49 protein-coding genes and 1 pseudogene (1 of these 50 only partly in view) are annotated in these 57671 nt (G+C 40.2%); 9 read left to right on the forward strand and 41 right to left on the reverse strand.

The window, feature by feature from the left end; translation table 11 throughout:
• A protein-coding gene (locus tag HCJ54_RS00260) for a SpaA isopeptide-forming pilin-related protein (protein ID WP_187136205.1) crosses the window boundary here: on the reverse strand, window positions 1–534 show its 5' end (the start). 1860 nt of this gene lie to the left of the window's left edge; the window shows 534 of its 2394 coding nt (coding positions 1–534); the start codon lies at window positions 532–534; its stop codon lies off the left edge, out of view.
• An 80-nt stretch (window positions 535–614) separates the two neighbouring features.
• Window positions 615–2762 carry an MSCRAMM family protein gene (locus HCJ54_RS00265; protein WP_187136206.1) on the reverse strand — a complete coding sequence of 716 codons (2148 nt, stop codon included), beginning with the start codon at window positions 2760–2762 and terminating at the stop codon, window positions 615–617.
• 723 nt (window positions 2763–3485) lie between these two features.
• Here HCJ54_RS00265 and HCJ54_RS00270 point away from each other — a divergent pair.
• On the forward strand, window positions 3486–3677 hold the full coding sequence (locus tag HCJ54_RS00270; RefSeq protein WP_187136207.1) for a DUF3173 family protein: 192 nt from the start codon (window positions 3486–3488) through the stop codon (window positions 3675–3677).
• Between the two features lie 43 nt (window positions 3678–3720).
• Window positions 3721–4899: a tyrosine-type recombinase/integrase gene (locus tag HCJ54_RS00275; protein ID WP_187136208.1), complete on the forward strand. Its 1179-nt coding sequence runs from the start codon at window positions 3721–3723 to the stop codon at window positions 4897–4899.
• 79 nt (window positions 4900–4978) lie between these two features.
• Here the strand turns inward: HCJ54_RS00275 and guaA are convergent, their stop codons facing one another.
• The 13 genes from guaA to HCJ54_RS00340 form a co-directional block, all read right to left on the reverse strand.
• Window positions 4979–6523, reverse strand: a complete 1545-nt coding sequence (guaA, locus tag HCJ54_RS00280; RefSeq protein ID WP_187136209.1) for a glutamine-hydrolyzing GMP synthase — start codon at window positions 6521–6523, stop codon at window positions 4979–4981.
• A 286-nt stretch (window positions 6524–6809) separates the two neighbouring features.
• Complete coding sequence (locus HCJ54_RS00285) at window positions 6810–7118, reverse strand: putative quinol monooxygenase (RefSeq protein ID WP_185409527.1); 309 nt, start codon at window positions 7116–7118, stop codon at window positions 6810–6812.
• An 18-nt stretch (window positions 7119–7136) separates the two neighbouring features.
• A complete protein-coding gene (gene nadE, locus HCJ54_RS00290; RefSeq protein ID WP_187136210.1) occupies window positions 7137–7964 on the reverse strand; it encodes an ammonia-dependent NAD(+) synthetase in 828 nt (275 codons plus the stop codon).
• Between the two features lie 21 nt (window positions 7965–7985).
• Window positions 7986–9473 carry a nicotinate phosphoribosyltransferase gene (locus HCJ54_RS00295; RefSeq protein WP_187136211.1) on the reverse strand — a complete coding sequence of 496 codons (1488 nt, stop codon included), beginning with the start codon at window positions 9471–9473 and terminating at the stop codon, window positions 7986–7988.
• A gap of 193 nt (window positions 9474–9666) precedes the next feature.
• A complete protein-coding gene (locus HCJ54_RS00300) occupies window positions 9667–10359 on the reverse strand; it encodes a response regulator transcription factor (RefSeq protein ID WP_036067208.1) in 693 nt (230 codons plus the stop codon).
• Window positions 10356–11807, reverse strand: a complete 1452-nt coding sequence (locus HCJ54_RS00305) for a sensor histidine kinase (protein WP_187136212.1) — start codon at window positions 11805–11807, stop codon at window positions 10356–10358. Before HCJ54_RS00305 ends, HCJ54_RS00300 begins: the two co-directional genes overlap by 4 nt.
• Window positions 11808–11971: 164 nt before the next feature.
• On the reverse strand, window positions 11972–12355 hold the full coding sequence (gene tagD, locus HCJ54_RS00310) for a glycerol-3-phosphate cytidylyltransferase (protein ID WP_036067206.1): 384 nt from the start codon (window positions 12353–12355) through the stop codon (window positions 11972–11974).
• Window positions 12356–12411: 56 nt separating this feature from the next.
• Window positions 12412–13566 (reverse strand): CDP-glycerol glycerophosphotransferase family protein, encoded by a 1155-nt coding sequence (locus HCJ54_RS00315; RefSeq protein WP_187136213.1) that lies wholly within the window; start codon window positions 13564–13566, stop codon window positions 12412–12414.
• Window positions 13567–13574: 8 nt separating this feature from the next.
• Entirely contained in the window at window positions 13575–14729 is a 1155-nt protein-coding gene (locus tag HCJ54_RS00320) for a CDP-glycerol glycerophosphotransferase family protein (protein WP_187136214.1), read from the reverse strand.
• 18 nt (window positions 14730–14747) lie between these two features.
• Window positions 14748–16127, reverse strand: a complete 1380-nt coding sequence (locus HCJ54_RS00325) for a glycosyltransferase family A protein (RefSeq protein WP_187136215.1) — start codon at window positions 16125–16127, stop codon at window positions 14748–14750.
• Window positions 16128–16477: 350 nt separating this feature from the next.
• Window positions 16478–17503, reverse strand: a complete 1026-nt coding sequence (locus HCJ54_RS00330) for a ribitol-5-phosphate dehydrogenase (RefSeq protein ID WP_185409535.1) — start codon at window positions 17501–17503, stop codon at window positions 16478–16480.
• Window positions 17496–18209 carry an IspD/TarI family cytidylyltransferase gene (locus HCJ54_RS00335; RefSeq protein ID WP_036067202.1) on the reverse strand — a complete coding sequence of 238 codons (714 nt, stop codon included), beginning with the start codon at window positions 18207–18209 and terminating at the stop codon, window positions 17496–17498. Before HCJ54_RS00335 ends, HCJ54_RS00330 begins: the two co-directional genes overlap by 8 nt.
• A gap of 126 nt (window positions 18210–18335) precedes the next feature.
• Entirely contained in the window at window positions 18336–20687 is a 2352-nt protein-coding gene (locus tag HCJ54_RS00340; RefSeq protein ID WP_187136216.1) for a bifunctional glycosyltransferase/CDP-glycerol:glycerophosphate glycerophosphotransferase, read from the reverse strand.
• A gap of 240 nt (window positions 20688–20927) precedes the next feature.
• Between HCJ54_RS00340 and galU the strand changes: the two genes are divergently transcribed.
• On the forward strand, window positions 20928–21827 hold the full coding sequence (gene galU / locus HCJ54_RS00345) for a UTP--glucose-1-phosphate uridylyltransferase GalU (protein ID WP_187136217.1): 900 nt from the start codon (window positions 20928–20930) through the stop codon (window positions 21825–21827).
• 187 nt (window positions 21828–22014) lie between these two features.
• Here the strand turns inward: galU and HCJ54_RS00350 are convergent, their stop codons facing one another.
• The 5 genes from HCJ54_RS00350 to HCJ54_RS00370 all read right to left on the reverse strand — a co-directional run bounded on the left by HCJ54_RS00350 (window position 22015) and on the right by HCJ54_RS00370 (window position 27969).
• Window positions 22015–22332 carry an EamA family transporter gene (locus HCJ54_RS00350; RefSeq protein WP_187136218.1) on the reverse strand — a complete coding sequence of 106 codons (318 nt, stop codon included), beginning with the start codon at window positions 22330–22332 and terminating at the stop codon, window positions 22015–22017.
• Window positions 22329–22688 carry an EamA family transporter gene (locus HCJ54_RS00355; protein ID WP_187136219.1) on the reverse strand — a complete coding sequence of 120 codons (360 nt, stop codon included), beginning with the start codon at window positions 22686–22688 and terminating at the stop codon, window positions 22329–22331. The genes HCJ54_RS00350 and HCJ54_RS00355 overlap by 4 nt, the downstream gene beginning before the upstream one ends.
• 14 nt (window positions 22689–22702) lie before the next feature.
• Window positions 22703–23650: a glycosyltransferase family 2 protein gene (locus HCJ54_RS00360; RefSeq protein ID WP_187136220.1), complete on the reverse strand. Its 948-nt coding sequence runs from the start codon at window positions 23648–23650 to the stop codon at window positions 22703–22705.
• Between the two features lie 12 nt (window positions 23651–23662).
• Window positions 23663–25510: a DUF6020 family protein gene (locus HCJ54_RS00365; protein WP_187136221.1), complete on the reverse strand. Its 1848-nt coding sequence runs from the start codon at window positions 25508–25510 to the stop codon at window positions 23663–23665.
• A 185-nt stretch (window positions 25511–25695) separates the two neighbouring features.
• Window positions 25696–27969 carry an SH3 domain-containing protein gene (locus HCJ54_RS00370; protein WP_187136222.1) on the reverse strand — a complete coding sequence of 758 codons (2274 nt, stop codon included), beginning with the start codon at window positions 27967–27969 and terminating at the stop codon, window positions 25696–25698.
• 361 nt (window positions 27970–28330) lie between these two features.
• Between HCJ54_RS00370 and HCJ54_RS00375 the strand changes: the two genes are divergently transcribed.
• Complete coding sequence (locus tag HCJ54_RS00375; protein ID WP_244966864.1) at window positions 28331–30145, forward strand: N-acetylmuramoyl-L-alanine amidase; 1815 nt, start codon at window positions 28331–28333, stop codon at window positions 30143–30145.
• Between the two features lie 878 nt (window positions 30146–31023).
• Here the strand turns inward: HCJ54_RS00375 and HCJ54_RS15405 are convergent.
• The 13 genes and pseudogenes from HCJ54_RS15405 to HCJ54_RS00435 form a co-directional block, all read right to left on the reverse strand.
• Window positions 31024–31356: pseudogene (locus tag HCJ54_RS15405) on the reverse strand (NlpC/P60 family protein); the annotation flags it as partial.
• A 414-nt stretch (window positions 31357–31770) separates the two neighbouring features.
• Window positions 31771–32613 (reverse strand): DUF6270 domain-containing protein, encoded by an 843-nt coding sequence (locus HCJ54_RS00385; protein WP_187136224.1) that lies wholly within the window; start codon window positions 32611–32613, stop codon window positions 31771–31773.
• A 161-nt stretch (window positions 32614–32774) separates the two neighbouring features.
• Window positions 32775–32897 carry a hypothetical protein gene (locus HCJ54_RS15535; RefSeq protein ID WP_280527047.1) on the reverse strand — a complete coding sequence of 41 codons (123 nt, stop codon included), beginning with the start codon at window positions 32895–32897 and terminating at the stop codon, window positions 32775–32777.
• 79 nt (window positions 32898–32976) lie between these two features.
• On the reverse strand, window positions 32977–33999 hold the full coding sequence (gene tagH, locus HCJ54_RS00390) for a teichoic acids export ABC transporter ATP-binding subunit TagH (RefSeq protein ID WP_187136225.1): 1023 nt from the start codon (window positions 33997–33999) through the stop codon (window positions 32977–32979).
• 13 nt (window positions 34000–34012) lie between these two features.
• Window positions 34013–34819, reverse strand: coding sequence for an ABC transporter permease (locus HCJ54_RS00395; protein ID WP_185409545.1), 807 nt, complete (start codon window positions 34817–34819; stop codon window positions 34013–34015).
• Window positions 34820–35113: 294 nt separating this feature from the next.
• Entirely contained in the window at window positions 35114–36004 is an 891-nt protein-coding gene (locus HCJ54_RS00400) for an ABC transporter substrate-binding protein (RefSeq protein WP_244966865.1), read from the reverse strand.
• A 71-nt stretch (window positions 36005–36075) separates the two neighbouring features.
• A complete protein-coding gene (pyc, locus tag HCJ54_RS00405; RefSeq protein ID WP_187136226.1) occupies window positions 36076–39519 on the reverse strand; it encodes a pyruvate carboxylase in 3444 nt (1147 codons plus the stop codon).
• Window positions 39520–39814: 295 nt separating this feature from the next.
• Window positions 39815–41020, reverse strand: coding sequence for an FtsW/RodA/SpoVE family cell cycle protein (locus tag HCJ54_RS00410; protein ID WP_187136227.1), 1206 nt, complete (start codon window positions 41018–41020; stop codon window positions 39815–39817).
• Between the two features lie 131 nt (window positions 41021–41151).
• A complete protein-coding gene (locus HCJ54_RS00415; protein WP_187136228.1) occupies window positions 41152–42885 on the reverse strand; it encodes a glycoside hydrolase family 2 protein in 1734 nt (577 codons plus the stop codon).
• The gene (locus tag HCJ54_RS00420) at window positions 42882–43310 is read right to left on the reverse strand and encodes a hypothetical protein (protein WP_036067190.1); all 429 of its coding nucleotides are present in this window, start codon (window positions 43308–43310) and stop codon (window positions 42882–42884) included. The genes HCJ54_RS00415 and HCJ54_RS00420 overlap by 4 nt, the downstream gene beginning before the upstream one ends.
• A 12-nt stretch (window positions 43311–43322) precedes the next feature.
• The gene (locus HCJ54_RS00425; protein WP_036067189.1) at window positions 43323–44165 is read right to left on the reverse strand and encodes a carbohydrate ABC transporter permease; all 843 of its coding nucleotides are present in this window, start codon (window positions 44163–44165) and stop codon (window positions 43323–43325) included.
• Between the two features lie 22 nt (window positions 44166–44187).
• On the reverse strand, window positions 44188–45090 hold the full coding sequence (locus tag HCJ54_RS00430; protein WP_187136533.1) for a carbohydrate ABC transporter permease: 903 nt from the start codon (window positions 45088–45090) through the stop codon (window positions 44188–44190).
• Window positions 45091–45158: 68 nt separating this feature from the next.
• Window positions 45159–46421, reverse strand: a complete 1263-nt coding sequence (locus HCJ54_RS00435) for an extracellular solute-binding protein (protein WP_187136229.1) — start codon at window positions 46419–46421, stop codon at window positions 45159–45161.
• 316 nt (window positions 46422–46737) lie between these two features.
• On the opposite strand from HCJ54_RS00435, the gene HCJ54_RS00440 reads away from it, so the two are divergent.
• Window positions 46738–47649, forward strand: coding sequence for an ArsR/SmtB family transcription factor (locus tag HCJ54_RS00440; protein ID WP_187136230.1), 912 nt, complete (start codon window positions 46738–46740; stop codon window positions 47647–47649).
• 192 nt (window positions 47650–47841) lie between these two features.
• On the opposite strand, the gene HCJ54_RS00445 is transcribed toward HCJ54_RS00440, so the two are convergent.
• Window positions 47842–48120, reverse strand: coding sequence for an Fpa/YlaN family protein (locus HCJ54_RS00445; RefSeq protein ID WP_036067182.1), 279 nt, complete (start codon window positions 48118–48120; stop codon window positions 47842–47844).
• A gap of 271 nt (window positions 48121–48391) precedes the next feature.
• Here HCJ54_RS00445 and HCJ54_RS00450 point away from each other — a divergent pair, with 271 nt between their 5' ends.
• Complete coding sequence (locus HCJ54_RS00450) at window positions 48392–48607, forward strand: YlaI family protein (protein ID WP_036067180.1); 216 nt, start codon at window positions 48392–48394, stop codon at window positions 48605–48607.
• A gap of 25 nt (window positions 48608–48632) precedes the next feature.
• Here the strand turns inward: HCJ54_RS00450 and HCJ54_RS00455 are convergent, their stop codons facing one another.
• The 3 genes from HCJ54_RS00455 to HCJ54_RS00465 all read right to left on the reverse strand — a co-directional run bounded on the left by HCJ54_RS00455 (window position 48633) and on the right by HCJ54_RS00465 (window position 52581).
• A complete protein-coding gene (locus HCJ54_RS00455; RefSeq protein WP_187136231.1) occupies window positions 48633–49529 on the reverse strand; it encodes a DUF5068 domain-containing protein in 897 nt (298 codons plus the stop codon).
• 150 nt (window positions 49530–49679) lie between these two features.
• Window positions 49680–51518 (reverse strand): translational GTPase TypA, encoded by a 1839-nt coding sequence (gene typA, locus HCJ54_RS00460; RefSeq protein WP_185409557.1) that lies wholly within the window; start codon window positions 51516–51518, stop codon window positions 49680–49682.
• A 286-nt stretch (window positions 51519–51804) separates the two neighbouring features.
• The gene (locus HCJ54_RS00465) at window positions 51805–52581 is read right to left on the reverse strand and encodes an inositol monophosphatase family protein (RefSeq protein WP_187136232.1); all 777 of its coding nucleotides are present in this window, start codon (window positions 52579–52581) and stop codon (window positions 51805–51807) included.
• Window positions 52582–52714: 133 nt separating this feature from the next.
• Between HCJ54_RS00465 and HCJ54_RS00470 the strand changes: the two genes are divergently transcribed.
• The 3 genes from HCJ54_RS00470 (at window position 52715) to HCJ54_RS00480 (ending at window position 55384) form a co-directional block, all read left to right on the forward strand.
• Window positions 52715–53332 carry a YktB family protein gene (locus tag HCJ54_RS00470; RefSeq protein ID WP_187136233.1) on the forward strand — a complete coding sequence of 206 codons (618 nt, stop codon included), beginning with the start codon at window positions 52715–52717 and terminating at the stop codon, window positions 53330–53332.
• A gap of 199 nt (window positions 53333–53531) precedes the next feature.
• Window positions 53532–54476, forward strand: a complete 945-nt coding sequence (locus HCJ54_RS00475; RefSeq protein ID WP_187136234.1) for a magnesium transporter CorA family protein — start codon at window positions 53532–53534, stop codon at window positions 54474–54476.
• A gap of 80 nt (window positions 54477–54556) precedes the next feature.
• Window positions 54557–55384 carry a hypothetical protein gene (locus HCJ54_RS00480; protein ID WP_187136235.1) on the forward strand — a complete coding sequence of 276 codons (828 nt, stop codon included), beginning with the start codon at window positions 54557–54559 and terminating at the stop codon, window positions 55382–55384.
• 46 nt (window positions 55385–55430) lie between these two features.
• On the opposite strand, the gene HCJ54_RS00485 is transcribed toward HCJ54_RS00480, so the two are convergent.
• The 4 genes from HCJ54_RS00485 to HCJ54_RS00500 all read right to left on the reverse strand — a co-directional run bounded on the left by HCJ54_RS00485 (window position 55431) and on the right by HCJ54_RS00500 (window position 57628).
• Window positions 55431–55964: a DsbA family protein gene (locus HCJ54_RS00485; protein ID WP_187136236.1), complete on the reverse strand. Its 534-nt coding sequence runs from the start codon at window positions 55962–55964 to the stop codon at window positions 55431–55433.
• A gap of 13 nt (window positions 55965–55977) precedes the next feature.
• On the reverse strand, window positions 55978–56250 hold the full coding sequence (locus HCJ54_RS00490) for a UPF0223 family protein (RefSeq protein ID WP_185409561.1): 273 nt from the start codon (window positions 56248–56250) through the stop codon (window positions 55978–55980).
• Window positions 56240–57184, reverse strand: coding sequence for a Rossmann-fold NAD(P)-binding domain-containing protein (locus HCJ54_RS00495; RefSeq protein WP_187136237.1), 945 nt, complete (start codon window positions 57182–57184; stop codon window positions 56240–56242). The genes HCJ54_RS00490 and HCJ54_RS00495 overlap by 11 nt, the downstream gene beginning before the upstream one ends.
• A gap of 132 nt (window positions 57185–57316) precedes the next feature.
• Window positions 57317–57628 carry a hypothetical protein gene (locus HCJ54_RS00500; RefSeq protein WP_187136238.1) on the reverse strand — a complete coding sequence of 104 codons (312 nt, stop codon included), beginning with the start codon at window positions 57626–57628 and terminating at the stop codon, window positions 57317–57319.
• Between the last annotated feature and the right edge of the window lie 43 nt (window positions 57629–57671).

The following is a 57671-nucleotide window of genomic DNA, read 5'->3' on the forward strand; positions in this document are numbered from 1 at the left end:
CATATCCGTTAAAACTGCGTTATTATCTTCCACAACAAGCGTTTCTCCCACATTAACGGTATAGGACTTATCCGCAAAAGAGGGATTGGTATTATAATGATTAATTAGATTCATAATCTCACCTTTTCTTTTCGCATAGTTTGGGATTGTGGATGATTGATAGGTATCACCAAGCGTTTCCCAAATCATCACTTGTGTCACCGCATAGTCATAGTTGCTTTGACTTGTGTTTGCAAAACCAAAATACGCGATTTTAGAGAGCAAATCTTTCTGGTTTCCATTATAAGTCGCAGAACTATAATTATCGCCCCCCGTTGCGTATTTCCCATGTTCGATACAAAACACATCGAATCCATCTAACTTCATACGTTCTAAATTCGTATCTGTAATAGTCTCCCCATTAGGATTTATTCCTGTATAATCGTACCCAGTTCGGGTATCAAGATTTAGCTCCTCAGCGAAAACTGTAACGCTTGGAAGAAGCAAGCTAATACAAAGTACTAGCAAACTTCCGATTACTTTCATTTTGTTCATAAATTCTTTCCTTTCAATCTTAAGCGAGTATTGCACTTCGCTTCTGAGCAACAAAAAAAGACTCTAAATTAGCTTTATAGTCATTTCTTTTGCTTCTTATGTGTGCTCCAGTACATGGACATGCTCGTTATGATAAGTCCTAGACCTACTAATAACAAAGCAATCCCACCATTGTCTCCGAGTAGTGGCAATGGTTTTGATTCTGTCACTTTTAATGCTTTTACAGGTTCCAGTTTATCAGGTGTTGATTTCTTCGGCAGTGGTTTAGTTATTTCATCATTCATGATTTTCACTTCCACGATGCCATCATGCGTTCCATCAATCGTTATGGACGTAGGCTTACTTATCAATTGATAGTTACTAGGGGCAATAATTTCTATCAACTCATAATCTCCGTATGGTAAATTGGCTGTAGTAAATTCTCCCGCCTTGTCTGTACTAAACTCCGATTTACCATTCTGTTCAATGAACTCACCTGTTTGCATATCTTTTATTTTAAAGGTTGCAAAATTATTCTTGATAGGCTCTTTCGTCACCCCGTCACATTTAATGACTCTAATCTTTTCTTTGATGACTTTTTCTTTGACTGTGACAGTAGCATTAGCTGATTCTGATTCCTTATTATAGGTCAAGTCAAAAGTATGCTTATTACTATCCAACAGGTAACCAGTTGGTGCTTTTTTTTCAAGCCAATAGTAGCTATCTAATACCAAATTATCCGATTGAGCTTGACCATTTTCGATAGTCACTGTATCCATTAGCTTATCGTCTGATGAACGATATAATTCATAAACCGCTCCGTCTAAAACTGCATTACCTTGTGCTTTATCACCAGTTTCAGCATCTTCTTTTATTAACTTGGCTGTCCCCTTTTGCTCAATATCCACAACTTGTACTTGCGTGCCAGTGATAGCAACATCTTGTCCAGCATATTCGATTTCAAATGATACCTTTTCTTCGCTTAAAAGATAGCCTAATGGGGCTCTCTCCTCTAACAAGTAGTACTTGCCTAATCTCAATGGAATTGACGTTGCTTTACCAAATTCATCCGTGTTTAGTTCACCAATACGTGTATCTGTACTATCATAGATTCCGTAAAGAGCGTCTGCCAAACTGTAATGCTCATTTGGCATAACATCCTCAAATAATTGACCAATTTTCGTCAATGAAACAATACCTACCTGCTCGCTGTTATTAAAAATTAGTTCTATCATTTCATCGGCTTTAACCACAACTGTCTTGCTCTCACCCAAATTGTGATAGTTCTTTGGTGCCAATAACTCTGAAACTTTCACTTCGGTGCCTTCTAGAATACCTTGTAATTCAGCAACTCCATCAACATTGGTAACGACTTCTTTGAAAGTATTATTGTATTCAAATTTAATCGTTGTATTTGGTAATACTTTATTCGTTTGTTCGTCTACTTTCTTGACTCTCACACCACCAAGTTTTTTCACGTTCACTTTCAAGGAAGCATTGCCTGCATCTTGCAAGTGAAATTGAACAAGGCTTTGACGATCTGCTTTGTTATAAATAATGGATGTCCCAATTGCCGTGTCAGGAACTTTAGTAAATCCAAACTCACCTGATTTAGCATTTTTATCAGCTTTCAATTTTAGTTTATTTCCATCTTTCGTAACGCTGATTCCCGTCGTGTTATTTGTTACACTCAGCCAGTCCGTAACTCTATTCGTGTCATCCAACACCAGCTCTTGCCCTTCAATTAACGTAATGCTTTGTTTATCCCATGAAGGCTGCGCATCGTGCTTCTTCACCTTCGCTAAAATAACATCTCTATCCGACCAATAATTAGGCAGTGATGTCCATTCCAATTGCTCCCCGAGGACTTCCCAAATCAATAATTGTGTTGTCGCAAATTCTTTATAACTTTGATCCGTTTGCGTGAATCCATAGTAAGCAATTTTGGATAGTAAATCCTTCTTATCACTCACATACATCTCAGGATTATATCCCGTTTCCGTATTGGCAGGTGCTCCAGAATCCACACAGAATACATCCGCCCCATCCATTTTCATGTTCCAAATAATCTTGTTTTCTAATTTCTTTCCATGAGTGAAACTAACACCCGTGTAGTTGTATCCTGTTTCATCTAGTTGTAGCGATGCTGCCATCGCATCCAAGGGTTGTAATAGATTAATCAAAATCATAGTAACCAGCATAATTGCGACTACTTTTACTTGTTGTACCCTACTTTTTATAATTTTCATTTGTCTGTTCCTCACTTTTAATTTCATTATTTTTTGAAGATGTATAACACAGATATTAATAGTATGATGAGTAGTAACCTAGTTTTTTTATTCATCCCTCCCTTATTACTGATGACGAAACTTCATTTTTTTCTACAAATATTTAAACTGCTGCTAGCTAACAGCACACAGGAATTTCACCTCCCCCCGATAATTCGGCAGGACACATAAAGTGTGAGTATCATTATTACAATCTCTAGGTCATCGCATTCTAATGCTCTATTTAGAATTAGTAAATTATGTTTATCGCTCATTCAAAAGAAATCGTCGCGCATAATTTACTCTGCTAACTAAAAACTGAACGTATTTAAATATGGATTATATTCAATTATCAAAGAACGATTACAAACCTTCTAAATATAAATTCAAAATAGCTTGCATAACTACTACATTAAAAACAACCATTTGGGTCACTAACAAAATAAAAAAGACTATGAAATATTTTAGCTTCATAGCCTTTTAAATAATTAATATTATTTATTTTTATACAATCTTGTCCCAACTATCTTTTAAAATTGTAATAGTATTGCAAGCGAATTTTAAAAATCTCTTGAAATTCAAACTTGCTATTAGTCATTCATGTTATGCAAGTTCTAGACGGATATTATTAAACGCTTTCATGAAAATATGGTATAATTATAGGTGAATATCAGAGCATATTGAGCCTATAGGAAAGGAGCATCTGTGATTACTGTAACAAAAAAAGATTTAATAAACCTAGGCTACGGACCTTCATTCTCAGCAGATATCATTAGACAAGCAAAGAATTTAATGATTAGCAGAGGGCACACGTACTATCAATCAAAGAAATTAGATAGAGTCCCACGAGAAGCAGTAGAAGAACTACTAGGTATTACTTTCAAAAGCGAAAAATAGAGCCTGATTAGAACTTCTTGCATATTATGTAAGGAGGATAAACATGGCAACTAGCCTAATTAAAAAAGCAAAAAATGGAACATATTACTTCAGAGCAAATCTAGGTTACGATTCCGATGGGAAGAAAATCCAAAAATATTCTAGTGGCTTCAAAACAATGAAAGAAGCCAAAGAAGAATATTCTCGATTATTACTAATGAAACCAGAAGAATTAGTAGAGAAAAAAGATGAAATGTCGTTCCAATATTTTACCGAAGAAATTTTTCTTCCATGGTACAAATCACAAGTAAAGTTACGAACCTATGAAAATAGAGTTTCTAGTATAAAAAAACATTTTAAGTATTTCTATAAGTTTCCTGTTAACGGAATTGATCCCCTTATTGTCCAAAGTTGGCAACTAAAACTATCAAAAAAATTAAGTTCACAGTATGTAAGAGCTGTCCAAGGATTATTTTCTATTGCAATGGATAGAGCAATCGTCCTAAATTTAGCCGAGGTTAATCCATCAAAAATAATCGGAAATGTAAAAAAAAGAAAAACAAAAGTAGATTTTTGGACAAAAGAAGAATTTGAGCAAGTAATATCGTGCATTTTCAAAGAAGACTACTACCAACACTTTTTATTTATTTCCATTTGGCTACTCTTTATGACTGGAATGCGAATTGGTGAAGCGACAGCATTACAGTGGGACGATATTGATTTTGAAACTGGCGTTCTTAGTATTACAAAAACACTCTATTATAAAAACTTAAATGAATACTATTTTGTAGAACCAAAAACGAAAGCAAGTACTCGCCAAATTGTTTTGGATACAGACACACTTCATCTTCTAAAAGAGTGGAAAAATCTTCAACAAAGCATACTAGATACTGGATTCATTCTGAGCTATAATAACAATCCCTCTCAGAAACATAATATATCTTATGCCATTGACCGCTTCGCTAAAAAAGCTGGAATTCATAGAATACGAATCCATGCATTACGACATTCACACGCATCCTTATTAATTAGCATGGGTGAAAATCCTCTAATCATCAAAGACCGCTTAGGTCATGAGGATATCGAAACAACGCTTGGAACCTATGGACACCTTTATCCAAATAGTAATTTCGAAGTAGCTACAAAATTAAAAGGAATTATTAACTACAAACCATCCCATGAAAACCTAGATACATCACCAAGAAATCAATTTACTAAGCAGTTTATACGCCAAGAATTATAAAAAGTGCAATGAAAGTGCAATACAAATAAAAAAAGAGTCGAAAACCCTTGGTACTAAAGGATTTCCGACTCGCCGCTCTTTATTCCCACTCCACCGTCGCTGGTGGCTTACTTGTAATATCATACACGACACGATTCACATGTGCCACCTCGTTCACGATCCGCGTCGAGATCAACTCCAACACTTCCCACGGAATCCGTGCCCAGTCGGCTGTCATGCCATCAATTGAAGTTACCGCGCGGATAACAACGGTGTGATCGTACGTACGACCATCGCCCATCACGCCTACGCTGCGGATGTTTGGTAAGGCTGTGAAGTACTGCCAAATTTCGCGGTCAAGACCTGCGTTTTTGATTTCTTCACGCAAAATATAATCGGAATCGCGGACGATTTCTAGTTTTTCTTCGGTAATCTCGCCTAATACCCGGATTCCTAGGCCTGGACCTGGGAACGGTTGGCGCCATACGATTGCTTCTGGCATGCCTAGTTCTAGTCCTAATGCGCGAACTTCGTCTTTAAATAGTGTATTTAATGGTTCTATTAGTTGGAACTGCATGTCTTCTGGCAAACCGCCAACGTTATGGTGGGACTTGATCGTTTGTGCTGTCGCTGTTCCGCTTTCGATTATGTCGGTATACAGTGTTCCTTGTGCTAGGAATTCCACGCCGTCAAGCTTCGTTGCTTCGTCATCGAACACGTAAATGAACTCGTTACCGATCGTTTTACGCTTTTGCTCGGGGTCGGAAACGCCAGCAAGCTTCGTCATGAAACGTTCTTTGGCATCGACTTTAATAATGTTCATATTGAAATCGCCGTATAGTGTTTCCATCACTTGCTCTGCTTCGCCTTTACGCAATAAACCGTGATCAACAAAGATACACGTTAATTGGTCGCCGATCGCTTTGTGAATCAGAACGCCAACAACAGAGGAGTCTACGCCACCGGAAAGGGCTAGCAATACTTTTTTGTCACCAACTTGTTCGCGGATTTTAGCTACTTCCACATCGATGAAATTCTCCATTGTCCAATCGCCTTTGCAACCACAGATGTTTAGCGCAAAGTTCTTCAGCAACTCGTTGCCGTGAACAGAATGCTGTACTTCTGGATGGAACTGCACACCGTACATTTTACGGTCTTCGTTTGTGATTGCTGCAATCGGACATGATGCGCTAGTAGCGGTGACTTCAAATCCTGCTGGCTCGGCAACAACGAGGTCTCCGTGACTCATCCAGACGATTTGATCGGTTGGTAGCGCTGCGAAAAGACGGGATGGCTTCTCAATGTTGATCGTCGCTTTGCCGTACTCACGGTCTTTGGCGGGCTCTACTTTTCCAGCGAAATGGTTCGTCATCAGTTGCATACCGTAGCAAATACCAAGAATTGGAACACCCATCTCAAATAGGTCTTCGTCGCAACGGAAAGCTCCTTCATCGTAGACACTATTCGGGCCACCAGAGAAAATAATTCCTGTTGGATTCAGTGCTTTCATCTCTTCCACTGTAATCGTGTGTGGGTGCAACTCGCTGTATACGCCGAATTCGCGAATACGACGCGTAATCAATTGGTTGTACTGGCTACCAAAATCAAGAACGATAATTTTCTCTTGCTCTGTAAAATCTTTCATATTCCTTCACAAAACCCCTTTAAAATTTATTTATGTATGTTGCGCGTGTTTCAAGTCCTTCTCTTTATTGTAACGTTTGCCCTGCATTCTTGCAACCGTAAAACGAGGGTTTCATCAATGTGAGCGCTTGCTTTAAGATAACGTCTCCTAGGAGATAACCTAAATAAATCGAGCGAATGCTTTCGCTCGATTTCTGTAAAGCCGGGATGTACGTCCTACCGAGTACAGATGATAGGGTAGTCTTCGGCAGTATTCAAGCTTTTGTAACAGACTCTTCGAAAAAAATTTATAATCCTTTTCCGCCGATGACATCCATGTTGATGCTTTTCTCAACGGAGGCGATAAGTGGTTTAGCACGCTCGATGATAGCTTTTACTTCTTCGTTATCAAGCGATGCTTTGTGATGCCCTGAATCAGTCCAAACTTCGGTCACAATCACGGTCTCTGGATCGTCCTCGTTCACGCTGACCACGTATTGGATGCAGGCGTTATATCGTTCAAGCCCCACCGCAGCCTCTAGCAAAATATTGACGAGCGCTTTGCGATTTCCTGGATGGGCTTTGAATTTTGTGATTAAACCAAATGCGATTTTCATTGTCCTCTCCTCCTCCAACTATTTCTTCCAAAAGTCATCAAAGATTGTAATTGCCATATGGCGCTTATGTTGTGTTTTTAAATACCAATTCTCGATTTGAATCGCGGTCTCTGTTGGGATTTTTTTGCCTTCTAGGTAGTCATCGATATCCTCGTATGTGACACCAAGCGCGACTTCATCGGGTAGTGCTGGTTTGTGTTCTTCCAGGTCTGCGGTTGGTTTTTTCAAGTAGAGATGTTCTGGGCAGCCAAGTGTTTTTAAAAGTGCCTTACCCTGGCGTTTGTTCAAGCGAAACAGCGGGTTGATATCCGTGCCGCCATCGCCATATTTGGTGTAAAAACCCGTGACGGCTTCGGCGGAATGATCGGTACCGACGACAGCGCCATGATTCATCGCGGCAATGCTATATTGCGCCTTCATCCGCTCACGTGCTTTTTCATTGCCTTTTGCAAAATCGGAAAGCTCGATATCTGCAGCGTGTAATGTGGCGACGCTAGCATCAACGGCTTCCTTAATATTAATCGTCACCACGCGGTCAGCCTCAATAAAATGAAGCGCATCTTGGCAATCGGCTTCATCGAATTGTGTCCCGTACGGTAAACGCACAGCAATAAACTGGTAAGACTCATCTCCCGTCGCCTCGCGTAACTCGCTAATCGCCATTTGTGATAATTTCCCGGCAAGCGTCGAATCTTGACCTCCAGAAATGCCCAACACCAATGTTTTAAGGAATGGATACTTCGTCAAGTATGCCTTTAAAAACTCGATACTTTGGCGAATCTCGGCGGTTTCATCGATTTTTGGTAACACGTGCATTTCCGCGATAATTTGCTTTTGTAAACTCATTTTTCTGCCCCCTTCACTTGCTTAAAATGGAATATCAAAATTGACAGGTGAATGTTTTTGCACTGTTTTACGAACATTTTCGATATTTTGCATTTTATTTTTCCAACATTTCACGCTTAAATCGACCGGGTATTGTTCTGGACGCACCGTTCGTTGATATTCATCCCAAAGCAAGGCTAAATTTTCTTCTTTGTATTTGCGAGTCTGTTCTAAAGATGGTCTTTGATATACTAGTTCCCCTTTTTCGTAAATTGGAACCAATAATTCTTTCGCGGTGAAATTTGCCACTTCTTTTGTAATATACGTGTGGATGGGATGGAACATGGTTAAGGTCTCCACGCCTTCTAATGACTCGTTTTCCAAGCAGATATAATCACCTTCTGCTTTTGGACCGTCTTCGTTTGTTATGATGCGGTACACGTTCTTTTTCGCAGGTGTCGTGACTTTTTCGGTATTGCTGGAGAGTTTGATGGAGTCTTGCAAAACATCCTTCTCATCGGCAATCGCAACGAGTTTGTAAACGGCACCTAGGGCTGGTTGGTCGTATGCTGTGATCAGTTTTGTACCAACGCCCCACGCGTCGATTTTTGCTTTTTGTGCTTTCAAATGTAGAATTGTTGTCTCATCCAAATCGCTCGACGCAAAAATTTTCGCATGGGGGAATCCTGCTTCATCCAACATTTGACGGGCTTTTTTCGATAGGAATGCCATGTCTCCACTATCCAAACGAACCCCGATAAAGTTGATTGCGTCGCCCATTTCTTGTGCCACTTTGATCGCATTTGGAATCCCGGATTTGAGTGTGTCATACGTATCCACTAGGAAAATAGAATCCTTGTGTGTTTTGGCGTAGCGTTTGAAAGCCTTGTATTCATCACGATATGCTTGCACCATCGAATGCGCCATCGTACCCGAAATTGGAATGCCGAAAATTTTGCCGGCACGAATATTACTCGTAGAATCGCAGCCGCCAATGTAAGCGGCACGTGTGCCCCAAAGCGCTGCATCCATTTCTTGCGCGCGCCTTGTGCCGAATTCAGCAAGCGGTTCACCTTCTACGACGTTTTTGATTCGTGCTGCTTTTGTCGCGATCAGCGTTTGGAAATTCACAATATTGAGGAGCGCTGTTTCGATTAGCTGAGCCTCTGCCAAATTCGCCTCCACTTGAATAATCGGCTCCGTCTTGAAAACAAACTCGCCTTCTACAACCGAGCGAATCGTTCCAGTGAACCGTAAATTTTTGAGATAGTCTAGGAATTCCTCTTCAAAAGCCGTTTCTTCACGCAAATACGCAATGTCTGTATCTGTGAAATGCAGGTTCTCCATGTAATCGATAATCCGCTCAAGTCCTGCAAAAACGCAGAAACCCGTGTCAAACGGCATATCGCGAAAAAATACTTCAAAAACAGCGCGGCGCTCATGGATATTATCATCCCAATAAGCCTTCATCATATTAATTTGGTATAAATCGGTGTGTAGCGTTTTACTATCATCTGGAAATAAAGTCATACTCCATACTCCTGTCTATGTTTTCTTATAAAACATCATAGCGTAAATCGAACAGAAAAGCTAACTTTATAAGCTGTATTTAATTTTCTAGTCTTTGTTTGGAGTATGCTTCACACCTTTAGCAAAAACACACAGCCAGCATTAAAAAGAACCGGTACGAAGCTTCCGTTCACACCGGCCAATCATTATTTATCTATAAATTAAACCGATATCCCGCGCCCCAAATCGTCTCGATGGATTCGGAAAAGTCGCCGTGGTTCTCTAATTTTTCACGAATTTTACGGATATGAACGACGACCGTTGACACATCGCCCGCCGCCTGCATGCCCCAGATCTGCTCGAAAAGTTGCTCCTTATTCCACACCCGGTTCGGCCGCTTCGCTAAAAATACAAGTAAGTCGAATTCCTTCGTTGTGAAAATAATCTCCTGATCTGCTACAAATGCTTTACGGCCATCTAAATCCAGCGTCAAATCATGCACCTGTAAAATCTCATTTTGCACCGCGATAGTACTTTTGGCGAGTCGTTCGTAACGTGCTAAATGAGCCTTAACACGCGCCACGAGCTCACTCGGACTAAATGGTTTCGTGATATAATCATCCGCTCCAAGGCCGAGTCCACGAATTTTATCAATATCTTCTTTTCGAGCAGAAACGAGCAAAATCGGCACTTCTTTCTTCGCTCGAATTTCGCGGCAAATATCAAAACCATTCATATCTGGCAACATAACATCAAGAATAATCAAGTCAAACGCATCATGTAACGCCCGCTCCAGCCCCTTCAAACCGTTGTGCTCCATCGTAACTTCCATTTCACTAATCTCCAAATAATCGCGCTCTAATTCCGCAATTTCAAGTTCATCTTCTATTAATAAAATCCGTTTCATTGCTCTTTGTCCCCCTTGAACTTTAGTGGTAGCCTAATCCAAATACTCGTGCCGATCTCAAGCTCACTCGTCGCTCCGATCTCACCTCGATGCTCTTCCACAATCTGTTTGGCAATCGAGAGCCCCAGTCCGCTACCACCTGTATTCGAATTTCGTGACACTTCTTCTCGATAAAACCGATCAAAAATAGAAAGCAGACCCGCTTCTGAAATACCTTTACCATTATCGCTAATCGTGATTATCGCATCATTCTGCTGTTTTTCGAGCTGAATCATGATTTTTGCTTGCTCTTTATCCATGTACTTCATACTATTTTGGATCAAATTCTCAAATACGCGCTTTAATTTTTCGCGGTCAGCTTCTGCTATCATTTTTTCATTAGGGATAACCAATTCAAATTCCGCCTTTTCAAAGCTTAACTCCGATTCTTCCGCAATTTGCGCTAGTAATGCATTCAGATCCACTCTTCTAAAACAGAACGGTTCTTTATGCAAATCAAGCTTGGAGAAAAGGAATAATTCATCAATCAGCGCATTCATGTCCTTCGCTTTTGTATGTGCAATCTCTAAATATTTCGCTTGCTTCTCTGGTGTATTGGCGACACCGTCTTGAATCCCCTCGATATAGCCGACAATCGAAGTAATCGGTGTTTTAAGATCATGCGAGATGTTTGATAATAGCTCTTTTCGGTTGGTTTCATATAGTGCTTGCATCTCTAACGATTTTTTAAGGCGAATTCTCATTTTTTCAAACGTGGAGATCAAAGTGGCAATTTCATTTTTACCCTTCGCTTCTTCCATCTCAAAATCTAGATTTCCAGCCTCAATTTTCTCCGCGCCTTCTTTTAGATGTACAATCGGTTGAACGACACTTTTAGCCACGAAATAACTCAACAATCCGATCACTAAAAAACCAAATAGCAGGACGGTACCTACAATATATATCCCCCATTTTTGGATGATTTCGGTATAGGAGTTCTCTGGCTGAAGCACCATCACACTCCCCATCGCCCCATCAGAATACGTGTAATCAAACTTGATATAACGGAACAAATCACCTTGGTTATCTAGCGTTCCACGCATATTAAGATTGTTCAATTCATAGTCAGGCATGTGTACCAATAGCGATTTCTTAGATAAATCCGCAGAAGAATATACAATCGCATCATTTTTTCGAACTACCACTTGAACATCACTCTTTTCGAGACCTTTAAAATTCTGATATTCCAATAGGTTATCTGGCATATTTTTAGCTAACATCTTTAGCTCTAAAAACGCATTTTCTTCATCTGTGGAAAGCGGGCGTTGCAATGTCGCTGATTTGTAAAGTTGTCCTGGTGAAGCCCCCGTCAGCGCGTAAAATCCCAGCAATAAGGTTGACATCAAAAACGTTCCCGTCAAAATAATAACCGCAATATAAGACAGCATAAATCGCATTTTAATAGACATATTACTTCCTCATTTCGTTGTTCTATAGCAAGCATATAGCGGAATCAACTTTTTAACAAGGGTTTTGGCGGTGATTTAATGAACTTTTAAGATTTTTGGGAGCGCAAAAAAGCCACGAAAAAAGGAATCCAAGACTCGCTTTTTTCGTAGCGCTTATTCTAATTTCAGCTTAAATCATCTTTAATTTTGGAGGTAGAAATACCGTTTGTACGCGGTAAATAAACAACCTCGCAATAATCTTTGAGAAAGTCAAACTCGCCCTTCCAATCATCGCCCATCACAAAAATATCGATATCGTGATCTTGCACGTCTTGAATTTTTTGTTCCCAATCGCTTTCGGGAATCACTTCATCTACATACCGAATTGCCTCTAAAATCAGCTTGCGATGCTCAAAACTATGGTATGCTTCCTTGTGCTTCACCTGATTAAATTCATCTGTAGAAATCGCGACTACTAGGTAATCACCAAGCTCCTTCGCTCGCTCAAGCAACTTGATATGACCCCAATGCAACAAATCGAATGTGCCGTATGTAATCACTTTTTTCATGAAAACACCTACTTTCCTAGTCACCAGTATAGCAAGAATAAATACATTTCGCTAGCCTATTCTCTCGCCATTTCCGACTGCAAAAAGTCCACAAAACGCTTGCTTGATTCGCCGTCTGAATATTTATTCCATCGGGCACTAAATTCGCGTATTTCATCCACATTTATCGCTTGATTTTCGACTGCCGCAATGACTTCTGCCGTCGTCTTGCAAAGCGGTCCTGAAATTGTGTCGAGGTACCCATCTGCCAATCCGCGACTCGCGTCATATGCCTCCAAATCATAGGCAAAGAAAATCATCGGTTTTTCGAAAAAGGCAAATTCAAACGGAATCGAAGAATAGTCCGTAATTAACACATCTACTATCGGCAAAATCGCTTCCAGTTCCGCCTCCTTCTCCACATACACACAAAAATCATCCGCTTGTTTTGCTAAATCAGTCATCATCGACGGATGCAATTTCAATAATAGCTTGTACTCGTTTCCTAGCGCCGCTTTCATTGCCGCCATATCAAGGTCTAACTTTGCTTCAGATAAAGCCTCATCACGGAACGTCGGCGCGTATAAAAGCACTTTTTTATCTTGAATCTTGTATTTTTCAAGCCCGATAGCCTTATTTCGCTCAATTGCCTGTTCATCAAAATAATAATCTGTTCGTGGCACGCCGAGCTTCAATAGCTGCTCATCCTTTAATAAGAACGACCGTTTGAAAATTTCGCCCATCTCATCGGAACCAGCCAATACCTTCGAAAAAGTCTTATATACCGCTTGAAAACGATTTTTATCGGATTCCGAACGCTCTTGCGCAGTCTTATCTTCCCAACCAAATTTCTTAAGCGCACCATCTGCATGCCAAATCTGCACACATTCCATGTTCTCACGCCATTTCACACCTGCTAATTCTGCAAAATAATTGTCCGTCACAACCACTTTAGCCGTACTCAAGTGAAACATTAATTTGATCAAATTTCCGTTTGTTTTCGGCAAAGAACGCATAAAATTACGCGCCATCCCGTCCACATTCAAGCGTGGATCGTAAAAAACAATCGTTTCCGGGGTAAAATGCGATTTCTCCATCTCACGCAAAATGGCTGCTGGATTTTCTGGAAAACTGATCAACATCACCACTTTTTGTTGGATTGGAAAACGCCCAAATACAAAACCTAACACATGCATCATCATCATATAAAGCTTGATTGCTATATTTTTCATCCTGACACCTACTTTTCAAAGACGATTTTCACAGTTTTTTCCGCTGCGTGCCCGTCCTCCCATTCACAAAATTGCTGGAAGAATTGGCTGTTACTCTCTGCTGGTTGCTCCAATATCATTGCTATTTGTTCCATCAATTGCGCACTTGTTTCGACGAGCGGACCTGGCGCATTTTTTTCAAAATCAAAATAAAAACCTCGTAATGTATCGCGATATTCTGCCAAATCGTATGTGAAGAAAATCATCGGACGATCCAAGTTGGCATAATCAAAAAATACCGAAGAATAATCCGTGATCAGCACATCGCTGACAAGATACAAATCACGAATATCATCATAAGACGACGCGTCTCGAATAAAATCGCCATACTGCGCAAAATCAAACTGTTCAGCGACCAAATAATGCATCCGCACAAGTAGCACGATATCCTCGCCAAATCGCGCTTTCATTTCCGCAACATCAAACTTCAAGTCAAACTTATACTCGCCAGCTTTGTGGAAATCATTATCCCGCCACGTCGGTGCGTATAGTACAACACGTTTACCATCAGGAATCCCCAGTTTCCCGCGAATTTCTGCCATCAAATGTTCCTTATCGGGACTAAAAAGCACATCATTACGAGGGTACCCCGATTCAATCATAGCGCCCTGATATCCGAACGCACTGCGGAAAATCTTACTCGAATATGCATTTGGCGAAATAAGATAATCCCATTTTGCCGCTTCTCGAACAAAATCTGCCTTATATTGCGCCGTTGTTTGCCCAGGCATATGCACTTCATCAATATCGACGCCAAGCTTCTTCAGTGGCGTTCCATGCCAAGTCTGCACGTATACCGTCTTATTTGGCTTTGGTAACTCTAGCGGCAATCGGCTATTTGAAATCCAGTATTTTGCCCGCCCCATCGTCAATAACCACTTCACTGAAAAACGCGTCACATAAGGAACTCCGTGTTCCTCGAAAAGCTTCGTATAGCGCGGGTTCACACTCCATAATAACGTATATTCCGGCTCCTGCTCTTTCATATATTCATAAATCGCACGTGGATTACAACTATACTGCTTACCAGAAAAGCTCTCAAACATCACTAAATGCTGTTTTCGTGGTAAAAATCCGACTAACCAAAATAAAAAATAGTACACTGTTTGGATTAATTTTGCCATCTGTTGACCCTCTTATCTCTATTGATTCAGCGCTCGTTTCAGTTTTAGTCGCCGTTTTACTTTCTGTTTTAACTCCGTTGTTAAATGGAAATGTTCAAACTCCACTTTTCGTTCTGTATTTTGATAAAACCATATTCCCCGCAATTCCCATGGTCTTAAGCGAATTTTCGCGGTAGAAATCGTTCCTGCCGGGCGCACAACGACGTCCCATATTCGTAAATCCTGTTCGCGTTTTGTCAACTTCGCCCGTTTTGTCGTAAACAAGGTTTTCACCGCAAAAAAACTTTTTTCTGGCAATGCCGTACGTGATTCTTCGATGTCGCTAATCAATTCGGCATGCCCATTCCGTCGCCACTTTTTATGCAGAGAAATCATTGGTATTTCCGCAAGTGGTGCAGCTTCAAACTGGATCGGCCAGCCTTTTTTACGAATCGATAACATCATTTCCTTCACGGGTTGCGCGGCATCTAACTCCCAAATGTAGCGCTCCTCCACCTCGCCAAGCACGGATTGCAATGCGCGCACAAAAGCTTCCTGCTCCACGTCCGTCAGCACCTCACGAAAATAGATATTCTCTTTATAAAAATACAATTTAGCATGGTAGCTAATCAAATACTGTACATAGGGAATAACCGTACCAAATTTCGCCTTTGATAACTGAATATAAGACAGGTACACCGCTTCTAAAAATGGCTGATAACGCGACTTATCCTGCCACGATTTACTCACAAGTGAGCGCTTCGTATTCAAATCCCGATAATAAAAATAACCAACATCCGCGACAACTCCGTACTCCTCATCATCCAGCAACAACTTCGTAATCAGCAACTGATCCTCTCCGAAATGAAGCGACTCATCAAACGCCAACTGCTTTAACCGATCAAAACGCAAAAAAGTACCGCCAATATAAAAATGGATCGCTTCATAGTCATGCTGAATGTTAATAACGCGACTTCCTTGCTCGAAACGAGTATTCAGCTTATGTGCTCCGATCTTTTTCCGGTTGCCATAATCGTCTAAATAATAAAACGGCGGCACGATCATGTTGATTTCTGGATGCTCCTGTACAAACTGCGCCATTTCACGTATCATATGTAACGAATATACATCATCTGCGTCCAAAAAGCCAACGAAATCAATATCATCTCTAACATGCATCAAGCCGATATTTCTAGCACGCGCTGGACCGCCATTTTTAATGTGGATTTGATAAATATTTTGTGGGTATTTTCTGACTAATAAATCTGCGATACTGCCACTAGTGTCTGTACTTCCATCATTAACAAGGAGAATTTGGATATTTCCGGTAAACCCGTATGATTGTTTGATGACGCTTTCTACAGTAGCCTCTAGTCGGCTTTCCGCATTGTAAAACGGTATTATTATTGCAAACTTCATTTATTTTCACCCCATTGAAATAGGGTTATATCAATAGTGGTACTGGATATAACCCTTTTGTTGAGGCTCTTAAGAGGCATCCCCTGCCGATTTAGAGCCTCAATATGCATGCGAAAAACGTGAGCATGTAATCCATCAGTGGCTCTTATGACGCAAAACATTAGAACCCATCTACAAACTTAGAAACAGAGTGAACATTCGTTCCTTGCTCTACATCATGTCTCGCCATCTTCAAATCCGGCTTCAGAAGCCAGACCCTCGGAAATTTCGGTGCCTTCGCAAAAACCAAGATCGGGCTTTTACTGCAACCCTAACAATTTTTTTCAGGTCTAACAGGCTTCTTCAGCACTTTATATCTTCCACTCCATTACGCTCTTACCCCAAGGACTTCGCAAATCAGCTTCGAATGCTTCTATCACATCTTGTATGCACTTGACTTTATGCACTTCGCCAACTAGATTCTGCAAATATTCTACTGCTCGCTTATTTTCTGATAGAAACTCTACAGTCTTCTCAAAATCAACGCGACCGCTTCGACTGCTACCATAAACGGTCAGCCCTTTTTCTAATACCATCCGTGAGTTGAATTCAATCGGATACTCGGAAACGCCTAACAAAGAAATCGTTCCTTCGGGTTTGATCAGATCGATAATTTGACTCACAGCATACTGACTCCCACGCCCTCCTGCACATTCGAACGCTTGGTCGATCACTAAATCAGCCGGAATATCATCAATCGAAAAGGCTCCGTCCACAAACGAGAAGAAATCTAATTTATATGGTGTCTTTCCAAAAATATATACTTTGCTTTCTGGATACCAATTTTTAAGTATTAGGGCTGTGATGAAACCTAGATTACCATCGCCCCAAACACCGAATGAGGCGCGGTTTTCGTTTGCTTTTTGATCAAAGCGTAAAATCGCGTGAACCGCGACAGAAATCAACTCAGAGAACGCTGCAACTTTCGGGTTAACATCATCTGGTAAAACAACAATCCGGTCGCGACGCATGAACACGTAGTCCTGCATTAGACCATCATAGCCACTCGAACGAAACTTGCTGGAACGCAAATAATTCTCATCGATAATTGGATCGGTTTCCATTGGCGTATTTGGTATCATAACTACTTTTGTGCCTGGTTTGAACTCTTTTGTTGCATCATATACGACTTCACCGATTCCTTCGTGAATAAGCGCCATCGGTAATTTTTTCGAGAGCATTTCTTTTCCGCGAGAACCGGTATAATAGCGTTGGTCAGCCGCACAAATCGATAAATAGGTAGGGCGAATAACGACTACTTCTTCATTCAAAGACTCATCCACATTGGCAACTTCGAATTGTCGCTCCGATACTAGTCGGTATACTTGATTAATCATTGGCTATACGCTCCTGAATGATCGCATTTGCCACTTTCAGATCATATGGCGTTGTAATCTTAATATTGAAGATTTCGCCCTTCACGAGCTTCACACGGTCTCCTGCGAGCAAGCAAATCTTACATGCGTCCGTCAAAATTTGTTTCTCATCTGCGGACAAGTCTTGATAATGGCTGTACAGCTTCTTAATATTGAAACTTTGTGGTGTTTGGCCTTGATACATGTGATCACGAACTGGGATGTCCGTAATAAAGTCATGATTGGACGACTCTACAATTGTATCAATCGCCTCGATAACCGTATCAACCGCACCAGTTTCTAGCGCTGCATCAATATTTTCTTCAATGATGCGATGTGTCAAGAATGGGCGCACAGCATCATGCGTAATAATAACATCGTCATCCGTTAGGCCAAAATTCGACTCGATATAACGAATGCCATTCATAATTGTTTCATTTCGATCCGCACCGCCTTCAATCACAACAACGCGATCATCGGATACATATTTCTTAATATTATCTTCCGCGTGATTTATCCATTCTTTCGGAGACGAAATAATAATCTTGTCAAAGCGGTTATTCAGAATAAATTTCTCCACAGTGTGTACGATAATGGGCTTGCCATTTAAGGATAGAAATTGTTTTGGCATGCTGACATTTCCCATCCGCGTACCTTTTCCTCCAGCTAAAATTTGAGCGTATATCATTCTCTAATCTCCTTTAACTGTTTTTTATTGTCTACAGTTTTATTGTAACATAAATTTTCTTTAAAAACTTCTTCATCCACCAACCACAACAGGACGACAAATGATTGCTTGCCGCCCCGCCGAACCTTACTTGATTAATTCACGAACAATCCGTTCTGCCGCCTTACCATCCAAGTCATCGAAAAAGCGATTTTTGAAAGCACGGACTTTATCTAGGTCAAAATCATTCGTCTCGATGGCACTAATAATTTCATCATTCGTCCGCACAATCGGGCCTGGAACGAACTCCTCGTAATCATAATAAAAATTGCGCTCACCAAGATAATTCTCCAAATCATACGCATAGAATAATACCGGTTTTTCCATAATTGAGAAGTCAAACACAACAGAAGAATAATCGGTAATCAAAATATCGGTATTGATGAGAACATCATTGATATCTTCGCGACTCATATTAAACGCGAACTCTTGTAGATCAAATGGTACACCCACGCCACGCGTCACCGATGGATGCATTTTCAAAATCAGCGCGTATTCATCGCCAAGCTCTTCTGCCAAGCGACGAATGTTTAGATTCATCACAAAGTTTTGACGCTCACCAGGTCCACCGCGGAATGTCGGTGCATACGTGATCACTTTTTTACCTTTCAAATGCGGGTATTTACCTAAGAATGACGCTTTGATGAAGGCTTTGTAATCTTCATTGAAAAAGCAATCCGTTCTTGGTACACCTAAAGGCACTACATCGTTTTCAGGAACATCGAAGGCATCCGCATAAAATGGCACGATTTCGCTAGATGACACAACGACTTTCGTATAATTTTTATGTGCGCCTCGTTCAAAGCTTTCCGTATTGCTATCGGCGTATCCAATAGAGCTAAAGCCGAACTTCTTAAACGCCCCCGCCGCATGCCAAAGCTGAATCACTTCGGTACCACTACCAGTCGTCAAGCCGTACATTTGACGGTAATAATCATCTAAAAAAACATATTTCGCCGTTGCCACATCTTTATACAACGATAACAATTCACGAAGCGAGCGTTTCGGTTGCTTCAAGTAACCTACCACTTCGTAATCCGGCTTCTGCCTTAAAACTTCATCATAAACCGCTTTAAACGAGTCTGCCAACACATCGTGCTTATTCGTCAAAAATACGATTTTATCTTGTTTTTTTCCTAATTTATACATTGGAAAAGCGATTCGGCGTGCGTAGAAATTACGCGATACGTCTTGCACTTTCTTCCAAGAACCGACAACGATCTTTTGAAAAGCCGCTGAAATCAACGTTCCTGCTTTACGAACCGCTAGGCGATTGTAGATTGGTTGTACTGAATTGCGATTTGCCGCTTTTTGCCCCGCACGCACTTCTTGCGGATAGGCCGAAGAAAGTAATTTATTCATCGAACCTGGGTCAAGCTTGCTGTACGCCAACTTCAACACACGCAAATAGTTCGGTCGCGCTTTTTCTTTAATAAACGTATAACGATTAATCGTTTCAAAAGTAAGCAGGCGTTGCAACACACCTAGACTATTGTATAGATTGACATCCATCGAATCAACTAGCTCATAGAAAGAATCGAACATTTTCACCTGTGTCCCAGCATTGCCTTCCATCATGATCCCTTTATATGCTGGCCAAATATCCGCCGACACAATCCGATCATAGTAATCTGTACGAATTTTTCCAAGCGCAATCGGGTTCGTCACATATTTCGTGAACAATGGATCTGAGAGTTTCGTGCTTTCAATGATATCTTTAAAACTCACGTAAGGATCTGATTTCACGATTTGCGATAATGACACATCGCCCTCATCCTCACGCGCACGGTAGTTATAAATAATCTCGTCTACCGTATAGATGTCGCCTGACTTCAAATAAGCTTCCAATACAAACGGATGGTCCTCCGCAACTCTGATAGATGTAGGAAAACGTAAATCTTTCACCACATCCGAACGGTACATTTTATTACACGGCCCAAGCGTGTAGAGCATTTCCGGGTTCTTCACAAGCGTTTTACGACCTTTTTTGAAAACACCCTTTTTAAAATGCCCACCAATAAACCACGAACGATTACTGTTGAAACTTACAGAAATACCTGTTACCAGACCCACTTGTTTACTTTCGGCAGCATGATACATGATCTCTAGTGCTTTCTCTGGCAAAACATCATCCGAGTCGACAAAACTTATGTATTTCCCACGGGCAACCACAAGTCCATTATTACGAGCCGTTCCAGGCCCAGCATTTGGTTCTTTCACAACACAAATATTTTCGTACTTAGAAGCGTACTCCATCATTTTTTCAAAACTTCCGTCTGAAGATCCATCATCCACTAAAACTATCTCAATATCCTTCAAAGTCTGATTTAGCAATGATTCAATTGTCTCGGTAATATAACTTATAACATTATACACAGGAATAACCACAGACACCTTTGGATCTGTTATAGTAGCAGGTTTTACAATCTCATAGAGCATTCTATTTCTCCCTTAACACTTTTATTTATCCTTCTCAATCTATTACAATTATAGCTAAATGTCAAGAAACAATAGCCTTAAAACAGATAACCATGTCATAATTTTATAATCGCTAATATTAAGTCATTGAAAATCGTTTCTTTCTTGTACACTAGCCTATATAAAAACTTGTAAAGCCTATCATCTATAACGTATAATGGTCATATATCCGTGAATATATTTTAGAAGGAGAATGCCATTATGAAAGTAAGAAAAGCTGTTATACCTGCCGCAGGGTTAGGTACAAGATTTTTACCCGCAACAAAAGCAATGCCCAAAGAAATTTTACCTATAGTAGACAAACCAACAATTCAATACATTGTCGAAGAAGCTGTTGCCTCTGGAATAGAAGATATTCTGATTGTTACTGGTAAAGGGAAAAGAGCCATTGAGGATCATTTCGACTCAGTACCCGAACTTGAAAATAATCTACGAGAAAAAAATAAATTAGAATTACTACATTTGATTGAAGAAACAACGAATATCAATTTGCACTTTATACGTCAGTCTAAACCAAAAGGTCTTGGTGATGCTATTCTTCAAGCTAAAGGGTTTGTCGGCAATGAGCCATTTATTGTCATGCTTGGTGATGATATCGTAGAAGCAAAAACTCCATGCGCTAAGCAATTGATAAACCAATATCAAAAAACCCACAGTTCTGTAATAGGTGTTCAAAAAGTTCCCCATGAAGAAACGTATCGCTATGGTATAATTGATCCACTAAATGAATATAGTAAAGATCTCTATAATGTAAAAGGATTCGTTGAAAAACCAGAGCCTTCCAATGCTCCCTCTGACTTAGCAATACTGGGTCGTTACCTGCTGACACCACAAATTTTCGATTTCTTGGAAACTCAAGAACCTGGAGCTGGTGGAGAAATACAACTAACAGATGCAATTAATCGACTTAACGAAATTCAACGCGTCTTTGCTTATGATTTTGAAGGCAAACGTTATGATGTTGGGGATAAATTTGGTTTTATTCAAACAACTATGCAGTTTGCTTTAAAACATCCGGAAATTAAAGATGAAGTCGCTGGTTTAATCGATGATTTATATCAACAAATTCATCAAAATGATAAAAAAACTAAAGCAAAATAATAACAATTGAACCAAACTGGGATATAACTAAAAATAGAAAAGCAGGAATTTTGTATAACCACGATCTGAATTGGTTTGTACAAAATCCCTGCTTATTTTTGTTCTAGATCACCTTTTATCTCTAGCTTGATTTTATGTTTAGCCAAAAATAAACATCATAATAGTGAATAATCCCTTTAGGTCCCTGTTATCCAGTAATACAAAACGCACCTACAATAATCAGCAGTAAGCCTATTATTTTAAATCGATTAATTTTTTCGGATAAGAACAGAAATGAAAATAAAAAGGTCCAAATATACGTAATAGAACTAAGAGGAAAAACAATAGTATACGGTAATAATCGTAAGGCAATAATGTTCAAAATCGCGCCTAAGCCATAAAAGCAACCACCTAGTACAAAATAAGCAAACTTTTTTTTCCTCTCTCCAACTAAGCTAATTTTCTTTAGATAAAGTCCCCCTAAGGCCCCTAAGAATGTCATACCAATAATAGTTATAAAACTCATGATGTCCTATTCCTCTCTTTGTCAAAATAGCCACTAAGTCCCATCATGATTGCACCTGATATCACCAATATATTTCCAAAAACCTGCATTGCAGTGAGCTTCTCGTTAAGAAAGACAACTCCAATTAATATAGCAAAGACATAACCCACACTCAGCAATGGATGAAGTACAGAGAGGTCACCAAATCGGAATGCAATAATCATCAAAATAGCACCCATACCGTACAGAAAGAAGCCCACATAGAGCTGCCATGAATAAATACCTGACACCGCCATTTTCCAAAAGGCTTGTCCTATGGCAGTACAACTAGCTGAGAACACCATAAGTATAATTCCATAAATTAATTTATTCTGCATTCCAATCAAGTCCTTTATTTTTCATTGTTTCGCTCTTTATATTTAACCAGTTCAAGGAAATACATTTGCCTATTTCGGTGAGCAATTGTATCCAGAATTAGTCCACAAATGAAGAACATCATCCCTAGTAAAATTAATCCTGTCGCTAAAATGGCGCTAGGCAATTTTAGAACAAGCCCTATTTTAGCAAACTCGACAATAACAGGAATACCAACAAGAATACCTATCACTGCAAATAGCGTGGCCAAAAGGTTAAAGAATAAAAATGGACGGCTGTTTTTGAACAACTTGATGATCGTCATAATAACTTTCGAGCCATCACTTAATGTGTTAAGTTTAGATTCACTCCCCTCTGGTCGGTCACGATAGTCTATCTCGATTTCTTTAATCAAAAAACGATTTTCCAGTGCATGAATACTCATTTCTGTCTCAATCTCAAAACCAGGACTTAGAACTGGCATTGTCTTAACAAAATAACGATCAAACCCGCGATAACCCGTCATTATATCTTTAAGATTGCTTTTAAAAATTCGATTGATTGTATTCCTAACCAATGCATTCCCAAAATCATGAAAATTTCGTTTATTTTCTTCAGTATACGTTCCATTACTTAGACGATCACCAATTACCATATTAGCTTCTTTTTGCCTAAGTATTTCGAGAATTGTATGACAATATTCAGCTGGATACGTATCATCTCCATCAACCATCAAATAATAGTCTGCCTCAATATCAGCAAACATTGATCTTACAACATTTCCTTTCCCTTGGCGCATCTCTTTCTTAACTACAGCTCCATGTGCAAGCGCAATTTCAAATGTCTCATCTTTTGAATTATTATCATACACATAAATTGTTGCTTCGGGCAATTCTTTCTTAAAATCATCAATTACTTTTCCGATTGTTTGCTCTTCATTATAGCAAGGTAGTAGTATCGCTACCTTCTCATTAATATTTTGCATTTGTATCTCCCTCTAATCTTTATTATCTATTCCATTTAGTTTAGTAGCAAAAAGCAATATTGGCGTAGCAAATACAAAACTGTAACAATATCTGAAATCTGTTGCTGGCATTGCAATAGCGATTGTCATTACAACAAGAATCGCGGGTACAAACAATAAAAGCATTTTCTTATTCCGCTGATAAAAAGTTGATACGAAAGCAATTAAAATGAGCACTACCGGTATTGCACCTTTCAGTAAATAATTTTGCCAATCCGTTGTTGTTTTTACATATATCCAATCCGTGAATTCTTTTATTTTTGATGCTTTGCTAATCGAGATCAACGGTTTAGACGATTTCTCAATACGTTTTTCATATTCATCAAAACTCACAGCCTGCTCCCCAGTAGCCCTTATATATTCTTCTTTGTAGACTTCATAACCTTTTTTATTTATCTCTGCTTCAGTTAAGTTTTTCCCAAAGGATCTTGCAAAAACTCGAATATCATAAGGCATATCTTGTATTGCACCAGGTGTATCAAAGTATACTTTATATCCTTCTGGTGAATAAAACTGCCAAATAACTGCTACATGGTCTAAATATGCATTTACATATATTCTGAAATTATGCGTTAATAGCTTAAACCAGTTTTTGATATATAAACCAAAATCCTCCTCAATAACTGTGCTATCATATGCTACGTCATGTTTAATCGGATCCACAGTATAAGGATTATAGTCCTTTTTCCAATTTTCTTCTGGTAAAATTGATGTGAAATAATCTTTTAGCTCTGGCGTAAACTGACCGTTATTTTTAAAGGTAGCTGCAATTTGTTGTGAAGGGATTGCCAAGGCTTGATTCAAAGGACTTTTCTGTGCCTGTAACACATTTGATAAAAATAGACTGAATACAAAATTTAAGCCTATCACCATAATAAATACTATACTAAGCTTTATACGATAATTCTTCATGAAAATAATCAGTAGTAACAACGAAGCAATAACAATAATAATACCATTGTTACGCAAATTAATAGTGATAAATGCCACAATAACAAGTATCAAAACATGCCACCAGTTTCTTAACCAAGCCCCATCTGATTTCAGGACTTGTAATAATAAAGTAATGAACAATAATACGAAAGAAGCAAATGGTATGTCTTTCCACATTGTTGCTGAATAAATCATCGCTACAGGGTATACAGCATAGCCGACTGAAATAAGAACCCCTAACCATCTTGGCATCCCCCATTTAGCTAATGTATAAATTGCATATCCAACTATGAGTGAACTAACTAAGATTTGGGAAAAAATATAGCTTGATGGTGAGTTATATATTGCCGTTGTCGCTTCAATCCAAAGCGTATGTAGCATTGGGTGCCACTCATTATAGTGCCTAACACCATGTGCCATTGCCCACTGAAAATACGAGTCGAATGTCATTTTTGCGGGATAATAGGCTAACAAACATAATGTCCAAATTAAAAGTGGCACTGCTGTATAAATTGCAAACCATGACATTTTTGTAGTTTTCTTTGCCACTTTGTAGCCAGTATTTAGTTCTTCTATTAATAAAAAGATGAATGCTGAAATTGAATAGAAAGTCCCTACAACTATAATAGTATCCAAAAACATATTTCCACCATATGGACCTCCATTATATGATGATACCATCCAAAAACAACCTATAAATCCAGAAACAACTAAACGTGACCATACAATTTGAGTTTTTTTTGCATTTCTTATAAAAAGAATACCTAACAAAATAACAAAAATCAGCCAAACAATCGGTATTTTAAAACTAGCCAAATAATAATTTAATAATAGGATACTACTTATTAGTAATACTACTGCACTTAATATCCTCTTGCGGTTCAACATTCTAATCTATCCACTTCCTTTTCAAAAACTTCACTCTCTTCAAATATAACAAAAAAAACAAGCTACTGCAATCATTTGTAAATACTTCTAGGATAACATCACATATTTATATCGTTCTACTAACATTTCCTAAAGATAGAAAAACAGACCATTTGCTGATACAAATGACCTGTTTTTCTACTAACTTATTTATATTTTGGTGTATCAAAATCTTGTGTGTAACTAGATAGCTGATCATATAATCTCTGCATTCCCGATGTTTGCTTCAGAGCCCACCCAACATCCGTAGCATACAAATGAACACCTGGATTAGCTGGATTAAATCTCATCTTATAAAGCGTGTCTTGACCTTTTGAAACATAATTTTGTGCAACAAAAGCCGCTCCACCAATAATTGCTTTCTCCGGAGTATCCCAGCCTTGTTTATAGGCATACTCTGATCCACCAACTAAAGGATTGCTATCTACCGCTCCAATACCATACATATTATACACCTTTTTTGGTGTTACTGGTAGCCCGTCTACTGAACTTACAGTTACACCATTTGCCAATTGTGAACTACCATTACCAGATTCTAATAAAGCATGTGAAATCAAATATATATCATTAATATTAGATAACACTGCAGCTTGATTAAAGCTGGAACCTTTATCCGCAAGAATTCCCTTACCAGCAAGAATTTTTTGGTTAACTTCATTAATATCTATATTTGTCGGTTTAGATAACACCAAAAATTGTAAATATGAAGCTGTATTTTTCGAAAAACTATTTGGGTTTAGATAATACGTTGCATCTGACTGAGTTGCGTTAAACCACTGCCGATTGAAATTAAACTTGTACCATTTTTTCCCGCTAGTATCTATAACTGTATTTAAAATTGTAATTGACTCTGCATTCTTGAGCTTACCAAGTATAAATCCTGTACTACTTGCAGAATTCCTGACTTGACCATTTGCATTCAGAGCAACACCTGTATTAGTTCCAGTAAGCCTAATAGCATCTTCATTAATATAAGCATTAGCTGGTTTCTTATCTGTTTGTGGATTGCCTGCCATTAATTTAGATAAGGCATTACTATAAGTTGAAGTATACGATGTTGTTCTATAATTCTTTCTGATAGGTTGATATGCCGTATTTGAAAGATAGGCTTGATTCATATATCCAACGGCTCCTGAATAAATTATCTTCACCCAGTTATTCGCATCTACACTACCATTCTCCACCTCTACTTTAGCACCTGTTGGGATCCTTACAACAGTCGGTGAAGTGTAAGTTCTAGACTGACGGAGATTAATATCGCTTGCTGCATATTTAACAGCATAGGTGGCACTTGGATTTTTAGCTGTGATATACACATCTTTCATATAACCAATTCGACCTTTATAAGCGATTTTTACCCATCCGTCTAAATCTCTTGATCCATTTTCCACATATAGTTTTGCTTTTGCAGGAATTTGAATTAATGTTGGTGAACCATAATCTCTATCGCCACGCAAATTTATACTACTCGTAGCATAAAACTCTGAGTAGTTTTTTGTTGGATTAAAGGTAGAAAGGTAAGTTTCTTTCATGTAGCCAACTTTGCCACCAGCTATAATTATTTTTACCCAACCATTTGCATCTAAAGAGTTATCTTCCACGTTAAAGCTAGCATTTTGTGGGATACTAGCTATAATTGCTGTATCAAAACTTCTCCCACCTCTGAGGTTTATCATACTTGGAGCATAATAAATACCATAACTTTTACTCGGATCTGTCAATGAAAAATAGCTTGTTTTCATAAATCCAGTCTTGCCTTGATACAGTACTCTTGCCCAACCATTTACATCAGTTGATTTATCCTCTACTAATAGTTTTTTCCCCTTGGGTATAGAGTATGTGATATCAGAATCAAAGGTCCTTCCTGATCTAAGATTTATAACACTTGGTGCATAATACTCACCATATATTTTAGTTGGATCAGTTTCTGTAAGATACGTTTTTTTCATGTAGCCTGTTTTCCCAGCATAAACAATTCGAACCCAGCCTTGTGCGTCTTGGGTGTTATCTTCTACATAGAGCGGCTTATTTTTAGGAATAGTTAATACTGTCGTGGCGGAAAAACTTCTACTCGCTCGCAAGTTAATTGCGCTAGGAGCGTACAGCTCACTGTAGCTCAGTTTTGGATTAAGCATTGTCATATAATTTATCTTCATGTATCCTATTTTTGTCTTATACGAAATCTGAACCCATCCATTTGCGTCCTGTGAACCATCTACAACTGTCATTTTATCATTCTTTGGAACCGTAATAACAGTGGATCCCGAAAAATCTCTCTTAGAACGTAAATTGATATCGTTCAAGGCGTAGTAATACGTGCTCACCGTCGCAGCTTTTGGCGTAGAATCGGCAGAAAACGCGACACTTAGAAAGAGAGCACACAGTATTCCCCAAATGACAAATTTTAAAGATTTTCTCATTTTCATCTCCTTTAACTTTTAATAAACTGGTCAGTACACTGACTTGTCGTTTTCAAATGATTTGTAAGGAAAGCGACACTAAAATTATTTCATAGAATTGAAAAAAAGACAAGGGGGAATGTTCTCCGCTTGTCTCTCTCCGATTGGTATGCATACACTCTTTATCTTTTATAATATTTTTCTATCGTTTGTATTGCAAAGCCATTTCTGCATATTCCGTATATGCTCTTCTTCGTAACTATATATAGGTACATCATATTACAACATCCACTCATATAGTTAAAAATCAGCATATACATCATTATCTATTTGAGTTAGAATCATTAATGTAGATATAATTTTTTAAGAAGGAGATTTTTGTTTGAATAATAAAAAAATAGTTACGCTAATCGCAACAAACCTTTTACTTTGTTCTTTGACTCCAATCGCTGTAAATGCACAAACAGGAGAACAGACGTATCAAACTCAAGAAAATAACATCATTGACGCCAACGAGATATTAAATCGTACAGGCATTGACGAATCGATTTATACACCGTCTGACCAAAATTCTGCTGATAAAATTGAGGCGCAGTCTATGCCCACCCAAGAACAACATGATGTTTATACGAGTGCAAGAAGTGTTTCAAATATCAACCAGTACATTATTGGTAAGAATTATGGTAATCCAGTGATTGAACAGCAGATTAAAAATTTTACACGCTTTAATTATGCAGATGGTTACGGAAAGCCACGCGGTGTTGTTATACACGAAACTGCAAATGATAATTCCACGATTACTGGTGAAATCAACTATATGACTCAAAACTGGGAGAATGCATTTGTCCATACCTTTATTGACAGAGACCGTATAATTCAAATACACCCAACCGAAAATGCTGTTTGGGGAGCTGGAGCCAAGGCAAACCCTTATTTCGTACAATTTGAGCTCGTACGCGAAAAAACACAGGAAAATTTCTATAAATCTGTGAACAACGATGCCTACTATGCAGCCTATATTTTAAAACAATATGGCATAACTCCTGTTAATGCACATAATACTGGTATTGGAACCGTATGGTCTCATGATGCTGTATCAAGATTTCTAGGTGGGACAACTCATACCGATCCTGTAGGTTATTTTAACAAATGGGGATATAATTTCAACCAATTTTTCGAGCTTATACAGCAAAAGTACAATGAATTAACAGTTCCTGTATACAAAGTATATTATGCAAAATCTACAATAAGCTTACGTTCCATGCCTAATTGGAACAGTAGTATTGTGACTAGTATTCCCGAAGGAGCGTCTGTTTCAATTGATCTTAATTCTAAAACTTCAGAGCAATTTTACAAAGTAACATATCAAGGGAAAACCGGTTGGATGAAATTGGATTACTTTTCGAGTACCAGCGTCTTAGAAGATAATTATGCAAAAAGCACTATAAATTTAAGAAAATCTGCAACTTGGGATAGTGAAATTGCTGTTGCAATCCCTACTGGGGAAAAAGTTTCCTTAAATAATACGACTTTGACAAACGGCTTCTACAAAATTACATTCAATAATCAAATTGGATGGATGAAAAAAGAATACTTTTCAAGTACACCTGTTTTAGAAACCTACTATGCCAAAGATATTGTAAACCTTAGAAAAAATGCTGTGTGGGACAGCCCCATCTCAATAACGATTCCTGCTGGTGAAAGAATAACTTTAAATAACTCGACGCTTACTAATGGCTTCTATCAAATCACTTATAATAACACCACTGGATGGATGAAAAAAGATTATTTTGCGGATCAACCAACAATCGAACTACTTTATGCAAAAAATGAAATCTATACGAGAGAATCTCCAAGCTGGGACAGCCCTACTAGTTTCTCAATTCCAGAAGGCGGACAAGTGAGTTTAAATAATACGACACCTGTAAACGGGTTTTATAAAATAACTTATGGAAATAGTACTGCATGGATGAAAAAAGATTATTTTTCAAACAAAGCGGTTCTAGTAGATTATACTGCTAGTAGCACTGTTAACTTGCGTAAGGATGCTAGTTGGGACAGCACTGTTGTGAAGATAGTCCCTAACAATGCGACCGTCGTTGTAAATATTACATCTGCATCTAATGACTTTTATAAAATTAATTATGATGGTCAAGTTGGCTGGATGAAACTAAGTTATTTCCAAATATCGAAATAATTCACTTTTAGAACTCTTCTAGTTAGTATCAAAAATAATAATTAGGTAGAATGCGTTCCAATGAATGGGACGCATTTTTATACTGTCATATCTACAGAAAGTCAAAAAAGAACTTGCTCAGGGTAGCACTCTACCACCCTGAACGAGCCCAAAAAGTTTTATTGCACCAACTACAAAATACAGTTAACTTCTACTTTCAAATAAAACTGCTTTTTGACAATCTTAATTCTCACCTATTTTTTCTGTAAGTGTTGCCCATCATCTGTTAGATAGCCTATATCTCCTGACAATGATACCTTTAACCACCCATTTTCTTTACCCACAACATTGACTTGCTCACCTTCTTTACGGCTTCCAGCTTGACCTGTCCCCCATTGAGGTGCGTCTCTGAATATTACATCTTTCATGCATATATACGCAGTATTAGGACTCACAGTATACCAGTAAGGGTCTATTGCTCCGGAATACCAACCTTCTTGATCTCCTACCTGAACGTGTACAAATCCATTTTGCGTACGGTCAAAGTCAACTGTAGCGGCATAGTAAGCTTTTAATGTAAATGACAATTCACTGTTCCAGTTTCCAGTTTTCAAAATATGCAAATCATTCTTTGCATACAAGGTTTTCTTGCCTTTCAAATTAACATTAGGATTCTCTGTTAACCAGTAAGGATCTATTGCTCCTGAGTACCAGCCTTCTTGATCACCAGCTTTGACATAAACAAACCCATTTTGCGTACGTTCAAAATCTACTACTGCCGGCGTGTTTGCTTTTAGAGTAAATGCAACTTGACTATTCCAATCCCCAGACTTCAAGATATACAAATCATTTTTGGCGTATAATGTTTCCTTTCCTTTAGAAGGTTCTTCTAAATTAGTCATTCGACCAAAGCCAACCATATATCTGCTCCAGAAAGAATTATTTAAATTATCAATCATTACTCCGTTGTCCTGAGCGTTTATCATCTGATTATTGCCTATGTATATTCCGACATGAGCAATTCCATTCCCGTAATCAAAAAATACTAAATCTCCCTGTTTAGCTTGTGATCTTGAGATTTTAGTAGACGCACTGTACTGTCCTCCTGAAATCCTCGGTATAGAAACCCCAATTCCATTCTGGAAAACATATTTGGTATAACCAGAACAATCAAATGTATTTGGTCCATTACCTCCCCATGTATAGGACTTCCCTAAGTACTTCTTCGCTTCATTGTAAAGATTTTCATACGTTTTAGTAGGTGCTGCATTTGCATCTTCAGTAATCCAGTTTACATTTGCAAAAGAAATTACAAACACAAGTAGCAACACAACTATTTTTGATATTCTTTTCATTAAGCGCCTCTCCCTTTTTAGTATTATGTTCTAATTAACTTTAACACAATCAAAAAAGAAAGCGCAATCATTTTTTGCATAAATATACATTTATTTAACTGTTTGATAAAATAAAGGCAGGAAAAGTAGGTCTATAGAATACAAAATAAGCAGAATTTTTTTTATAGCACTTTCTCTGGAGTGTCATGCAACTCCTAAAGTTAGAGTTAAGCACCTAACTTTAGGAGTTGCATGACATTGGCTCTATATAAAGATTCTTGCTTTTTATTTTTGAGTTATGTCCCGCCACTTTTATTGTAAATACTCACCAGCTTGCTTCGTTTTTTTCTTGAAGAATTGATACCATCTGTTATTTTTCTCAATCTCTATTAACTTATTCATAAACAATGGATAGTAGTCCATTGTATAGTGCACATAAAAAAGCCCCCATGGATGTTCATCAAAACTCAGAAATTCTTTGTTTTTTTTGAACAGATCAATGATTTGAATGGATCTGTCATTTTTCCTGATATAATCATACATTTCATTCAACATTTCGTTATAATAATCCACATCAACATTCTTCACCTTACCAGAAGTCGCAATATCAAATTTGTTATCATCAAAATTATAATATTCCTTCACATTCTTTATTTTATGAAGAATAATCTTACTCTTAGGTGATGCCTTTTTCAACTTATCAAGAACGATATCCCATGATTTTTTCCAAAGATCCATATATTGCTCGCGATCTTTATCAATAGATAGTTCCTCGGCTTTTCCTTTTAACAAATCTTTATAATACCCTGTTCGCCACAGTTTCCAGCGATTATTCGACACGTATTCACCAGGCTCTATTTCCAAAACGCCAAAATGAGCATCTCCAAATAAATCAACTATAATTGTGTCTGGTTGAAGTTTCACTAAATGGTCGAAAAACTCTTTTGTAAAATCAGATCTCACGCACCACTCATCATATTCCGAAAAAAAGTCATCTGTGACTACTGGATTCTCTCTTTTGTTAGAAGCCATTGAAATGATTGAACTCTGATTTTGCATAAGAACACATTCGAATTTCTTCTTATAATCAGCATTAAAAATGGAATTAAAGTTATCACGTGTCGCACAACTACCCAGTACTGCTATTCTTTTCATTATTTTCTCCCCTTCAAATCAAATAGGCTCTCTCTCAAAAAAGCAGACAGCTAAAATTTAACTGTCTTCCCTCATTATATCAGAAAATATTTTGCGAACAAAAGGAAAATCTCCAAAAGTGTTAACTAAGAGAGCTTTACAATTATGGCTCCCAAAGTTTATCAGGCTTTATTTCTGTAATTTTGCCTGATGTATAGCAGTACGCCTGTTACTAAAAATAGAAAAATAAGTGGTGCAACAATAACCCAGACCGTATCCGTCCAGTTGTATATTGACACTAACATACTAATGTCCCCTTTCATTTATACTTCTTCAAAAAAGCAGACATTTAAAAATTTAACTGCCTGCTTTACTTTCAATTGCTTAACTTACATCTTTGGTTTTAACTCCTATATCCGCCGTCTTTGCAACTTGTGTCACCGCTGGTTGTCCATCATCGCTCGCCTTGAACATCCCCAGCACCGATTGCCCCGTTCCAACGCAATATCCAAAGAATATCGCCAGCGCAATGAGCACCGTCAACGCGATCTTATCGAACCAGCTGAGTTTGTATTTGTTAGCACTTGGATTCGGATAAATCACCTTCTGTGGACGTTTCTGTTTGCGTTTGAAGTCGTCCTGGTATTCTTTTTTGTAGGATTTGGATTGGCCGTTGAACCAGCGTACGAACTCGTCGTATTTGTCGGCTACTTCTTGGGCTTCTCCCATTTCGCGGATTTGACCGTAATGCATCCAGATAATCCGATCACACAGACTCTTCATTTGTCCGAGTGAATGGCTGACGAACACGATCGTACGGCCGGCTTCTTTGAATTCAGTAATCTTGTCCACGCATTTCTTGTAAAATGTTTGGTCACCTACGGATAGTGCTTCGTCAATAACCAGAATATCGGGGTCGGTGTGAACTGAAATCGCAAAACCTAGACGGGAACGCATCCCGCTGGAGTAATTTTTGATCGGTTGGTTCATGAAGTCGCCGATGTCTGCAAAATCGATAATACTTGGCATCAAGGCATCAATTTCGGACGTTTTTAAGCCGTGCATGAGCAGTTTTAAGCGGACGTTCTCGTAACCGGTGAGCGGGCCTTTTAAGCCGACTGCGATCGCGATTAGCGAGGTTTCACCGTTGATGACAACTTCGCCTTGGGTTGGTGGGATAACGCCGGACATGATGTTCGAAATGGTTGATTTTCCAGAACCGTTAATCCCAATTAGCCCAACTGTTTCGCCGTCGTGAATGTTGAAATTGACGTCGCGCAGTGCCCAGAAAGATTGTCGTTGCTTGTTTTTAGGCAAGAATAGGCCCTTGATTTTGTCGGATTTATTTTGGTAGAGGTCATATTCTTTGGACACATGTTTGAACGCTACTTTGATATTTTTTGCCATTTGTCCTTACCTCCTATAAATAATCCACGAAACGTTCGCGGAATTTCATGTGTAATACGGATCCTACGTACAGACAGACGAGCGTGATCAGCCAGAAGTAGACCGTGTAGGACGGTTCTTGCCAAAAGCCTTTATGCCCGACAAAACTATCTCGGAATCCTTTCAATATATAGACAATTGGATTCAGTTTCAAAAGATCTACAACCCAACCTGGCAGCTTCGTATCCAAGTTCCAAACGACACCTGACACATAAAACAGGACACGCATAACCGATTGCAACATCACGTAATAATCACGTACAAGTACGCTGATTGTCGCGTTTAATAGCGTCACACTGAAAAGGAACGCAATCATGGCCACAAAATAGTAGAAAAACTGGGCCCAATACATCGAAACTGGTGCGCCTTTTATGAAGAGTAGCGCAAAAAAGATAATCATCATCGTGACGTAACTCGTCAAATTCGATACGATTGTAATATTTGGCATGACACTCATCGGGAATTTCATCTTGGAAACCATGTGTATCTTATTGAAAATGCTATTTGCTCCTTGCAAGATAACCGCGCTGATGAAAAACCATGGGATAATACCGGCTAGCATCCATTCGATGTAACTAGCGCCTGCTATCCCTGATTGACCGCGCATCGCGAATCCAAATACAAAGTAGTAAATCGCAACTTGAATTAATGGATTTAATATTTGCCACGCAAGGCCTAAATAATGGCTTTGGTAAGTGGCTTTATCTTCATAACGCGCAATTCGAAAAATCATTGGCGCGTACTTAAATTGTTCTTTTAGGACTTCTAATACTTGTTTCACAAAAACACTTCTTTCCGGAATAATAATGCGGTTATCTACTTTCCGTAACCGAAAATCACTTGCTCTATATCGTATAGGCTCCACCCTTTCGCTCTAGAAAAAGTCACATAATGATGTCGTTTACGCATTTCTATGTTGCATATCTGTCGTTGCTGTTTAGTCGATTCTTCCGTAAATGTAAGTCAGTTTCTTCGTATTTCTAGTGAGCCTTCTTAAAAATTAAAAACCCACCTTATGTTAAATTACCTCAAAAGTAGGCGTTTGTAAAGTAAGATCTTTATTTTTGCTCGAATTTTACGGGTAAATTGCTTTGAAAAGTGCTTCTTGTCCTTCTATCAAACGCGGTCCTGGTCGACTCACGATAGATGGATCGATGTCGTAGATGCGATTATTTTTGACAGCAGGGATGTTTTTCCAAGCCGATCGTTTCGCAATTTCTTGTTTGGCGTTGGGATAGATCGTAATAATAACGTCGGGCGCAGCTTTGATGACTTGTTCCTCGCTATATTGTGGGTAGCCTTTTTCAGTGACAATGTTTTTAGCCTGAATATTGGTCAACATTTCGTTAATGAAGGTATCTTGGCCTGCTGTGTATAGATCTGGACTGATTTCTAGCCAGACTTTCGTTTTCACTTTCCTCGCGCGTTCCTCTACCTTGTTAGCCGCTTGCATCGACGCGACCAGTTTGTCTGCTTCTTTCCTCGTTCCTGTGAGATCGCCAATTTGCGTGAACGTTTTATAGGCCGCGTCGAAAGTTTGTGCATCCGATACAACGAATACTGGAATGTTTGCTTTTTTGATTTGATCATAGGCGTCTTTGTTATAGCTCATCATCGAGGCATGGCCAAGAACTAAGTCGGGTTTCATGCTGATTATTTTCTCCACATTAATCTCTGTTGTCGCAACGACAGGTAGTTTTTTGACAGCGGACGGATAATCATCGCTCGACGTAACGCCAATAACTTTATCTCCGAGCCCAAGACGGTACAGAATTTCGGTGTTGCTTGGGATAAGCGAAACAATTTTTTTCGGTTTCACGCTGAGCTCCATTTTAGCCCCAGTCGCGTCCGTTGCTATGTATTCTGGTTTTTGCGCCGCTTTCTCAGACGTAGTTTGCGCACCACAACCGGCTAAGACAAGAAGGAAAGCTAAGCTTAGACCAGCCATTATTTTTTTAAAATTCATTTTTGGTTCCCCTTTTCAAAATGGAAAAAGTCGGGCGTTTGGATATCCCGACTCTTCCTCCGTTCTATGTGTTAGACACGCCCAACTTCCATAAGAAGGTCCGCTGACTCGATCACATCGCCATCTGTGACAAAAATCGCATTGACTTTGCCGTCGAATGGGGCTTGGATCGTTGTCTCCATCTTCATTGCTTCTGTAATTAGGAGTGGATCGCCTTTTTTCACTTCTTGGCCTTTTTCAGCAACAATCTTGATTACCGAACCGGTCATTGTTGCACCTACATGTTCTGGATTTGTTGTATCAATCTTGCGACGCGTCACAACAGTCGATTGAACGTTAAAGTCTTGCACGGAGATTTCGCGTGGCTGACCATTCAATTCGAAGTAAATAACACGCGTGCCGTCTGCAATTGGCTCACCGATCGAGTTTAACTTGATGATTAGCGTTTTACCTTTTTCAAGCTCTACTTCAACCGTCTCGCCTAAGCGCATGCCTTTAAAGAAAGTCGGCGTATCAAGTACCGTCACGTCACCATATTTCTCAATCATCGTCAAGTAGTCAAGGAACACTTTCGGATACAGAATATACGACATAACATCGTGATCTGTCGGCTCTCCCGTCGTCATTTTCTCAGCAAGCTCGGCGCGAACTGCTTCAAAATCAACAGGCTCCATCAAAGCTCCAGGACGCTCTGTCAAAGGCGTGCGACCTTTCAAGACGATTTTTTGTAGCTTCTCTGGGAATCCGCCATACGGTTGACCAATCTCGCCCATAAAGAATTCAATGATCGAATCTGGGAAGTCGAGCGTCTCCCCTTTATCATACACATCTTGCTCCGAAAGATCATTTTGCACCATGAAGAGCGCCATGTCACCAACCACTTTCGAGGATGGGGTTACTTTCACGATATCGCCAAACATTTCGTTCACGACCGCGTAAGTTCCTTTCACTTCATCCCAACGGTCACCTAAGCCCACTGCCTTGGCTTGTTGTTGTAAGTTCGTATATTGACCACCCGGCATTTCGTGCGTGTAAACCTCCGTTTGTGGGGAATTTAGCGCATTATCAAAATCTTTGTAGTATTTACGAACATCTTCCCAATAATGATTAATGATTTGCGAATCATGCGCATTAAGAATCGCTTGACGTTTCCCGTTTTCAAGACCGTAGTAAAGGCCTGTCATGCTCGGTTGAGACGTCGCGCCACTCATCGCGCTGGAAGATACATCGACGATATCCACGCCCGCACTAACCGCCGCGGCATACGTATAAATTCCGTTACCACTCGTGTCATGCGTGTGCAAGTGAATCGGCACATCGACAGTGTCTTTTAGTTCGCTCACAAGACGGTACGCCGCTTGCGGTTTTAAAAGTCCAGCCATATCTTTAATCGCCAAGATATCCGTACCTTGCGCGACAAGCTCTTTCGCCATATCTTTATAGTAATCTACATTATATTTCGTACGTGTTGCATCCTCGATATCGCCCGTGTAACAAATTGCTGCTTCCACGACTTTACCAGCATCACGAACCGCTTCAATCGACACTTCCATGCCTTTCAACCAGTTCAAGCTATCGAAAATACGGAACACATCGACACCGCTTTGTGCAGATTGCTTCACGAACTCGCGAATCACGTTATCCGGATAGTTCTTGTAGCCAACAGCATTCGCGCCACGTAACAACATTTGGAACATTACGTTCGGAATTTGTTTACGCAACGTTTCCAGACGCACCCACGGATCTTCATTCAAGAACCGGTAAGCCGTATCAAACGTTGCACCGCCCCACATTTCAAACGAGAACATGTTTGGCAATAAATGCGCCATCGGATCCGCGATTTGGAAAATGTCTTTCGAACGAACCCGCGTCGCCAGTAACGATTGATGCGCATCACGCAATGTCGTATCGGTTAGCAATACCTCTTGTTGCGCTTTGACCCATTCCACAATTCCCGCAGGACCTTTTGCGTCCAAAATTTGTTTTGTTCCAGGTTCGATTTTTGCGTCGAAAGGAATCTTTGGAATACGCAGATCATCATAGACCAACTTCTCGCGGTGTTTAATGCCGGGGAAGCCATTCACCGTCACGTTACTGATGTAGCGAAGCGTCTTCGTACCACGGTCACGCACTTTCGGGAAATCGAACAATTCAGGCGTCGAATCGATAAACGACGTATTATAGTTTCCACTAATGAAATCAGGATGTTGTACCACGTTTAGCAAGAACGGAATATTCGTTTTCACACCACGAATCCGGAACTCAATCAAGTTACGAATCATTTTGCGACACGCTTGTTCAAACGTCATGCCCCACGTACATAATTTTACAAGTAAGGAATCGTAAAATGGCGTCACGACCGTACCTTGGAAACCATTCCCAGCATCAAGACGCACCCCAAAACCACCAGTTGAGCGGTATGTATTAATACGACCAGTATCTGGCATAAAGTTGTTCAAAGGATCTTCCGTCGTAATCCGGCACTGAATCGCCGAACCATTAATCCGGATATCTTCTTGTTGCGGAATTCCCACGAGTTGATCATGCATCGAAGAACCATCAGCGATAAACAGTTGCGATTGCACAATATCAATCCCTGTAATCATCTCTGTAATGGTATGCTCCACTTGAACACGCGGATTTACTTCGATGAAATAAAACTCTTCGCCAGCAACTAAAAACTCGACCGTTCCAGCGTTCAAATAATCCACGTTCTTCATCAATTTCACAGCAGCATCACAAATACGTTCGCGCAAATCCGATGTAATCGCGTTACATGGCGCTACTTCCACAACTTTCTGGTGACGGCGTTGCACGGAGCAATCACGTTCAAATAAATGCACGATATTGCCGTGTGAATCGCCCAGAATTTGTACCTCGATATGTTTCGGATTAACGACACATTTCTCAACGTACACCTCATCATTACCAAAAGCCGCTTTAGCTTCTGATCCAGCGCGCTCAAATGCGTCCTTCACGTCTGCCGGGCCTTGAACGACACGCATCCCACGTCCACCACCGCCGAGTGAAGCCTTAACCATTAACGGATAACCATGTTTTTCTCCGAATGCAGCTACTTCTTCCGCATTTGCTACAGGTCCATTACTCCCTGGAATAACCGGGATATCGGCGAGTAAAGCTTGTTCTTTTGCTTTAATTTTGTCACCGAACATATCTAGGTGTTTCGATTTAGGTCCTACAAAAATGATGCCTTCTTTTTCACAGCGTTTGGCAAAGTCAATATTTTCCGACAAAAAGCCATAACCCGGGTGAATTGCGTCAACATTAGCGATCTTGGCAATTTCGATAATATTATCGATATCCAGATACGCGTCGATCGGTTTTTTCCCTTCCCCTACGAGGTAAGCCTCATCCGCCTTATAACGGTGAAACGCCGCCGTATCCTCTTGCGAATAAATCGCCACTGTCTTAATGTTTAGTTCCGTACACGCCCGAAGTACGCGAATCGCGATCTCGCCACGATTGGCAACTAATACCTTTTTAATGTTGTTCATTTTTTTTCCTCCTAACCTACACTACCTAATTTTTCTATCTACATAGCTGCTAACATCATTACCGTCATGGAGAAAAACGGTATATCAGTCAATTATAGTATTAAAGTGCCCCGAATGTAAATTCTTTTCGCTGATTTTTATGAAAAATGTTCTGTTTTGTTGGATAAATCGCATATAATAGCGGATCTAAAGCATGTTATACACCGGGTATCCAATAGACGACAAATCATAGAAAATGTAGTATATCCCTTCTAAAAATGAGAAAAACGAGCCATCTTACCTCAGCTCGTTTCCTCTATGTTCGCCTCTGTACCTGTTGTTTCGGTTTTGCTAAATCTTTATCCGCACCGTAATTCTTTTGAAATTTATTCATCATCGATACGTTGAGTACAATCCCGACCAAGATCGACATCGACATCAACGAGGACCCGCCAAAACTCGTAAATGGCAAGGTGACACCAGTCAGCGGAATCATCCCTGTCGCCCCACCTAAATTAATAAACGCCTGAATTCCAATCAGCGTCGCGGTCCCGTAACAGAGCAACGAGCCGAACGTATCGTTCGAACGCATGCCGTTAGTAATAGAGCGTAGTACGATGAAGAAAATTCCACCAACAGTAATCAAAATCCCGAAAAAACCAAGTTCTTCCGCAATAATCGCGCTAATAAAATCGGTGTGCGCTTCCGGCAAATACCCGAGCTTCTGCACACTTCCACCTAGCCCCTGCCCAAAGAAACCTCCAGAACCAATCGCGTAAAATGAGTTCACCAACTGATACCCACTCGCGCCGTGATCAGTAAACGGATTTTGAAAGCTCGTAATCCGCCCAATCCGTTTCGTCGTAATCAGTTTCGACCGAATATCTTCTGGTAGTAAAAAGACAACAATACATAAAACCGCCAAAATCAGCAATCCTAATCCGACCAATTTTAAAATCGTTTTCAGTCGCATACCAGACGCCATAATAATTCCGCAACCCGTCATGAAGATAATCGCAGCCGTCCCAATATCCGGTTGCAGTAAAATCAAGAAGCAGACCACGACTAAAAATAAAACTGGCGGCAAAACTCCACGGTTAAAATCATCAATATAGCGCTGTTTTTTAGAGTAAATCGCCGCCATGTAAACAATCATCGATACTTTAATAAATTCAGAAGGCTGGATTCGAATCGGACCAAACGCCAACCAACTTTGCGCATTGTTCGCCGAATCACCAAACACCAAAACAAGTAAAAGCATCCCGGCTGAACCAAACATAATCAACATTAACATTTTATTATTTTGAAAAATCTTGTACGGAAATACTGCGAAAAAAATCAGTAAGACAAGCGAAATAATCCAATTTTTTAATTGGCTGTTGTAGAACGTCGCCGGATCCCATCCTTTATTGATCGCGACAAACACACTGGAACTATATACCATGATCAACCCGAACAGACATACAATGATGTATACCGCTAAAAGAGGATAGTCATAGGATTTCAACATTTTTTTAAACATACACATCTTCCAATCATTTCGAGCCTCACCAAAACACAAGGTCCTACTTTATTATATCTCTCCATTATAAAGGAAATCTGGATGAAAAGAAATAATAAAAGCGCCTTATTAAAAAATGTATACGAAATGTATTATTTTTTACGTCGTTCGTTGATATCACGTATCCTAGCTAAATCGACCTTCGCTTGGCGGTCAATCGTGAGTAGTCCATTCACCTCTTGCTGCACATCGCTCACTTGTGTATAGCAAAAACCGCAGACATAGTCCAAATCCTGAATCGCTCCTGTGATGCTTTCAAAACGTTCTAAGAAAGCCGCCTCGTCCTGCACTTGGTTACCGTAACCCCAACCCGATTCCGATTGGAAAGCAATCCCGCCGAATTCTGAAATAATCACTGGTTGCCCGTTATCCCAGTAGCCATCTGCAAACGGATAGCGAAACTGATTATGTTGGAAGGCGTTCGATAGCAACTTTTCACGATCAGCGTAGCGCTTTGCAAAAATTTCTCCTGTCTCCTCATAATCATGCAGCGTAATAATATCCGAAATCGTGTGATCCCAACCGTCATTCGTCACCACCGGGCGCATCGGGTCCATCGCTTTCGTCAAATAATAAATGCCTTCAGTAAATTGTTGTTGCTTCACGTTTTCATGTATATCCGCGATTCCCCACGATTCATTGAAAGGTACCCAGGTGATAATCGACGGGTGGTTGTAGTTTTGCTTCACGATTTCAAGCCATTCGGTCGTAAAATTCGCCACCGCCTTATCGCTAAAACTGTATGTGGAGCCTACTTCCGACCAAACAAGCAGTCCCTTCTTATCACACAAATATAAGAAGCGGTTATCCTCCACTTTTTGATGTTTGCGGACGCCATTGTAGCCCATTTCAATGATCTTTTCGATATCGAGTTCGAGCGCGCTAATGGATGGCGGGGTCAGGTCGCTTTCTTCCCAATAACCTTGATCGAGAATGAGACGCTGGTATAATTCTTCATTGTTAAGCAAAATCTTGTCGCCTTCGATCGCGATTTTCCGCATTCCAAAATAGGATGCTACGCGATCCACAACCGTATTTTCTTGCACTAGTGTGAAGGTAATATCATACAGATTCGGCGTCTGTGTATTCCACACTTTCATGCTCCATGGATCACCTTTTGCGAGGACGGACGCGGATAAACGGGCGACACCATCTTTAAGTAGCGCGCTAACTTCTTCAATGACTTCCCCGTCAAACTTGATGGTTGCGCGTGCAGAAACATCCGCATGCCAAGCATTTGCCTCTACTTCTAATTCGATTTTCTGAGCATCGAAATCCGGCGTCATTTTCACATAATCGATATGAATGGGCGATACATATTCAAGCCATACTGATTTCCAAATACCGGTCGTCTGCACATACCAACAGCCAAAATTATCCTTGAGCCAGCGCTGCTTTCCGCGCGGTTGCGCCGTATCCACGCTATCTTGAACACGAACTGTTATCCGATTTTCCCCATCGGCAATATAAGCTGTGATATCGAATACAAACGCTGTATAGCCACCCTGATGCTCCCCAACTACTTTGCCATTCACCCAAACCGTCGTTATATAATCCGAACCTTCGAAATGCAACAAAACATTTTTCCCAGTCTTGAGCTCCACCTCTTTTTCATACCAAACAACCGCGTGATGCGACTCATCATGAATACCGCTCGCCTTCGTTTCATATGTAAACGGCACTTCGATGGCTACCGGCGCAGGCAACGTCACGCTCCAACCGTCCACTAATCCAACTTCCTCATCATCAAACGCAAAACGCCATTTCCCATCTAATGACTCCCAATTTTTCCGTACGAACTGCGGTCTTGGATGTAATTTTGTCATCCCAATTCCTCCCCAATCATTTCATTTCGCTGCACTTTCATGCTTTTATTTTTAGCCATGCCAATAATTCCCGCGCTCATAAACAAGAAAATGTTCGGCATATCCATCATAAAGTAAGAAAATACGCCGCATACTAGGAACCAAACCGGCAGTTTCCAGCCCACGCTCCCATTTTTCCAATGTTTACGCGCCAAATAAATATTCAACAAGCCGAGTAAAATCAACAACACCCCAAAGATCACCACAAAATTAAAAATACTCCCAAACAAGGCCTTCATCGCTCTCATTTGTGCCACCGAAAGCCCGGCAACATCTAATCCTTGCCGCTTTATAAATAACCCATATACAAAAATCGTCAGCAAGCCATCCAACAACTGCCAAGCTGCCGCGATATAAATAAAAATCCGTTCCAATCGTCTGCTCATCGAAAGTCCCCCTTAACCTTTTACACCGGATGACAAAGCCATCGACTGTAAGAAGTACTTTTGCGCGAATAAGTATAATATGAACGTCGGAACAATCGCAACGAGTGCTCCTGCCATTAAATGTGCCGGTTGTGCTTGGTACATCCCTTGTAGCAACTGTAATCCTGGCGTGATCGGCATCATTTCAATATCATTAAACACGATCGAAGGCCAGAGGAAATCGTTCCACGCCGCCGTAAAGGTAAACAACGCCACCACCATCAAAACCGGTCGCAAAAGTGGCAAAATAACTTTGTAGAAAATTTTGAAGTCACCAGCACCATCCATGCGTGCCGCTTCATCAAATTCAATCGGAATATTCACCATGAATTGTCGCACTAAAAAGATATTAAAAACAGCTGCAGCACCCGGCACAATCGCCGCTAAATAATTATTCACCCATCCAAACGTGTCGATAATTTTGTAAAGTGGAATCAAATTCACAACACTCGGAAACATCATCGTCGCCATGAGAAATACAAACATCGCATTGCGTCCACGGAATTTCAAGCGACTATAGGCAAACGCGGCGAGCGAAACAACGACAAGTACGAGCACCGTCTGCGATACTGCGATAATCATTGAATTCATAAACCAGCGCATGAGTGGTGTTGCCGCATTATCAAATAGCAACTCGGTGTAGTTTGTCGTCACCCATTGTACCGGCAAGAATTTAAAGCCCGCCGTCGCGACTTCCACCTCTGATTTGAACGATGTCACAAATCCCCAAGCGAGCGGAACGACCCAAATGATCGCCATGACGAGCAAGAAGATAAATGCCATTAATTTTGAAATAACACGCGAATCTTTTTTCATCAAAAATTCCTCCCCTCATCTGTTAGTTTTTGTTGCGTAAAAAGAAAAATTGGATGGCAGAAACAATCATGATACACAATCCTAGAATAACAGCCATCGCCGACGCAATACCCGCAATCGATTGCCCTGTCCCAAATGCATTCTGCTGGATATACATCAACAGTACCGACGTCGAGCCCGATGGCCCACCTTTTGTTAGCATCAGCGGTTGCCCGTAAACGTTAAATTGCGCGATGGTTGTCATCACGACTGTATACAGCAGCTGCGCCCGAATACTCGGTAACGTGATCCGGAAAAATTTTTGCATCGAGGTAGCTCCATCTATTTCTGCTGCCTCATAAAAATCCTTGGAAATCCCGTTTAGCGCCGCCTGATAAATGATCATGTTGCCACCGATACACCACCAAACCGTTACAATCACAAGCGTTATCCAGGCATAAGGCTGTGTTCCAACCCAGTTCACCGTCGTGCCTAAAAACTGGTTAATCGGCCCAAAACTCACATTAAACATCAATCCCCAAATAATGATAACCGCTGAAATCGCAAATAATGACGGCAAATAAAACAGCGATTGAAAAACCTTGTTTAGCTTCGGCTTCGCGTTCAGCGCACTAGCCAATAATAGCGGTACGATAATACAAAATGGCACAGTCAACACAACAAAAATAAATGTATTCCGCAACCCATTATGTAACTGCTCATAAAACGTAGAATCTTTTTGGAATAAAATTTCGCGATAATTATCAAAACCTACAAAATCAGGCGTACCAACCAAGTCCCAGTCCGTAAAAGAAATATAAATCCCGTATACTACTGGAACGAGAAAAAAGATCAAGAAAATAATCAAATGCGGGCCTGCGAACAACCACGGTGTCAATCGCCACTTTCGTGTCTTGTACGTTATTGTTTTAGCGTTTGCTTCCATTTTCACCACTCCATCCTTCCATCCAAAGACTCAGGAGAAGCGCATGCATCCCCCAAGCCATCCTTACTTTATTTGTTGGATTTATCCTTGGAAATCTTATCCTCGACCGCGTGTTGCATATCTGCCAAGCCTTTATTCACAGGTGTTTTACCAAAAATAATATCGTTCCCATTCGCATCCAATTGCTCCGATACATAGCCATTATATTTATAATCGAAAATTTTCAATGATTTTTGTTCGGTTGGATCAAGTAATAAGAAAGATTGTGGCATCTTTTTGTAAGTAGGATCATCGATGATTTTTAGAGAAGCTGGGTTTTGGCCTGATTTCGCCCACTCAAGGGAGTTGTCTTGCACCCAATCTAGAAATGCAAGCACGCCTTTTGTCTTTTCTTTCGAGCGCCCTTTGCTTTGAAACATCGTGAATTGATGCGAACTAGACCAGTTCACCATTTTTTCCTTGTCCCCGCTTAATTGCGGTGCATTCGTAATACCCCAGTCAAACTTGGCATCTTTCGCTGTATTTTGCATCCAAATGCCTTCTGGTGCAAAAATCACTTTTCCAGCGATGAATTTTTGGAAGTAATCTTCGCCATCTTTTGTGGTGATACCATCTTTATACATGCCTTTCCATAAGTTAAACGTGTCTTTCGCTTGTTGATTATCAAGTGTTGGATCTACGCCATTTTCCGTTAATTTGCCACCATTTTGCGCGTAAAGTGATAGGAAAGTCGGCTTCACCCAGCTTACAGAAACCGCGTCAATTTTATCTTTTTTGGCAAGTTCCCCGGCCGCTTTTATTTCATCAAATGTCACGACATTATCGTCGAGTGCTGTCGGAACGTACTTTTCCACTAAATCTTTGTTGTAATACATAATAAAAGAATGGATATCCAGCGGAATACTATAGCGTCTATTTTCTAACTGTCCAATATTCCAAGCCTCTGGTACGTAATTCTCCGCCTTAAAATCCGGAAAATCTGCTAAATAATCATCATAGGCCATCAACATATCATTATCGACATATTGCTTAATTCGTTCTGCATGGACAATCGTTAAATCAGGAATGTTCTTGCCCGAATTCACAACCGTTGGGATTTTCGTATACATATCGCCTTCTTTTAACGACATGTTCTTCACTTTAAACTCTGGATTTGTTTTATTGTAAGCATCCACCATTTTCTGCATATTGGCGCCATCCGGACCAGTAAATGGATTCCAGAAAATGATCTCCTTACTCTTAGCCGTATCCTTCGCGTCGCTAGAACCTCCACATGCTGCCAATCCCGCAACTAACAACAACATACAAACAAGACCTACTACCTTCTTCATTTTAAATTCCTCCCCTAATAGCCGAAGCTTTGTGAATATGTATCCGACATGCCACACACCTTCAGACCAGTTTAATGTAAACGCCTACATAACAATTTTAAAAAAGAAGACATTTAGTTAACCATTAAGTAAATTAATAACTAAACTTCTTTTATATTTTTACTATAATTCACTAAAAAAATAATGTCAACTCTTTTAGTTCTTTTAGTATTTATTTTATGTTATGATGAACTAATAAGTTTAGCAAATGTTTGGGAACACGCCATTTTGACTATTTCCATCTATAAAATCATTAACTAAAGGAGGATTTTTTTACATGCAATTAGATATTTCTAAAGATTCTCTTCATGTGTATGAAGCGCTCGCTAGCGAGACAAGAATCCACATTTTGAATCTACTTTCACAAAGTTCCATGAACATTAAAGAACTCGCACACGCTTTACATATGAGTAGCGCCATTATTACGCGACACATCAATCAATTAGAGAATGCCCAATTAATTCGCACCGAAAAAATACCTGGAAAATCTGGCATCCAGAAAATTTCCAAGCTCGTGGTGGATAAAATCGAGATCACTTTCCCAACAACGATTTATCCTAATTTTAAAATGAGATCTTTAGAATTACCAGTGGGGCATTATACAGATTATAACGTCACACCAACGTGCGGGCTCGCTTCTAGCAAAGATTTCATCGGTCATGTCGATGAGCCGAAGTACTTCATGGATGCCAGACGAATGGATGCACAAATCATCTGGTTCACACAAGGCTATTTGGAATATAAAGTGCCTAATCCATTACAAACAGGAGAACAAATGGAGTTACTTGAGATCAGTTTCGAAATAGCCTCCGAGTTTCCTTACTCCAACAACGTTTGGCCTTCTGATATCACTTTCTACTTAAACGGTCATACACTCGGAACATGGACCTGCCCGGGTAATTTTTCTGACATTCGCGGGAAATATACACCAAGCTGGTGGGAAGACGCTAACAGTCAGTATGGCCTCTTCAAAACCATTCGCATTTCCGAGCACGGAACTCATTTTGATGGAGAAATTTTATCCGCATTAGCCTTGGACGATTTAGATATAACGGCAGAGCTCCTTACATTCCGTATCGCTGTTGAAAAAGATGCTAAAAACATCGGTGGAACCACAATATTTGGAAAGGGATTTGGGAATCATCAGAAGGATATGGAGTTTAAGTTTTATTATTCAGAGAAGTGCTGAAAAGAGTTCGTTTGGATAGGTTATATTGCACTGGAAATTCTAATAGACAACATTGCTCACCGCCAAAGCACCTTGATTTAGCCAGTCCTTATCTGTTCGCTATTTATTCTGAGATTGCCGCATAAGAGCCCCTCAACAAACAAACACCCCTCTTGGCGTAAGCTCGATACGTCAAGAGGGGTGTTCTATCTATTATTTACTCGTCGATAACTCGTGCAGCACCGAGAGCTCTTTCTCAAGCGTGCTCAGCAGACTCTTTCCTTCTGCTCTATCAATAAGTCCTAATCGCACTGCAAAATTAATTTCACGTGATAAGCCGTACATTTGAGTATCCAAAACTTCTTCGTAAGCTGGACATTGAGGTAAAGTTAAGTTATCCATCTGCACTTTAATTAACTGCAAAATTCTTTTCGCATCTTCTTTAAGAAGAGTAATAGCCTCTTCTCTGTGATCGATTTGTTTATTTGTCATCACAGAACCCCCATTCAACAAACACTTGTATGCGCTTGATTAATCTATTTTTTAATGCAAACATAATTCAGACAAATTTTATCCTCTTTAGTATAGCACATCTTGACGTCATTGTAACCTGATATACCAAGAAAAATTTTTACCCAATCGACCGCACCATTAATAAAAAAAGGTCTGTTACAAAAATCAGACTCACGAGTATCATCTGGACAACTTCCCATGCTTGTTTTTCGGTATGTTCATGCTATAATAAAACCACGAGGTGAACAAAATGAAGGCACAATGTATTTTATGTGAAACAATTGATGAACTAGATGATAAGAAATTCAAAACGAAGCAACTCCGGAATAAGCCCATTCGGATGTATCTTTGCCCTGAATGTGAAGACCGTATTGCCGAGAAAACGGTAGCCCGAATTAATTCCGGCAAATTCGAATTTCATAAACCAAAAACAAAGAATTTTATTGAAAAACCCGCTAACCATTAGAACTAGCGGGTTTTTATTAGCTTTTTTATTCGGTAATCCGGAAATCTAAATCAATCGCTTTTGGTGTTTTTGTTGCTAGTGGTTTCTCTGCAAAATCGTTTGGATTAGGAACAATGAGCTTTGTTAAATGTACAAGTTTATAGTAGTTATCTTTATTCAACATGTAAGTGATCGCGCCTTCACGTTTTGATTTTGCTGGGAAAATATTATGTGCCGCTGTACTGCCGGAAAGCTGATAGGCTGTTGGCACAAAATTCTCTAAACTAGCGCCTTTTGAAATACCACCACCGTTAATTTGAATTCGCTCAGCCAGGTAATTAATACTACTGGCGCTCGTGTTTTCAACAATGACATCTGCTGTCACCACAAAACCATTTTGATTGGCTAAATAGGATTCCGGGCTATATGGATCCATTTTTTTATTGGCGCCTGTCACGCTCTCGAGCTTGTATTGCTTCACCGTTACTTTCAGCGGACCGAAATCTGCTGTCTGCGGCGTTGTATTCAAGTAAACAAGCGATACAGTTCCGCCAGTTTTTGGTGCCACTGCGGATTGTTTAAAGCCGTCTGCACTTAATGAAAATGTGGTTGCTGTTCTTTTCTGTTCTGTCGCTACTTTATTTTCCGTTTTCGAATTCTCAGCTGGTGTATCTGGTGTCGTCGCTTCTTTATCTGCAGTTGTCGGCGTATCTTCTTTTGTTGTCACTTCTTCTTTATCTTGTTTTGCATCTGTTTGATCTTTTGCGTCGCTATCGGAACCCACATCTTGTTTTGTCGACGCCTCCTCTTTCTTTGCTGCTTTTTCTTCTGTTTTCGGTGTTGCCTCATCTGATTTCGAATTGTCCGAATCCGCACCTGAACCGCAAGCTGCAAGACCTAAAAGCATAATACTCATCACACCTAGCATCGCTATCCTTCTCATGTAAATCCCCTCCTCATTTCACGTTATCCCGTACCTTAACTATACCAAAAAAAACACCATATTACAATCATGTTACAAAAAAATCAATCTTCCGAACTTTCTAGACACAAAAAAACCGCCCCAATTTCTGGACGGTTTCGGTATTTATAATCAATCAGATACTTTTGTACGTTTCGCCGCTTTTTCACGTTCGTTTTTGTTCAAGATTTTCTTACGTAAACGAATGCTTTCTGGCGTTACTTCACAATACTCGTCATCATTTAGGAATTCTAATGATTCTTCAAGCGTTAATGTACGAGGTTTTTTGATAACGTTGGTTTGGTCTTTATTCGCAGAACGAATATTTGTCATTTGTTTCGCTTTGACAATGTTTACAGCAATATCGCCTTCACGATTATTCTCACCGACGATCATGCCTTCGTAAATGTCCGTACCTGGTTCCACAAAGATAGTACCGCGATCTTCTACTTGCATTGTTCCGTAAGTAGTTGATTTACCAGTTTCCATCGATACGAGAACACCACGGCTACGTCCACCAACACGACCTTTTTGCATTGGTTGGTAAGAATCGAATGTGTGGTTTAGGATACCGTAACCACGAGTCATCGATAGGAATTCCGTTGTGTAACCGATAAGCCCACGTGATGGTACTAGGAAAATCAAGCGAACTTGACCTGAACCGTCATTGACCATATCAGCCATTTCACCTTTACGTAAACCGATAGATTCCATAATGCTACCAACATATTCTTCAGGAGTATCAATTTGTACACGTTCCATTGGCTCACATTTCACGCCATCGATTTCGCGGATGATAACTTCTGGTTTCGATACTTGTAATTCGTAACCTTGACGACGCATATTTTCGATCAAAATCGATAGATGCAACTCACCACGGCCAGATACAACCCAAGCATCTGGTGAAGAAGTTGGATCAATACGTAAACTTACATCTGTTTGTAGCTCAGAAAGTAAACGTTCTTCGATTTTACGGCTTGTTACGTGTTTACCTTCACGACCAGCGAACGGACTGTTGTTCGTTACGAAAGTCATTTGCAAAGTAGGCTCGTCAATACGTAAAATTGGCAACGCTTCTTGATGATCATCCGGCGTTACAGTCTCCCCAACGAAGATATCTTCCATTCCGGAAACGGCAACTAGATCACCGGCTTTTGCTTGTGTAATCTCGACGCGTTTAAGTCCTAAGAAACCGAACATTTTAGTAACACGGAATTTCTTCACGGTACCGTCTAATTTCATCAAGGCAACGGATTGACCAACTTCCATTGTTCCACGGAAGATACGACCGATACCGATACGACCAACGTAGTCATTGTAATCAAGTAAAGATACTTGGAATTGTAATGGCTCGTCGCTGTTATCCACAGGCGCTGGTACGTTATTGATGATCAGATCAAAAATCGGATCCATTGTTTCTTCTTGGTCTTCTATTTTATCGCTTAATGAGCTTGTTCCGTTAACTGCCGCAGCATATACAACTGGGAATTCCAATTGATCTTCGTCCGCTCCAAGTTCGATGAATAATTCTAAAACTTCATCTACAACTTCTGCTGGACGCGCAGATGGGCGGTCAATTTTGTTAACAACAACAAGTGGTGTTAAATGTTGCTCTAGCGCTTTTTTGAGTACGAAACGCGTTTGTGGCATTGTACCTTCATACGCATCAACGACTAAGACAACACCGTCAACCATTTTCATAATACGTTCTACTTCCCCACCGAAATCGGCATGTCCAGGAGTGTCTAAAATATTGATATGCACACCATTATGATTGATGGCAGTATTTTTTGCTAAAATGGTAATACCACGTTCTTTTTCAATGGCATTGCTATCCATCGCACGTTCAGCTACTTGCTCATGATCGTTGAATGTTCCTGACTTACGTAAAAGTTGGTCCACCAATGTAGTTTTACCATGGTCAACGTGGGCAATAATGGCGACGTTACGAATATCTTCTCTTAATTTCAAAATTTTTCCTCCTAATATTAAATTACCTTCCGGAAGCTGGCGCAAAATCCCGCTCAGCTACTCAAAAATGGCCTAACTAAAGTCAAGCGCTCTTCATATATGGTAATACGACTTAGCTACCAGAGCCAAAAGAAAGAGGAAAATTGGCTTATTTTCCCCGTTTCTGGATCGTTTAGTTTTAATCAACTTTCCAATTATAGCACATTTCCTTGCGGTTAGCACGATTTTTATTCCATAAAATGAAACTTTATTGGAGCGTGGAATCAGATGGGCGATTAGTCATAGCTCACCTGAAGTAATCTCGAAGGAGCTCCGCGTGCACGCCAGGACTCGCGACAAATGAATCGCCTTTTTCTGTGATCACCATTTCCGAACCATTTACGCGCGTCACAACCGCGCCAACTTCTTCGGCGATAATTTTACCAGCACCGATGTCCCAAGGCGATAAATTAGCGCTGATATAAGCATCTGCGCGACCTGTTGCAACAGCCATATACTCAAGCGTTGCTGCGCCATACAAACGCAATCCACGTGCCGCTTTTATCGCAGCGAGTGTCTGTGGAAACTTGTGCATCGCAGCCGTATTAATGATAACAAGCGCGTTTTCCAATTTGTTCTCTTTGGCAAGCATCGGAATGGGTTCATCATTCACAAAAGCGCCTTCTCCGCGCTTCGCAAAGTAAAATTCGCCACCAACGACATCATAAATATACCCAAGCTCTCCGATACCTTCTTGATAAATACCTAGTGAAATCGCAAAATTCCGTTTTTGTTCAACAAAATTCACGGTTCCATCAATCGGATCAAGTACCCAGACGACCCCTTCCAGACTCGTGATTTCTTCGCCATAGCCCTCTTCTCCGAGCAACCGATGTTCTGGAAAATGTGTCGCAATTTTTTCAGCAAAATACCGCTCGGTTGCTCTATCCATATTAGTCACTAAATCATTGCGATCCGCCTTTGCTTCGACCTCAATATTTACCTGCTCAAGTGCCATAAAAATTCTATTTCCTGCCTCTTCTAACCATTCTCGCGCTAGTTGATCGATTTTCTCAAGTACCATCTTCGCATCACTCCTCATCTTGTTTCTCATTTTTCCTAGCTTATCATAATATCCAAGCTAAATACAGCCTCCAAGATTGATTTTTACGTTATAATGGAGTTGACGGCTATTTTTACGAAAGTGAGGAATCATAATGACTTTTACAAAAAAAGATTTTAAAGCAATGCAAGCGCCCGGTCTCGAAAAACGAATGGAGGCCATCCAGACACAAATCCAACCAAAATTCCGCGAAATCGGTGATGGTTTAGCCACCTATTTGAGTGCAAAAACAGGAGACAAGATGTTTTTACATGTCGCCCGTCACGCCCGCCGTTCCGTAAATCCGCCGGAGAGCACTTGGCTCGCCGTTGCAGGTAATAAACGCGGCTACAAAAAGCATCCGCATTTTCAAGTCGGGATTTGGGATGAGTATGTCTTTATCTGGCTTGCCTTCATATATGAAACGGAAAATCGCGCGATCGTCGTGCATAATTTCCTAGAAAACTTGGACCAACTCGAAAAGCTACCGGCTGATTTCTCAATTTCTCTTGACCACACCGAAAAACCGACAAGCCTCGTTCAAAATACGAATTTAACCAAAGCGCTAGAACGTTTTCGCGATGTAAAAAAAGGGGAATTCATGGTTGGTCGTATTTTCAAACCAGGTGATGATACCTTGAAAAATGATGCACGGTTTACAAAAGCGCTAGAAGAAACGATCGATTTGTTGTTGCCACTTTACAATATGAGTTTTGAAATGCAAAAAATTTAGCAGATGGCATGTACAAACACGCCAATTCTCTGTATAATGGTGAAGTTGTGATTATTTGAGAAAAGGAGTTGAGCACCATGAACACGAGTATCGCGCCGAGTGAACCAGATCCGCATCAGAGAATAATCAGGGATTCTATTCATGGCTTGCAACAGCACTCCATGCGCCGCTAGAATCCTTAGAAAAGGAGGAAAAGCCCATGCATCAAATTTTCAAATCGAATCAGGCTGGTAAATTAGAAGAATTAGAAAAACCAGAACGCAATTGTTGGATCAACATCGTAGCACCGTCATCCGAAGAGATCAACCAGATTGCTGATCAATACGGGATCCCACTAGAGTTCCTCGAAGATCCACTGGATAAAGATGAGAGTGCGCGGATTGAGCGAGATGACGATACGGAAGCTGTCCTCATTATTTGTGACTTTCCGATTGTAGATGAGGATGATATTCATTACGCGTCTTTTGAAACGATTCCACTCGGGATGATTATGACGAAAGATTACTTTATCACGATTTGCACGATTGATTCGTCGATTATTCAATCTTTTATTAAAAACCGGATAAAAGGCTTTTTTACACATATGAAAACACGTTTTGCCTTGCAAATATTATATATGATTTCCACGCAATTTCTCCGTCATTTGAAACGGATGAGTCGCCAAACCGATGAAATCGAGAAAGAACTGCACGAATCCATGCGTAATAAACAGCTCTACGATTTGATGGGGATTGAGAAAAGTCTGGTCTACTTCCTGACCGCCCTGAAATCAAACAAACTGGTGCTGGATAAAATGATGCGTCAGCATATCGTGAAGATGTATGAAGAGGACCAAGATTTACTCGAAGACGTTATCATTGAAAACCGCCAAGGTATTGAGATGGCAGAAGTTCATTCGAATATTTTGAGTGGCATGATGGATGCCTATGCGTCGATTATTTCGAACAACATGAATATCGTCATGAAATTTCTGACATCCTTTACGATCATTTTAACCATTCCAACGATGGTGTTCAGTTTTTACGGGATGAACGTGGATTTACCGCTCTCCCAAGCACCACTTGCCTGGATTTTAGTCATCTGTATTTCCTTTGGCATTGCGGGCCTACTCGGCTTCGTCTTTTGGAAACGGAAATTTTTCTAACCCTGAAACCACTTTCTTATCCGGAAGGTGGTTTTCTTATGTCAAAATCGGGAAAACCTGTAGCAAAGAGGTGAAAAGTAATGAAAACTAAATTTCTGATAGTTCCTGTCGTTTTTAGTGCGCTACTGCTGGCTAGTTGTGGCGGTTCTTACTCCTCAGATAGCTCGGGTACATCGAATTCCTATGGTAGTAGCAATAATAACTACGGTAAGACTACCGACGATACGATGAAAAAGGACACAAACAGCAACTCTCAAGTCAGTACGCTGAGCGAAAAAGATGTTTTGGCAACGGTAAAATCCAAGCTTGATTCGGATGTAGTGGTGATGCTTCCAAAATCAATTCCACTATCCTCGAACAAGCATTACCTCAGCGCCATGACAACGTCTTCGCCTGACGAGTACAACGTTGTCTTTTACGAAACAAAGTCACCGATTTCTGTGAATAGCTCCGACTTGAAGGATACGGCCAAAGCAACGCCACTCGCCACTGTTTCTGGTAAGAATTACGCGACAGAGCAAGAAGCCGCTGATGCTACAGGTCATATGGACAATGTCAATACTGGCATGAATGGTGTCGACCTTGGCTCAGGCATTACCGGCTATTCCGATGCTGGCGCTGGCTCGACCTTCCTCAACTGGGCAGAAGGACGTTGGAGCATGGGCATTCGCAACACGACAAGCGCCGATCCCCAAGATTCCATTGACCTAGCTAAAAAAATCGTCGCAAAACTCGAACAAGAAACCCTACCTGCACCGCATCAAGTTGGCGGAATGAAGCTTGAAGCTGCTCCAAACAGAGCGGATGGCAATATCATTAGCTGGCAAGAAGGCAAAACCGACTATATAGTAAGCGGTTTCACAGATCCACTGGACGGTATCACAATAACAACAAGTTTCATTGAATAAAAATAAGCGGCGACCCCATCCATATAGAGGTCCCCGCTTATTTTTATTATTCTTTTCCTGCTTCTTCTAAAATCAGTTTTTCCAACTCTTCCGATGAAATATGCTCATCGAAAATATGTTCACCGATAATAACCGTCGGCACTAAGCGGATATTCGCAGCATTTGCCTCTGCAATAATTTTTTGCGCTTGATCCTTGTTATCTTGCTCAGAAAGCCCAATTTCATCTTGTGCAAAATTGCCAACTTCTTCAAGCGTCAGTGCCCCCCAAAGATCTTGACGTGCATAAATCTCATCCAAAATCTCAAGTGTTTGCTCTGGCGCTGCATAATCCAAATAATGATGGAAGACATTGCCTCGTTGTAGTGACTCTTTTTCCTTATCAAATGGCTTCACAATTAACTCAATACGACCAGCGTCAATATAACGGCCAATCACATCACGCGATTTTTCATGCCATTCACGGCAAAACGGACAGCGCACATTCACGAATGAAATCACCTTTACCGGTGCGTCACTTTTCCCAATATGAATCCCTGCTTCTGTTCCTACATTACCCGCAATAATTTCACTAATATCCATTTTAAAATTCCTCCTATGGTTGCATTTTAATTTTACTTGTTGTGGCGTTTTTCACGAGTTGCATGACGCGATAAGCTGAATAGCCACTGGCCTTCTCAAATTCGTTACCTAGGCTCTTCTCTTCGCCGATCGAACGAACAACTTCTTTGAATGCACTATACTTTGCTTTTATTTCAGACGCTTCGATGCCAGTCTCGTAAGCTCTTTCCACTGCTTGATAAAAGCTAATAACAGTTGCCATCTCGTCTTTTGACCAATCTAAATTAATCGGATAACTATACTCCACGCTTGCTCCCTCCTTCATTCGATAACCCAGATTGCACCGCTGTGTCTAGCGCTTTTACGGTGGTTACTAACTGTTTTTGCTCCGCATCGGAAAGGGTTAATGGAACGACCTTCTTGACGCCTGAAGCACCGATAACCGCTGGAATACTGATGAATCCTGAGGTCACGCCGAATTTCTCTTGTACATATACGCCCACCGTCAAAATCATCTCTGCATCTTCCAAAATAACCTTCACAAGCTCCGTCAAACCGAGCGCGATACTGCAGTCAAATAAACGGCCCTCCGCTAAAGGTTCACGTGGAAACTCACTTATTTGCGTCACAATAGGTTCTAATTTTTCAAAAGAATAGCGATCTGGTTCATCCATGATATAGCTTAAAATCGAGCGTCCACCAATATAAGCGCGACTCCAAATAGGAACACCGTATGCTAGCGTACTACCAATCATGTAAGCATGCACGTTTTTCGGATTCACCTGAAAGTACCGGCCCAGCTCCGATTGTAAATGTGCTGTATCAAGCATCGTGCCAAGCGCAATAATTCTGTCAGTAGCAAGACCAGAGAATTTCATAATCCAATGTGCGACAACCTCACTCTGCGGTGTTGCCACCACGCAAATACCTTGGAATCCAGTTTCCATCCACTGCTTCACAAATTTGCGAACGATCGATGAAGCCTGTTGCATATCCTTGGTATCCATAAACGGATCATGCGTGAACACAATTAACGACGCGTTCCGACATTCCCCAAAATTCCCCGATATAAGCGTTGTTCTCGATCGGAAGGAGGTACCGTACTGCATATCTTTTATCATGTGAGACTTCTTCTCTGCAATAAGGCACGCCTCCACATTTAGCTGCTGGTTCATCATTGCAAAAACGAAACTCGTGCTTATCTTATTATTGCCGATAATCGCAATTTTTTTTCGATCCATTGCCAAAACAGCTTCACGCTCCCTTTACTAGATGTATCCTTCTTCATTTTATCATGAATAGCGTAACGATAAAAATATTGTGATTGCAAAAAAAGCACCAACTCTACAACTCATAGAATCAGCGCTTTTCTCCTATTCTTCCTCTTCTAAAGCTTGCCTGCGGTTCTTCCGTATATAATGTGTCACAATACAAAAAAACGTCGGTAAAACATAACTAACGATACTCAATAAAACGACTTCCATCACAGACTTCTGAATGAAACCATTAGTCAATTGAATGAAACCAGTAATCGGCGTTTCTAGAATCTTTATAACACTTTTTATACCACCTGTATCATGCATATGATGGAAAAATCCTACAACAAAGGCTAAAATCGTTAATACAAAACAAATCCCTGATACCACATACGCTATCCAGAATAGCGCTCGCTTCCATGTCCCCATTTCCCACCTAATCCTAATCGTATTTTGTGCCGAACTACACTCA

The organism is Listeria grandensis (assembly GCF_014322885.1).
GTDB classification, from domain to species: Bacteria; Bacillota; Bacilli; order Lactobacillales; family Listeriaceae; genus Listeria_A; species Listeria_A grandensis.

Bases quoted from the DNA above. Each gene is read 5' to 3' on its own strand.
- HCJ54_RS00400 (WP_244966865.1), bottom strand. From the start codon at position 36,004: ATGAATTTTAAAAAAATAATGGCTGGTCTAAGCTTAGCTTTCCTTCTT.
- HCJ54_RS00450 (WP_036067180.1), top strand. From the start codon at position 48,392: ATGAAGGCACAATGTATTTTATGTGAAACAATTGATGAACTAGATGAT.
- HCJ54_RS00330 (WP_185409535.1), bottom strand. From the start codon at position 17,503: ATGATTAATCAAGTATACCGACTAGTATCGGAGCGACAATTCGAAGTT.
- HCJ54_RS00440 (WP_187136230.1), top strand. From the start codon at position 46,738: ATGCAATTAGATATTTCTAAAGATTCTCTTCATGTGTATGAAGCGCTC.
- HCJ54_RS00425 (WP_036067189.1), bottom strand. From the start codon at position 44,165: ATGAAAAAAGATTCGCGTGTTATTTCAAAATTAATGGCATTTATCTTC.
- HCJ54_RS00445 (WP_036067182.1), bottom strand. From the start codon at position 48,120: ATGACAAATAAACAAATCGATCACAGAGAAGAGGCTATTACTCTTCTT.
- nadE (WP_187136210.1), bottom strand. From the start codon at position 7,964: ATGAGTTTACAAAAGCAAATTATCGCGGAAATGCACGTGTTACCAAAA.
- galU (WP_187136217.1), top strand. From the start codon at position 20,928: ATGAAAGTAAGAAAAGCTGTTATACCTGCCGCAGGGTTAGGTACAAGA.
- HCJ54_RS00305 (WP_187136212.1), bottom strand. From the start codon at position 11,807: ATGTCTATTAAAATGCGATTTATGCTGTCTTATATTGCGGTTATTATT.
- HCJ54_RS00340 (WP_187136216.1), bottom strand. From the start codon at position 20,687: ATGCTCTATGAGATTGTAAAACCTGCTACTATAACAGATCCAAAGGTG.
- HCJ54_RS00475 (WP_187136234.1), top strand. From the start codon at position 53,532: ATGCATCAAATTTTCAAATCGAATCAGGCTGGTAAATTAGAAGAATTA.
- HCJ54_RS00370 (WP_187136222.1), bottom strand. From the start codon at position 27,969: ATGAGAAAATCTTTAAAATTTGTCATTTGGGGAATACTGTGTGCTCTC.
- tagH (WP_187136225.1), bottom strand. From the start codon at position 33,999: ATGGCAAAAAATATCAAAGTAGCGTTCAAACATGTGTCCAAAGAATAT.
- HCJ54_RS00420 (WP_036067190.1), bottom strand. From the start codon at position 43,310: ATGAGCAGACGATTGGAACGGATTTTTATTTATATCGCGGCAGCTTGG.
- tagD (WP_036067206.1), bottom strand. From the start codon at position 12,355: ATGAAAAAAGTGATTACATACGGCACATTCGATTTGTTGCATTGGGGT.
- HCJ54_RS00350 (WP_187136218.1), bottom strand. From the start codon at position 22,332: ATGAGTTTTATAACTATTATTGGTATGACATTCTTAGGGGCCTTAGGG.
- HCJ54_RS00455 (WP_187136231.1), bottom strand. From the start codon at position 49,529: ATGAGAAGGATAGCGATGCTAGGTGTGATGAGTATTATGCTTTTAGGT.
- HCJ54_RS00495 (WP_187136237.1), bottom strand. From the start codon at position 57,184: ATGGATCGAAAAAAAATTGCGATTATCGGCAATAATAAGATAAGCACG.
- HCJ54_RS00365 (WP_187136221.1), bottom strand. From the start codon at position 25,510: ATGTTGAACCGCAAGAGGATATTAAGTGCAGTAGTATTACTAATAAGT.
- HCJ54_RS00410 (WP_187136227.1), bottom strand. From the start codon at position 41,020: ATGTTTAAAAAAATGTTGAAATCCTATGACTATCCTCTTTTAGCGGTA.
- HCJ54_RS00325 (WP_187136215.1), bottom strand. From the start codon at position 16,127: ATGAAGTTTGCAATAATAATACCGTTTTACAATGCGGAAAGCCGACTA.
- HCJ54_RS00275 (WP_187136208.1), top strand. From the start codon at position 3,721: ATGGCAACTAGCCTAATTAAAAAAGCAAAAAATGGAACATATTACTTC.
- HCJ54_RS00480 (WP_187136235.1), top strand. From the start codon at position 54,557: ATGAAAACTAAATTTCTGATAGTTCCTGTCGTTTTTAGTGCGCTACTG.
- guaA (WP_187136209.1), bottom strand. From the start codon at position 6,523: ATGAAAGATTTTACAGAGCAAGAGAAAATTATCGTTCTTGATTTTGGT.
- HCJ54_RS15535 (WP_280527047.1), bottom strand. From the start codon at position 32,897: ATGTTAGTGTCAATATACAACTGGACGGATACGGTCTGGGTTATTGTT.
- HCJ54_RS00435 (WP_187136229.1), bottom strand. From the start codon at position 46,421: ATGAAGAAGGTAGTAGGTCTTGTTTGTATGTTGTTGTTAGTTGCGGGA.
- HCJ54_RS00300 (WP_036067208.1), bottom strand. From the start codon at position 10,359: ATGAAACGGATTTTATTAATAGAAGATGAACTTGAAATTGCGGAATTA.
- HCJ54_RS00415 (WP_187136228.1), bottom strand. From the start codon at position 42,885: ATGACAAAATTACATCCAAGACCGCAGTTCGTACGGAAAAATTGGGAG.
- HCJ54_RS00265 (WP_187136206.1), bottom strand. From the start codon at position 2,762: ATGAAAATTATAAAAAGTAGGGTACAACAAGTAAAAGTAGTCGCAATT.
- HCJ54_RS00355 (WP_187136219.1), bottom strand. From the start codon at position 22,688: ATGCAGAATAAATTAATTTATGGAATTATACTTATGGTGTTCTCAGCT.
- HCJ54_RS00320 (WP_187136214.1), bottom strand. From the start codon at position 14,729: ATGGCAAAATTAATCCAAACAGTGTACTATTTTTTATTTTGGTTAGTC.
- HCJ54_RS00285 (WP_185409527.1), bottom strand. From the start codon at position 7,118: ATGAAAATCGCATTTGGTTTAATCACAAAATTCAAAGCCCATCCAGGA.
- HCJ54_RS00500 (WP_187136238.1), bottom strand. From the start codon at position 57,628: ATGGGGACATGGAAGCGAGCGCTATTCTGGATAGCGTATGTGGTATCA.
- HCJ54_RS00385 (WP_187136224.1), bottom strand. From the start codon at position 32,613: ATGAAAAGAATAGCAGTACTGGGTAGTTGTGCGACACGTGATAACTTT.
- HCJ54_RS00465 (WP_187136232.1), bottom strand. From the start codon at position 52,581: ATGGTACTTGAGAAAATCGATCAACTAGCGCGAGAATGGTTAGAAGAG.
- HCJ54_RS00485 (WP_187136236.1), bottom strand. From the start codon at position 55,964: ATGGATATTAGTGAAATTATTGCGGGTAATGTAGGAACAGAAGCAGGG.
- HCJ54_RS00295 (WP_187136211.1), bottom strand. From the start codon at position 9,473: ATGACTTTATTTCCAGATGATAGTAAAACGCTACACACCGATTTATAC.
- HCJ54_RS00360 (WP_187136220.1), bottom strand. From the start codon at position 23,650: ATGCAAAATATTAATGAGAAGGTAGCGATACTACTACCTTGCTATAAT.
- HCJ54_RS00430 (WP_187136533.1), bottom strand. From the start codon at position 45,090: ATGGAAGCAAACGCTAAAACAATAACGTACAAGACACGAAAGTGGCGA.
- pyc (WP_187136226.1), bottom strand. From the start codon at position 39,519: ATGAACAACATTAAAAAGGTATTAGTTGCCAATCGTGGCGAGATCGCG.
- HCJ54_RS00470 (WP_187136233.1), top strand. From the start codon at position 52,715: ATGACTTTTACAAAAAAAGATTTTAAAGCAATGCAAGCGCCCGGTCTC.
- HCJ54_RS00315 (WP_187136213.1), bottom strand. From the start codon at position 13,566: ATGAAAAATATAGCAATCAAGCTTTATATGATGATGATGCATGTGTTA.
- HCJ54_RS00335 (WP_036067202.1), bottom strand. From the start codon at position 18,209: ATGATATACGCTCAAATTTTAGCTGGAGGAAAAGGTACGCGGATGGGA.